This window comes from Brevibacillus sp. B_LB10_24, from assembly GCF_046036945.1.
Lineage (GTDB): Bacteria > Bacillota > Bacilli > Brevibacillales > Brevibacillaceae > Brevibacillus_C.
This window is the reverse complement of the sequence record NZ_JBJQOQ010000017.1, coordinates 57,672-103,907: the sequence shown is the minus strand read 5'-3', so window position 1 is coordinate 103,907 and position 46,236 is coordinate 57,672. Positions and strand designations below refer to the sequence as shown.

44 protein-coding genes (1 of these 44 cut by a window edge) are annotated in these 46,236 nt (G+C 54.2%); 40 read left to right on the top strand and 4 right to left on the bottom strand.

Features of this window, described 5'->3' with window-relative positions; translation table 11 throughout:
* From ACI7RC_RS16365 to ACI7RC_RS16305, 13 genes are all read left to right on the top strand, one after another.
* Window positions 1–299, top strand: a 299-nt coding sequence (locus ACI7RC_RS16365; protein ID WP_408109298.1) for a zinc ribbon domain-containing protein, incomplete at its 5' end; no start/stop codon positions are given.
* 769 nt (window positions 300–1,068) lie between these two features.
* Window positions 1,069–2,094, top strand: coding sequence for a BlaR1 family beta-lactam sensor/signal transducer (locus tag ACI7RC_RS16360; protein ID WP_408109305.1), 1,026 nt, complete (start codon window positions 1,069–1,071; stop codon window positions 2,092–2,094).
* Between the two features lie 5 nt (window positions 2,095–2,099).
* A complete protein-coding gene (gene blaI / locus ACI7RC_RS16355) occupies window positions 2,100–2,489 on the top strand; it encodes a penicillinase repressor BlaI (RefSeq protein ID WP_408109297.1) in 390 nt (129 codons plus the stop codon).
* Window positions 2,490–2,892: 403 nt separating this feature from the next.
* Window positions 2,893–3,744, top strand: coding sequence for a transketolase (locus ACI7RC_RS16350; protein WP_408109296.1), 852 nt, complete (start codon window positions 2,893–2,895; stop codon window positions 3,742–3,744).
* A gap of 4 nt (window positions 3,745–3,748) precedes the next feature.
* The gene (locus tag ACI7RC_RS16345; RefSeq protein WP_408109295.1) at window positions 3,749–4,714 is read left to right on the top strand and encodes a transketolase family protein; all 966 of its coding nucleotides are present in this window, start codon (window positions 3,749–3,751) and stop codon (window positions 4,712–4,714) included.
* Between the two features lie 118 nt (window positions 4,715–4,832).
* Window positions 4,833–6,041, top strand: coding sequence for a 6-phosphofructokinase (locus ACI7RC_RS16340; protein ID WP_408109294.1), 1,209 nt, complete (start codon window positions 4,833–4,835; stop codon window positions 6,039–6,041).
* 15 nt (window positions 6,042–6,056) lie between these two features.
* A complete protein-coding gene (locus ACI7RC_RS16335; protein WP_408109293.1) occupies window positions 6,057–7,130 on the top strand; it encodes a tartrate dehydrogenase in 1,074 nt (357 codons plus the stop codon).
* Between the two features lie 196 nt (window positions 7,131–7,326).
* Window positions 7,327–8,325 (top strand): LacI family DNA-binding transcriptional regulator, encoded by a 999-nt coding sequence (locus tag ACI7RC_RS16330; RefSeq protein ID WP_408109292.1) that lies wholly within the window; start codon window positions 7,327–7,329, stop codon window positions 8,323–8,325.
* A gap of 195 nt (window positions 8,326–8,520) precedes the next feature.
* On the top strand, window positions 8,521–9,555 hold the full coding sequence (locus ACI7RC_RS16325) for a zinc-dependent alcohol dehydrogenase (RefSeq protein WP_408109291.1): 1,035 nt from the start codon (window positions 8,521–8,523) through the stop codon (window positions 9,553–9,555).
* A 107-nt stretch (window positions 9,556–9,662) separates the two neighbouring features.
* Window positions 9,663–10,754, top strand: a complete 1,092-nt coding sequence (locus ACI7RC_RS16320; RefSeq protein ID WP_408109290.1) for an NAD(P)-dependent alcohol dehydrogenase — start codon at window positions 9,663–9,665, stop codon at window positions 10,752–10,754.
* A 70-nt stretch (window positions 10,755–10,824) separates the two neighbouring features.
* On the top strand, window positions 10,825–11,868 hold the full coding sequence (gene dctP / locus ACI7RC_RS16315; protein ID WP_408109289.1) for a TRAP transporter substrate-binding protein DctP: 1,044 nt from the start codon (window positions 10,825–10,827) through the stop codon (window positions 11,866–11,868).
* Between the two features lie 61 nt (window positions 11,869–11,929).
* A complete protein-coding gene (locus ACI7RC_RS16310) occupies window positions 11,930–12,421 on the top strand; it encodes a TRAP transporter small permease (RefSeq protein WP_408109288.1) in 492 nt (163 codons plus the stop codon).
* Between the two features lie 4 nt (window positions 12,422–12,425).
* The gene (locus ACI7RC_RS16305) at window positions 12,426–13,700 is read left to right on the top strand and encodes a TRAP transporter large permease (protein ID WP_408109287.1); all 1,275 of its coding nucleotides are present in this window, start codon (window positions 12,426–12,428) and stop codon (window positions 13,698–13,700) included.
* 125 nt (window positions 13,701–13,825) lie between these two features.
* Here ACI7RC_RS16305 and ACI7RC_RS16300 read toward each other — a convergent pair whose 3' ends face one another.
* The 3 genes from ACI7RC_RS16300 to ACI7RC_RS16290 are packed head-to-tail and all read right to left on the bottom strand — an operon-like array spanning window position 13,826 to window position 16,213.
* Complete coding sequence (locus tag ACI7RC_RS16300; protein ID WP_408109286.1) at window positions 13,826–14,272, bottom strand: universal stress protein; 447 nt, start codon at window positions 14,270–14,272, stop codon at window positions 13,826–13,828.
* Window positions 14,265–15,518, bottom strand: a complete 1,254-nt coding sequence (locus ACI7RC_RS16295) for a CynX/NimT family MFS transporter (protein WP_408109285.1) — start codon at window positions 15,516–15,518, stop codon at window positions 14,265–14,267. Before ACI7RC_RS16295 ends, ACI7RC_RS16300 begins: the two co-directional genes overlap by 8 nt.
* Window positions 15,515–16,213, bottom strand: coding sequence for a FadR/GntR family transcriptional regulator (locus tag ACI7RC_RS16290; RefSeq protein ID WP_408109284.1), 699 nt, complete (start codon window positions 16,211–16,213; stop codon window positions 15,515–15,517). Before ACI7RC_RS16290 ends, ACI7RC_RS16295 begins: the two co-directional genes overlap by 4 nt.
* Before the next feature lie 157 nt (window positions 16,214–16,370).
* Here ACI7RC_RS16290 and ACI7RC_RS16285 point away from each other — a divergent pair, with 157 nt between their 5' ends.
* From ACI7RC_RS16285 to eutH, 27 genes are all read left to right on the top strand, one after another.
* Complete coding sequence (locus ACI7RC_RS16285) at window positions 16,371–17,240, top strand: branched-chain amino acid ABC transporter permease (protein ID WP_408109283.1); 870 nt, start codon at window positions 16,371–16,373, stop codon at window positions 17,238–17,240.
* An 11-nt stretch (window positions 17,241–17,251) separates the two neighbouring features.
* Window positions 17,252–18,220 carry a branched-chain amino acid ABC transporter permease gene (locus tag ACI7RC_RS16280; RefSeq protein ID WP_408109304.1) on the top strand — a complete coding sequence of 323 codons (969 nt, stop codon included), beginning with the start codon at window positions 17,252–17,254 and terminating at the stop codon, window positions 18,218–18,220.
* Window positions 18,207–18,980, top strand: coding sequence for an ABC transporter ATP-binding protein (locus ACI7RC_RS16275; RefSeq protein WP_408109282.1), 774 nt, complete (start codon window positions 18,207–18,209; stop codon window positions 18,978–18,980). The genes ACI7RC_RS16280 and ACI7RC_RS16275 overlap by 14 nt, the downstream gene beginning before the upstream one ends.
* The gene (locus tag ACI7RC_RS16270; protein ID WP_408109281.1) at window positions 18,967–19,668 is read left to right on the top strand and encodes an ABC transporter ATP-binding protein; all 702 of its coding nucleotides are present in this window, start codon (window positions 18,967–18,969) and stop codon (window positions 19,666–19,668) included. Before ACI7RC_RS16275 ends, ACI7RC_RS16270 begins: the two co-directional genes overlap by 14 nt.
* Before the next feature lie 50 nt (window positions 19,669–19,718).
* A complete protein-coding gene (locus tag ACI7RC_RS16265; RefSeq protein WP_408109280.1) occupies window positions 19,719–20,969 on the top strand; it encodes an ABC transporter substrate-binding protein in 1,251 nt (416 codons plus the stop codon).
* A gap of 12 nt (window positions 20,970–20,981) precedes the next feature.
* Window positions 20,982–22,931, top strand: a complete 1,950-nt coding sequence (locus ACI7RC_RS16260; RefSeq protein ID WP_408109279.1) for an AMP-binding protein — start codon at window positions 20,982–20,984, stop codon at window positions 22,929–22,931.
* Window positions 22,932–23,408: 477 nt separating this feature from the next.
* The gene (locus ACI7RC_RS16255) at window positions 23,409–24,908 is read left to right on the top strand and encodes a sodium:solute symporter family transporter (protein WP_408109278.1); all 1,500 of its coding nucleotides are present in this window, start codon (window positions 23,409–23,411) and stop codon (window positions 24,906–24,908) included.
* A 12-nt stretch (window positions 24,909–24,920) separates the two neighbouring features.
* A complete protein-coding gene (locus ACI7RC_RS16250) occupies window positions 24,921–25,064 on the top strand; it encodes a hypothetical protein (protein WP_408109277.1) in 144 nt (47 codons plus the stop codon).
* Between the two features lie 188 nt (window positions 25,065–25,252).
* A complete protein-coding gene (locus tag ACI7RC_RS16245; RefSeq protein WP_408109276.1) occupies window positions 25,253–25,906 on the top strand; it encodes a GntR family transcriptional regulator in 654 nt (217 codons plus the stop codon).
* Between the two features lie 89 nt (window positions 25,907–25,995).
* Window positions 25,996–26,517, top strand: coding sequence for a DUF2179 domain-containing protein (locus ACI7RC_RS16240; RefSeq protein WP_408109275.1), 522 nt, complete (start codon window positions 25,996–25,998; stop codon window positions 26,515–26,517).
* A 14-nt stretch (window positions 26,518–26,531) separates the two neighbouring features.
* The gene (locus ACI7RC_RS16235) at window positions 26,532–28,484 is read left to right on the top strand and encodes an oxidoreductase (protein ID WP_408109274.1); all 1,953 of its coding nucleotides are present in this window, start codon (window positions 26,532–26,534) and stop codon (window positions 28,482–28,484) included.
* A gap of 32 nt (window positions 28,485–28,516) precedes the next feature.
* Entirely contained in the window at window positions 28,517–29,539 is a 1,023-nt protein-coding gene (locus ACI7RC_RS16230) for an electron transfer flavoprotein subunit alpha/FixB family protein (RefSeq protein ID WP_408109273.1), read from the top strand.
* The gene (locus tag ACI7RC_RS16225) at window positions 29,532–30,362 is read left to right on the top strand and encodes a hypothetical protein (RefSeq protein ID WP_408109272.1); all 831 of its coding nucleotides are present in this window, start codon (window positions 29,532–29,534) and stop codon (window positions 30,360–30,362) included. Before ACI7RC_RS16230 ends, ACI7RC_RS16225 begins: the two co-directional genes overlap by 8 nt.
* A gap of 3 nt (window positions 30,363–30,365) precedes the next feature.
* Window positions 30,366–31,637, top strand: coding sequence for a respiratory nitrate reductase subunit gamma (locus tag ACI7RC_RS16220; protein ID WP_408109271.1), 1,272 nt, complete (start codon window positions 30,366–30,368; stop codon window positions 31,635–31,637).
* Window positions 31,638–31,642: 5 nt separating this feature from the next.
* Window positions 31,643–32,410, top strand: coding sequence for a (Fe-S)-binding protein (locus ACI7RC_RS16215; RefSeq protein WP_408109270.1), 768 nt, complete (start codon window positions 31,643–31,645; stop codon window positions 32,408–32,410).
* Between the two features lie 96 nt (window positions 32,411–32,506).
* Window positions 32,507–33,490 carry an ABC transporter ATP-binding protein gene (locus ACI7RC_RS16210; protein ID WP_408109269.1) on the top strand — a complete coding sequence of 328 codons (984 nt, stop codon included), beginning with the start codon at window positions 32,507–32,509 and terminating at the stop codon, window positions 33,488–33,490.
* Window positions 33,491–33,544: 54 nt separating this feature from the next.
* Window positions 33,545–34,615, top strand: a complete 1,071-nt coding sequence (locus ACI7RC_RS16205; RefSeq protein WP_408109268.1) for a polyamine ABC transporter substrate-binding protein — start codon at window positions 33,545–33,547, stop codon at window positions 34,613–34,615.
* An 87-nt stretch (window positions 34,616–34,702) separates the two neighbouring features.
* On the top strand, window positions 34,703–35,602 hold the full coding sequence (locus ACI7RC_RS16200; protein WP_408109267.1) for an ABC transporter permease: 900 nt from the start codon (window positions 34,703–34,705) through the stop codon (window positions 35,600–35,602).
* Window positions 35,602–36,372, top strand: a complete 771-nt coding sequence (locus ACI7RC_RS16195; protein WP_408109266.1) for an ABC transporter permease — start codon at window positions 35,602–35,604, stop codon at window positions 36,370–36,372. Before ACI7RC_RS16200 ends, ACI7RC_RS16195 begins: the two co-directional genes overlap by 1 nt.
* Before the next feature lie 17 nt (window positions 36,373–36,389).
* On the top strand, window positions 36,390–37,814 hold the full coding sequence (locus tag ACI7RC_RS16190; RefSeq protein WP_408109265.1) for an NAD-dependent succinate-semialdehyde dehydrogenase: 1,425 nt from the start codon (window positions 36,390–36,392) through the stop codon (window positions 37,812–37,814).
* A 12-nt stretch (window positions 37,815–37,826) separates the two neighbouring features.
* Entirely contained in the window at window positions 37,827–38,783 is a 957-nt protein-coding gene (locus ACI7RC_RS16185; RefSeq protein WP_408109264.1) for a 2-hydroxyacid dehydrogenase, read from the top strand.
* A 238-nt stretch (window positions 38,784–39,021) separates the two neighbouring features.
* Window positions 39,022–40,077, top strand: a complete 1,056-nt coding sequence (locus tag ACI7RC_RS16180; protein ID WP_408109303.1) for an extracellular solute-binding protein — start codon at window positions 39,022–39,024, stop codon at window positions 40,075–40,077.
* A 163-nt stretch (window positions 40,078–40,240) separates the two neighbouring features.
* Window positions 40,241–40,390: a hypothetical protein gene (locus tag ACI7RC_RS16175; RefSeq protein ID WP_408109263.1), complete on the top strand. Its 150-nt coding sequence runs from the start codon at window positions 40,241–40,243 to the stop codon at window positions 40,388–40,390.
* 12 nt (window positions 40,391–40,402) lie between these two features.
* Window positions 40,403–41,956: an amino acid permease gene (locus ACI7RC_RS16170; protein WP_408109262.1), complete on the top strand. Its 1,554-nt coding sequence runs from the start codon at window positions 40,403–40,405 to the stop codon at window positions 41,954–41,956.
* A 124-nt stretch (window positions 41,957–42,080) separates the two neighbouring features.
* The gene (locus tag ACI7RC_RS16165; protein ID WP_408109261.1) at window positions 42,081–43,442 is read left to right on the top strand and encodes an ethanolamine ammonia-lyase subunit EutB; all 1,362 of its coding nucleotides are present in this window, start codon (window positions 42,081–42,083) and stop codon (window positions 43,440–43,442) included.
* 25 nt (window positions 43,443–43,467) lie between these two features.
* Complete coding sequence (gene eutC, locus ACI7RC_RS16160) at window positions 43,468–44,343, top strand: ethanolamine ammonia-lyase subunit EutC (protein ID WP_408109260.1); 876 nt, start codon at window positions 43,468–43,470, stop codon at window positions 44,341–44,343.
* A gap of 51 nt (window positions 44,344–44,394) precedes the next feature.
* On the top strand, window positions 44,395–45,663 hold the full coding sequence (eutH, locus tag ACI7RC_RS16155) for an ethanolamine utilization protein EutH (protein ID WP_408109259.1): 1,269 nt from the start codon (window positions 44,395–44,397) through the stop codon (window positions 45,661–45,663).
* 51 nt (window positions 45,664–45,714) lie between these two features.
* Here eutH and ACI7RC_RS16150 read toward each other — a convergent pair whose 3' ends face one another.
* Window positions 45,715–46,236 carry the end of an alpha/beta hydrolase gene (locus ACI7RC_RS16150; protein ID WP_408109258.1) on the bottom strand. 1,005 nt of this gene lie beyond the right edge of the window, so the window shows 522 of its 1,527 coding nt (coding positions 1,006–1,527); its start codon lies off the right edge, out of view; it ends in the stop codon at window positions 45,715–45,717.

The window sequence follows — 46,236 nt, the reverse complement described above, 5'->3', positions numbered from 1 at the left end:
ATCGCAAGCAGGCGCAGAAGCTGTCGAATTGGTCCCTGGGCAAGGTAAAGCAGTATTTGACTTATAAACTGGAACGAGAAGGGATTGTCCTCCATCTCGTAGATGAATCGTATACGAGTCAGACATGTCCTGTCTGCGGGAAGCGGAACAAAACCACTTCCAGGAATTATCGCTGTAGGTGCGGGTACAGCGAGCATCGGGATCTGCACGGAGCCAGGAATATCCTCAGCCGAGCATTATATGGCGAGTTCCTGCATTTTGATGTAGAAAGCAAGAGAAAGTATCTACGGATTGCGTAGGCAAGAAGTAGTAGATGGGCTGTTCCGCCCCCGATGTCTCAAAGAGACATTGGTTGCTTACTAAGGCAACTTCACAGATACCCCGTACTTAGATATGGAGTAGATGGGGCAAATCCCTATCTACAAAAGGTACATGAAGTTGCCCATGGTAAGAAGCCCCGACTTCAACTTGCGTTAGCGAGTAAGTTGGGGAGGTTCACCAGATCCTATTTCATTGGCCAGGAGCAGATAAGCGGCACTTATATGCCTGCATTTGGCATGGATGCTTGGTTAACGATTATCGTGCTTGCTATGCATGCGATTTGGAGCACTTGCATCCCCGTTATACTAGTAGAATCGTTATTTCCTGAATTTGGTAACGGGCCATGGCTAAAGAGGAAAGGGCTTTTTTTTACAGTCTTTCTTTTCATGATTGGATCAGTGTATCTCTGCTACGCAAGCTATTTGGAAAAGAAATTTTTCGCCTCGGCGCCAGAACTAATAGGAACTGTTGTAGCTGTCATTGTGCTTATTACCGCTGCTTTTACACTATGTACTCGAACGAGAGTTCTAAAAACAGGGTTTACCCCGAATCCCTGGATTGTTGGTTTTATTTCGTTAGCTGCTTCCAGTCTATTTATGCTTACAGATTTGCTTCATGGCTGGATTACAGTTATTGTATGCCTATTGCTCGCTTTCGTTTTCTTCACATTCATTTATATCTGGTCATATCGCATAGGATGGGGCAACATGCACCGCCTTGCAATCACAGGAGGCGGAATATTAACCTATTCTTGGCTGTGCTGCAATCGACCGCTGCCATGTCGAATACGGCAATACGATTATCAATTTTGCCGAGAGAGCGTCACGGCCCGTACATTTCGCTTTGACAAGTCAACTCATAAGTCCGACAAGCCAAATCAAAAAACGAATCGAAACAATCGCAAGCTTTCGGGCTGAATCAAATCGGTTGAAAATCAAGAGCATGGCTGTCGTTTTGCTTGCGGGACTCTTGGTTTTATGCCAGATTCCGGTTGTCTCCGCGATGGCCCGCGACGATCAACGCTATTCCTTTACGGGGGAGCGTACCGTTTATGAGAATCTAAGTCCCTATTTTTCCGGTTATGAAGGAGCTTTTGTCTTATACGACATGCAAGCCGATCAATATCATATCTACAACGAAGGGAAAAGCACATGGAGGGTGTCCCCGGATTCCACTTACAAAATTTACAGCGGTTTGATTGGTCTTGAGTTGGGTGCCATTTCGGACAAACATTCGACAATCGAATGGAACGGCGTCGTGTATCCTTACGATGAATGGAACAAGGATCAAAATTTGTTTACGGCGATGAAGAGCTCAGTCAATTGGTACTTCCAGGCGATGGAGAGCAGAATGGATCGCAGGGATTTGCAGGCATTTGTCAAACAAATTCATTACGGGAACGCCAATATTTCCGGCGGACCGGAGCCGTATTGGATGGAATCTTCCTTAAAAATATCTCCGGTTGAGCAGGTACAATTACTGAAGGCCTTGTACACAAACCAATTCGGATTCGAGGAAAAACATATCCAGACCGTGAAGGATGCGATTAAATTGGAAGAGATGGGCGGCGCGCTTCTTTACGGCAAGACTGGAACAGGTACTGTAAATCACAAAAATACGAACGGTTGGTTTGTTGGCTATGTAGAGAAGAATGGGAACACCTACTTCTTTGCAACGAACATCCAAAATGAAGATCACGCAGACGGGAGTACGGCGGCGGATATTTCACTGAGGATTTTGAGGGATAAAGGCATATATGGAGATGGGAAGTGATCAGGATGTCTCACCAGGTACCGAGAATTTCGGAAGCGGAATGGGAAGTCATGAACGTGCTTTGGGAAAAGGCGCCGCAAACGGCTAGCGAAGTGATTCACGTTTTGCAGGAAAAAACAGATTGGAAGCCCAAAACGATCCGTACCCTTTTGGATCGCCTGGTAAAAAAGCAAGTAGTTGGCGTCAATCAGGATCAAAAAGTGTACACTTTCTTTCCTCTATACTCGCAAAGCGAATGTCAATACGCCGAGGCGCAGTCTTTTCTCCAACGAATTTATGGCGGGACGATGAAATCGATGCTTGTTCAGTTTTTTGAAGAGCAATCGATAACGGAAGAGGAGATCAAAGAGCTGCGGACCATTTTGAGTGAGAAAACGGATAAACATAACAGATGAGGCCGGCACGAGTACTGTTATAATCAAAGGCTTATCACTTCGGGGGTTTCCAAAGAGATAAGCCTTTTACCTTTGGTTTTGGGAAGTTTCCATTGTTTCCACAGGCTCGTTCATGAACCAAATGACTAATGATTTGCGTAAAAGCAATAGGGCGAGAATTTTTTTGAAAATATACTTTAATTTCTTAGAAGAGTGGCATATAATAACATAAAAAAGGGAAAGCGGTTAACTAGAATTAGGATAAACTCTGTTCGAGCTTTTGTCCGATTTATTTTTTTTACTTGGGTAAAGCGCTTTCCCTGATTTGTGATAGGGGGTATTTACTCGTTTAAACAGCTTTTGTCGAATAGCTTTGTCGTTTCATCAGAATCACACGACGGTTTCTACCAAGGAGGGAACGTAAATGAAAGAGGGAATACAGCCGGATCAACTGGCCCTACTGCAAAAGACATCCGCACAGGCTCGCAAACTGATAGTAGAGACGGTTCATCATGCCAAAGCGGGCCATATTGGCGGGCCGATGTCGGCAACCGATATCCTTGTCGCTCTCTACTTCGATATATTGAATATCAAACCGGAGCAGCCGGAGTGGGAGGATCGCGATCGATTCGTACTGTCCAAAGGGCATTCCGCTATCGCTCTGTACAGTGTCTTGGCGCTGCGCGGTTATTTTCCGCAAGAGGAGTTAGCGACCTTTGATGCGATAGACTCCCGGCTGCAGGCGCATCCGGACATGCTGGCGCTGCCGGGTCTGGACATGTCTACAGGGTCTCTTGGGCAAGGCATCTCCGCAGCGGTTGGCATGGCGCTGGGAGCCAAACTGAGAGGAAAATCTTTTTATACGTACTGCATGCTTGGGGACGGAGAGTCACAGGAAGGCCAGGTATGGGAAGCGGCGGATATCGCTGTGCGCTATAGCCTGGACAACCTGATTGTCATCCTGGATTACAACAAACTGCAGCAATACGGATGGAGCGGAAAAGAGAGCGAACGCGACAGACCGGTCCATGACCCGCAGGCGCGGTGGGAGGCTTTTGGCTGGAATGTCATCAGTATCGACGGCCACGATCCGGAGCAAATCATTTCCGCTTGCCAACAAGCCAAACGGCACGTCGGTTCTCCTACATTGATTATCGCTCACACCGTCAAAGGAAAAGGAGTCAGCTTTATGGAGAACAACTATTTGTGGCATTCCCGGATTCCGACAGACAAAGAGCTTGAATGGGCTTTGCAAGAGATTGGGAAAGGAGTTTGATCCGATGATACAGATTCAGCCTGGGAAAGAGACAGCGATGCGGGACGTTTTTGGAGACACCTTGCTGGCGATGAGCGTAAAAGACAAGAACATTCTGGGACTTGACGGCGATTTGGCTAATTCCACCAAACTGGATAAGCTCGCCGAACACAATGCCGGACAGTTTTTGCAGATGGGGATTGCGGAACAAAACATGCTTGGCGTTGCCGCGGGACTGGCTACGGTGGGGTACCAGCCATGGGTTTGCTCGTTTGCTGCGTTTATCGTCAAACGGGCATTGGATCAGATCGCCATTTCCATTGCTCAGCCCAAGCTCGATGTCAAAATGATTGGCGCATACAGCGGGCTTTTGACGGGGTGTACGGGTAAAACGCACCAGGGATTAGAGGATATCGCGATCATGCGGAGCATCGCAAACATGGTGGTGCTGGCTCCTGCGGACAGCATCGAATTGAAAAAAATGATGGAATTTTCCCATCAGTACAAGGGACCGGTATACATCCGCATCGCGCGTGATCCGCTGCCGCAGATCTTCTCCGAAGAGCAGTATCAGTTTCACTTAGGGAAAGGGGTTACCCTTAAAAGCGGAACAGATGTGACCATCGTCTCGACGGGGACACAGACAAGCCGGGCATTGGCAGCGGCTGAACAGCTGGAGCAGCAAGGAATCTCCGTGTCGGTGCTGCATTTGCCTTCGATCAAGCCGATCGACAAGGAAGCGATTATGAAAGCAGCCGAAAGCACCGGCCTTTTGATCACAGCGGAAGAACACAATGTATTCGGCGGTTTGGGCAGTGCGGTTGCGGAGGTGCTGGTCGAGCACAAGCCCGTTCCGATGGTGCGAATCGGGGTACAGGACCGCAACTCGGAGTCAGGACCGAATGACCAACTACTGAAAAAGTACGGTATCTCCGTCGACGATATGGTTCACGTCGTGAAAGAAGCCGTTTCCAAAAAACGACAAGGCTAAGGGAAGACGGCCCCAGGCGGGTAAAATCGGCTGGTTCCGGTACAACTGTCCGGGAAATGCCGGAACCCACAGCCGTTGTCATGTCTTTCATTTGGAAGCACAAAAGGAGTGGGCAACTGTGAGAGGAAACTGCCTCATCGCTCAGTCGGGCGGACCAACGGCAGTCATCAACAATTCGCTTTGCGGCATCTTAAAGCAGGCACTGGAAGGCAACGGGATGGGTCAAATCTACGGCGCCAAGCGGGGAATCTACGGCATGTTGAACGGCGATTACCTCAACCTGGCGAACCTTCCCCGTGTGACGTGGGACAATCTCCGGTTCAGTCCCGGTGCCGCCCTTGGTTCCTGGCGTTACAAGCTGACTGTTGAAGAGGTCAGTTGCATTATCGAGCACATGCGCTCACGTGACATCCGCTACTTTTTCTACATCGGCGGGAATGGCTCGATGCAGGTTGCGTACATGATCGAGCAGCAGGCGAAAGATATGGGATACGATCTGACGGTGATTGGCGTTCCCAAGACGGTAGACAACGATTTGACCGGTACGGACCATGCACCCGGATTTGGCAGTGCGGCAAAATTCGTCGCCACGTGCGTTCTCGACATTGCCATGGATATCAGAAGCTTGCCGGGCAGCAAGCGCGTCACCATCGTGGAAACGATGGGCAGAAACGCCGGCTGGCTCGCGGCATCCAGTGCGCTGGCCGGCGGGTGTGAGTCGATCATTCCGCCTCTCATCTACATACCGGAAGATCCGTTCTCCACCGACCAATTCCTGCAGGACATCCACGTGCAGTATGGTCGCTATGGAAGTGCGCTGGCTGTCGTCTCTGAAGGCATCAGGGATCACACAGGACGGCTGCTCGCGGAAGAATCGATCGCCAATGATCCGGTCGGCCGCCCGCAGCTCGGCGGTGTCAGCACGTATTTATCGCAGATCGTCAACGCCGAAACCGGGTTGCAAGCCCGCACAGTGCTGCCGAGTATCTGGCAGCGCAGCGGGATGCTGTTTTCTTCCAAGAGAGATGCCGATGAGGCGTTTCAGGCAGGGAAGGCGGCTGTTCAATTTGCCCGGGCAGGAAAGACAGGGGTGATGGTTTCGCTTCAGCGGATCAGTCACCACCCCTACAAGGTCTCCTATGAACCTGTCTCCTTGCAAGAAGTGGCGATGCGCGAGAGGCTGTTTCCATCTGAATGGTACGATCGGCGCACCCGCTCGGTAGACACGCCGTTCATTGAATACGTTACCCCGCTGATCCAGGGAGAGGTGTTTGTGCCGATGAACAATGGACTCCCGGCGTACAATACGATTTCATTTTCGATGTAAAAAGGAGTGGCAGCATTGACCATATACAAAGTAGCGGTAATCCCGGGCGACGGGATCGGACCAGAGGTCATCGCCGAAGGCATCAAGGTCCTGAACAGGGCAGCCGAACTGGATGGCCGTTTCCGCTTTGAGTTCACCCACTTTCCATGGGGATGCGAGTACTACGCCAATAACGGAAAGATGATGGATGACGACGGCCTGGAACAATTGAGCCGCTTTCAAGCGATCTACTTGGGTGCTGTCGGCTATCCCGGAGTACCCGATCATATCTCGTTGTGGGACTTGCTGTTGAAAATCAGAAAAGGATTTGATCAGTATGTCAACCTTCGGCCCATCACCCTGTTGAAAGGTGCTCCTTGTCCGCTTCACAATGTCAGCCGGGAGCAAATCGACATGCTGGTGATCCGGGAAAACACGGAAGGCGAGTACGCGGGAGCAGGTGATTGGCTGTTTCCAGGTCAAGAGCATGAGGTCGTTTTGCAGACGGGCGTTTTCTCCCGCAAGGGTACGGAACGGATCATCCGTTACGCCTACGAGGTTGCCCGCGCGACTGGCAAAACGCTGACCAGCATCAGCAAGGCAAACGCGCTGAACTACTCCATGGTGTTCTGGGACCAGATATTCGCCGAAGTGGGCAAGGAGTATCCCGATGTGCAAACAACCAGCTACCTGGTGGATGCCGCCAGCATGTTTTTCGTCAAACAGCCGGAGCGGTTCCAGATCGTGGTGACATCCAATCTGTTCGGGGACATTTTGACTGATCTGGGAGCGGCCATCGCCGGCGGCATGGGGTTGGCAGCCGGGGCCAACATCAATCCGGAGCGAACTTACCCGTCGATGTTTGAACCGATTCACGGTTCCGCCCCCGATATTGCCGGGAAGGGCCTTGCCAACCCGCTGGCTGCGGTCTGGTCGGCAAGTCAAATGCTCGACTTCTTCGGCCAGGAAGAGTGGGGGAAAGCCGTACTGCAAGCGATCGAGGACATGCTGGTCGAGGCGGATACGCTTACGCCCGATATGGGAGGCACAGCTTCGACGCGAGAGGTTGGAGACAAGGTGACGTCTCTGCTGCGATCGCCGGTGAAGTGATTTGCACGGCAGGCAGGCAGGAAGGAAGGACAGGCATAGAAGCAGTCGATAGAGTCTCTCGATAGCCCCCGGGCAGGCAGCAGTCTTCGGCGTATTGCGAAACCAGATAAATTCCTGTATACTATATCGATAAAGCGCTTTCCTTATTCGTAGGATAGGTATGGCTTTTTATCAATAGATTAGGAAGGTTTTTACGATGAAACCAACCATATATGATGTCGCAAAGGCTGCCGGGGTATCGATTGCAACTGTATCGAAGGTAATCAACAACACTGGCAGGATCAGCGAAAAGACGAGAAAACTTGTTTTGAATATTATGAAGGAAATGAATTACCAACCCAGTGTGGTCGCTTCTGCTTTAACCGGCAAATCTACCTACACGATCGGATTGATGATTCCGGATCTGGCCAACCCGTTTTTTTCCGGGCTCGCCCGCAGCATCGAGGATCACGCTCATGTACTGGGCTACAACATCGTGATCTGCAGCACGGACTACGAGCCTGACAAGGAAGCGAAGTACATCTCACTATTGCTGCAGAAGAGTGTGGATGGAATCATTCTCGCCTCCGGGTTTGAAAATATCGATGCGGTCAAGGAATTAATCAAGCAAAAGGTGCCGCTTGCCATCCTAGCGCGTGAAATTCCTTCCCTTGAAGTCGACACCGTAGCGATTGACGACTGCCTCGGCGGCTATCAGGCAGCTTCTCATCTGATCGGTCTCGGCCATAAAAAAATCGCCATTATCGCCCGCGATCTGTGGAGCAATAGAGAGCGGATGCGCGGATACAGGCTTGCGCTCGACGAAGCCGGTATTTCCTATGGCAAGGAAGTCGAGTACGTCCGTGAATCCAATGTGGAGAGCGGCAAGCAGCTGGCGGAGAAGCTTCTGCGGTCAGAGGATCCTCCTACAGCGATTTTTGCCTGCAATGACCTGTTGGCGGTAGGAGCGATTCAGGCCGCTCGCGAACGGGGAATGTCCGTCCCGGCTGACCTGTCAATCGTCGGATTTGACAATACCGTTTGGGCGTCGGCCATCGATCCGCCGTTGACTACCGTGGCCCAGCCGATCAGGGATATGGGAACGCAAGTGATGAATTTGCTCGTACAAGAAATCAACGGTCAGAAAAAATACAAGCAGCGGATCATGCTCCTGCCTGAATTGGTCGTACGCGGTTCTACAGCAAAGCACGGATAATGCAATGCTAAGCCAACCCTTCACGCGATACACTTCGCGGGAAGGGTTTTTTTCTGATCCGAAGAGAAAAAATAAAAAAACTGATGAAAAGTATCTTTAAATTTAGAACAATCTAGTCTATAATTCAAAACATGAACTTAGTAAAGCGCTTAACCCAATGGATAGAATGAAAGAAACGAGAGAGGTGTTTTAACTGTGAAGGCACTCGTGAAGACGAGACCGGGTATCGGCCATGTCGAAGTGATCGACGTTCCGGAGCCGGGCTGTCAGGCGAACAGCGTGAAAATTGAGGTAGCCTATACCGGCATATGTGGTACCGATCTGCACATTTACCATGACACATTTAAAAATTACCCTCCGGTCATTATGGGGCATGAGTTTTCCGGGATTGTTTCTGAGGTAGGGGATGGGGTTGCGAAGTACAAAAAGGGCGATCGGGTGACCGTTTTGCCGTCGACGGCGGTGACATGCGGCACATGTCCGTACTGCAAAGTGGGCCACTACATGTTCTGCCCGGAGCGTCGGGGGATGGGACACGGTGTCAACGGCAGTTTTACCAAGTACGTCGTCGTGAGAGAGGATATGGTGTACAAGATTCCCGACTCGGTAACGTTGGAAGAAGCAGCCCTTGCCGAACCGCTGGCTTGCGCGGTACAAGCTATCGAAGAGTTGACCGAGATCCGCGTAGGAGACACCGTTCTTTTATCCGGTCCTGGTCCCATCGGTCTCGTCTGCCTTTCGCTCTTGAATATGAAGGGCAGCAAGGTGATTGTGGCAGGTACAGACGTCGATTCCATGCGGCTGGAGCTGGCGGCAAAAATGGGGGCAGACCTCATCGTAAATGTAAGCAGCGAGGACCTGGAGGCTGTCGTACATAGAGAGACAAACGGCATCGGTGTAGACGTTGCGATCGAATGCGCCGGAGCGGGACCCTCTATCCGCAACTGTTTGAAAACGCTTAAGAAACGCGGCAAGTACATTCAAGTAGGGATCGTAGGCAAGGAAGTTACGCTTGATTTTGACACGATCCTGTACAAACAGCTTGAAGTGTTTGGGTCGCTTGCCCACTCGATGCAGACCTGGGACCGAGTCATGAGCATCCTCGGCCAAGGGAAAATCAAGCTTGCTCCGCTGCTAACGGATATCTTCGAACTGAGCCGCTGGCAGGAAGCGTTTCAGATGTGTGAAGAGAAAAAAGGAGCGAAGGTATTGATTCGCTACGACGAATAGAAATTGGTTTTTTTTTGCTAAGGTAAGCGCTTACTGAAAAGCTGCTGCCGGCCATTCAAAAAGAGAGCGGCAGGAGAATCCCAGAGGAAGAAAGGGGAAGGGAAGACATGTTGAAGACGGAAGCGGATGGCCGCCCGAATCATGCGGCTCTTCCGGAGACGATGAAGGCGGGGTTTCTGGATAAACCACTGGAGGTCAACGTCAGGAAGATTCCCGTTCCGGAAGTAACCGGCACCGAGGTGCTGATCAGGGTCGAGGCCGTGGGAGTATGCGGTTCGGATGTCCACTATTACGCTCACGGGCGAATTGGCAAGCGCCTGGTGCAGTATCCGCACATACAGGGACATGAGTGCGCGGGAACAGTCGTCGCCATAGGCGACAAAGTGACCCGATTTCAGCTTGGAGACCGCGTGGCAATCGAACCATGGGTCACCTGCATGAGCTGCAAGTGGTGCAAGGAAGGCAGGTACAATCTGTGTCCTGATGTGCAGTTCCTCTCTACGCCGCCGGTTAAAGGGGCATTCGTGCAGTACCTCAAGCACCGCGAAGATTTTCTGTTTCCGCTGCCTGACCACTTGTCGTTCGAACATGCAACGCTGGCCGAGCCGTTGTCAGTCGGTTTGCATGCGGTCAGAAGAGGAGGCCTCGAACCGGGGTCTACCGCGGCGATTATCGGGATGGGACCTGTTGGCTTAATGACGGTGATGGCCGCCAAGGTGTTTGGAGCGAAAGAGATCATCGCCTGTGACGTGGTTCCCCTTCGTCTGGAGGCGGCAAAGAAACTGGGTGCGACGAAAGTGATCAACGTCGCCGAGAAAAACGTCGGGGACGAGATCCAATCGTTGACGGCAGGCCTTGGTGCAGACGTAGTCCTTGAGACCTCTGGAAACGACAAAGCCCTGCAGTCGTCGGTTGAACTGGTCAAGCGCGGCGGCGCCCTGGTCGTCATCGGGTTTCCCGCAGAGGAAGCGGTTCCGCTGAACGTAACCCTGATGCTGCAAAAGGAAATCAATCTCTACTCGGTCTACCGCTACACAAACACCTATCCGCTGGCGATCGAACTGCTGGCTTCCGGGGACTTTCCGGTAGACGAAATCATTACCGACCGGTATTCGCTTGATGAAATTCAGCAGGCGATGGAGCAGGCGCACACCAATAAAAGCGGCAGCTTGAAAGTCATGGTGTACCCCAATCAATAACACATCTCCGCTTCGGCGGATTCGATCGAGCATTTACCTAAACAGCTGTATAGAAAAGGGAGGAATAATCGTGAAGAAGACAGTGAAATGGCTTTCAGTAGTGGCAGCATTGGCCTTGACGTTGACTGGCTGCGGAGGCGGCGGAACGTCTACAGGTTCTGCGGGTTCAGGAGCTTCCGAAAATGGCGCGGGCGCTGGCGGAGGCGAGAAAAAGGTATTCAACCTCAGCATTCCGGAGCCGGAAGGGGCGAAATTCGACATCGCGGCCAAGGCGTTTAAAGAGGAACTGGAGCGCCTGACAGACGGTCAGCTCTCCGTCAAAATTTACTACAACAACACATTTGGAGGAGAGCGGGAAGTATTCGAAATGATGGGGCTCAACTCCCTGCACATGGGGTTGATTTCCGCCGGGCCGATGGGCAACTGGGTAAAAGAATTCAACATGTTTGACCTGCCGTTTCTATTTGACAATCTGGACCACGCACATGCTGTACTGGACGGTGAGATCGGCCAGGAGCTGTCCGAAAAATTTGAGCAGGCGGCAAACGTAAAAATTCTCGGGTGGATGGAAAACGGTTTCGTCACCACTACTTCCAACAAGCCGCTGCAAACGGTTGATGATGTCAAACACATGAAAATACGCGTCCAGGAAAATGAAGTCCAGATCGATACCTGGAAAGCCTACGGCGCAGATCCGACGCCGATGGCCTGGACCGAAGTGTTTACGGCTCTTCAGCAGAAGGTGATTGACGGGCATTCCAATTCGCCGGCGACGATCAAATCGTCGAAGATTTACGAAGTTCAGTCTCATGTGACGCTGCTGGAAGACAGATTCTCTCCCGCGCCGCTGGCGATGAGCAAAGCGACTTTCGACTCGCTGACGAAAGAACAGCAGGATGCCGTGATGAAAGCTGCTCAGTACGCTGTTCCGATCGGACGGAAAGCGAATCAGGACAAGATTGACGAAGCGATGGCTTTCTTCAAGGAACAGGGAATTACCATTGTGAATCCTGACAAGGAATCTTTTAAAGCCAAGGCAGAAAGCGTCTATGAAAAGTGGGCGCCGCAGATCGGTAAAGAGATGATCGACAAGGTGAGAAACTATAAATACTAGACGGGATAGCGGGGGTGGCGGCTTTATGCCGCCGCTCCGATCCTAAGACGGGAGGAAGACGATGAGAGACATCCTGCAGAGGTACGTCCAACTGATCGATCTCTTGAATAAGCTATGCGGCTGGTGTTTGGCCGTCATTATGGCCGTCATGTCCATTCTGATCTTTTGGCAGGTGGCAGCCCGTTACGTGTTCGGTTCCTCGCTGGCATGGTCCGAGGAGCTGTCCCGGTTTTTAATGATCTTCATGGTCCTGATGGGGGCGGCGGTGGCGCTTGGCAAAGGAAGTCTGATCGCTGTAGAGATCGTGCCGGAAATGGCAAAAGACAGTTTGAAAAGATGGATCAGGCTCTCCACCCATGTTGTTTCTTTGATTTTTTACGCAATTTTGATCATCTACGGCTGGAAATTGGCGAAAAACTTTGCCGGACAAATTGCGCCGGGAACGGGAATCTCGATGTTTTGGATCTACTTGTCGCTGCCGATCGGAGGATTCCTGCTGTTCTTGAATTCGATTTCGAGCATGATCAAAGAGTTTAATCAGGCGAAGGGGTGAAAAAATGCTCGCGATCTTCTTTCTGTTGCTTTTTGTTCTCCTGTTTTTAAGCGTGCCGATCGCCTCCTCATTGAGCCTGGCGACGATTGCCGGCGTCTGGATGCACGATACACTTCCGATGCAGATCATACCGCAGCGCATTTTTATCGCCCTGAACTCATTTCCGCTAATGGCGATTCCTTTCTTTATCCTGGCCGGAAATCTCATGTCCGCAGGCGGGATGTCGCAGCGTCTCGTCAACTTTGCCGGAACATTGGTCGGACATCGCACCGGCGGTTTGGCGATGGTGGCCATCGTTACTTCCATGTTTTTTGCCGCGATTTCCGGTTCGGGGGCGGCGACGACCGCAGCGATCGGGTCTATCCTCATTCCGGCGATGGTGGCCAGAGGCTATCACATCGAGTACGTAAGTGCCAATCAAGCTGTCGCCGGAGCTTTAGGGGTCATTATCCCGCCCAGCATTCCGATGATTTTATACGGGGTTGCCGCAGAGGTTTCGATAGGGGACATGTTTTTGTCGGGTATCCTGCCAGGATTGCTGATCACGGCGTCGCTGCTGGTGAGCGCCTATATCATCGCCAAAAAACGCGGGTACCACGGGGTAGAGCGCAAGAGCATGAGCGATGTGGGGAAGGCGTTTAAAGAGGCGATACTGGCGCTGTTAATGCCCATCATCGTGCTGGGCGGAATCTATTCCGGGGTATTTACGCCAACGGAGGCATCGGTCGTTGCCGTTGTTTACTCGTTCATCGTCGGGTTTCTGATTTACCGCGAAATAAGCTTTCAAAAGCTTGTCGAGACACTGAGAAGCTCTGCGATCTCCAGTTCGATCATTATGATTGTGATCGGGGCCGCCGGTTTGTTTGGCTTCTTTCTCAGCATCACGGGTGTGCCGGATATGTTGTACGATGCGATTTCCGGCTTAATCTCCAGTAAATACGTGTTCTTGATCATCGTCAATATTCTCCTCTTGATTGCCGGGATGTTTATGGATGGAGGCGCTGCCATTCTCATCTTCGTTCCATTGCTGTTTAACACAGCGGTAAATTTGGGGATCGACCCGGTTCACTTCGGAACCATTATGGTGGTCAACCTGGCGATCGGTTTGGTGACGCCGCCGGTTGGCATCGACTTGTTCGTGGTTTCCCAGATTTCCAAAATCTCGATCAGTCGAGTCGCAAGGGCAGCCGTACCCTTGATTTTCCTTCTCATTTTCGACGTGTTGATCGTCTCGTTCGTACCGTTCCTGTCCACCTGGATCCCGTCATTGCTGAAGTAGCGAAAAGAATTACGCGTTTGTCCCGCATTTTGCCGGTGACATGCCATCTTGACGAAAAACCATCCCGAATCACCTATGAAGGCAAACGGGATGGTTTTTCGTAATGGATCATCTGTAAAAAAATGTCAATGCACGATCAACACCGGACAGCTTGCCAACTGGGACACCTTATGGCTGACGCTGCCGAGCATCATTTCCTTGATGCCGCTCAGCCCGCGGCTGCCGACGACAATCAGCTTAAAACCGCCAGCTTTGCCCTTTTCCAGAATGGTGAGGGCCGGGTCTCCTTTTACGTAGAGAGTTTCGGCGTCTACACCGGCCTCTTCCGCTAGTTTTTTGGCGTGGCTCAGCAATTTGTTGCCTTCCTTTTCGACTTCTTCCATCATTTCGGCGAATTGACCTTGGGGGATGTACATGGCACCGCCAATCCAGGAGGAGGAAAAAACCGCTTCTTTTCCAGCGTGAAGAATCGTAAGCCGGGCCTGATTCGATTTTGCGATGCTGAGTGCTGCCTCAAACGCTTTGCGACTCATTTCCGAACCATCAATCGCGACGAGTATTTTATCAAACATCTTTTCTCTTCCCTTCTATATATATTTTCCTTTCACCCACATACCGATTTCTGCCTGCGCCAAGGCCGAAGATGAAGAGGAGGATCGCCACTGTGCCGAGCATGTACAGCGGCACCGTCCAACCTTGTGTGGCATCGTGCAGGTAGCCGAACAGCGTCGGTCCCACGGCGGCCAGGAGGTATCCAAACGATTGCGCCATACCTGACAGCTCCGCCGATTGTTGAGCCGTCTTAGTGCGAAGGCCGAAAAACATCATCGACAGACTAAAGGCAGAACCTGCGCCGATCCCCATCATGATCACCCACAGCGGTATCAGCGCCGTACTGCCGTAGAGTACGCCCAGTACCCCGCAGAAAAACAGTGAGGCGGTGATCCCGGCCAAGAGCTGCTGATTGGCCAGACGGCCGGCGAGGATCGGGACGAGGAATGTAAACGGCAGTACGGAAAACTGCATCAGCGACAGCATCCACCCGGAATAATCGGCGGCGAGTCCCTGCTGTTTCATGATTTCCGGGAGCCAGGCGATCACCGTGTAGAAGAGCAGGGATTGCAGGCCCATGAAGAACGTGACCTGCCAAGCCAGCCCTGACCGCCAGACATTGACCGTCTCCGTCCCTTTCGTGCTGTCGGCTGCTGCCGCCGGTTGGCGCCGGGATCGCATCTGCGGCAGCCAGAAGAGGAGAGAGACGATGGACAGGATGCCCCAGAACCCGAGCGCTCCGTGCCAGCCGAGGCCCAGTCCGAAGGCGAGCGGGATGCTGATGCCCGAAGCAATGGCCCCGCATAGATTCATCGAGACGGAATAGACGCCTGTCATGATTCCGATCTTCTGGGAAAACTCTCTTTTAATCAAGCCGGGCAAAAGGACATTGCAGACGGCGATGGCCAGGCCCAGCAGGATGGTGCCGAGAAACAAGGTTCCGATCCCGCCCAGGGATCTGAGGCCGATGCCGACCGTCAGCAAGCTTAGTGCGGCGAACAGCACAGGCTCCATCCCAAAGCGGCGGGACAGTGTGGGAGCGAACGGCGAAAGCAGCGCAAAAGCGAGCAAAGGCAAGGTCGTCAGAACCCCGGCCGTCGTATTGGAGATGGCCAGACTGTCACGGATCGATCCGGCCAATGCCCCGACAGATGTAAGCGGGGCCCGCAGGACCGCTCCGATAAATAAGATGCCAAGGACCAGCAGCCATCTCTTCTCGTAGGCGGCAGCCCTGGCAGTAGATTGTATTTTTGCTGGAACACTCATGATTCTTCCTCCAACTCCCGCTGTATTTCGCCTTTGACTTTTTCGATGTACGCATGGACCGCTTCCATCGCTTTGGCGGCATTTTTCTCTATGATCGCGTCTACCAATTTTTGGTGGATGCTTTGATGGGTTTCAAGATGCAGCGCGCATTCCGACAGACTGTTGACCGACAGGTGCAAAGCCTCCGTCATGTGCTCGTACAGATCGATCAGTACGCTGTTGTGCGCAGCCTGTACAATCGTCTGGTGCAGCCTGATGTCTGATTCCATATAAGCCTGGAGATCACCGGTTTTCTTGGCTTGATCGCAGACGAGCAAATGGGAACGCATCGTTTCGATGTCTTCCTCCGTGCGTCTGGCCGCGGCCAGACATGCCGCCTCCCGTTCCAGCGCATACCGGACCTCCAGCGTCTCCAGGATATTTGACTGTCTGATCCGCCGCTTGAGTACAGCCCCGAGAGCACTCGCGGAACAGACGTAGGTGCCATCTCCCTGTTTTGTCGCAAGCATTCCGGCATGAACCAGGGCCCTGATCGCTTCGCGCAAAGTATTGCGGCTTACGCCAAGCTCGGCGACCAGCTCCGGTTCGGCAGGGATGCGCATGCCTACATGCCACTGCCCCGATTCAATCAGGGATTCCAGTTGTGCTACCACTTGTTCTACCAGGGAAAAACGATTTGGTTTTTGCAGTGCCAAAAACATATACCTCCAAACATAGGATGATTGGTTATTAGTATTATAGCACATCTTTCTCGTCATGAACACCATGAGCGGTGCAGGCATATTTTTTGGACGTGCCTCCATATACATAGTACAAATCAAGGCGAAATGACGGAGGAGGGGAAGGCCGGGAATGCTTTTGCAAACCATTGCAAGCGGATTGACCATTGGGTGCATCTACGGTTTGGCGGCACTGGGGCTGGTGCTGATCTACAAAACGACGGACGTGGTTAATTTTGCCCAGGGAGAAATGGCGATGTTGACGACGTTCGTCAGCTACATCCTGCTTCAACGATACGGGCTTCCTTATTATGCAGCATTCCTGCTTGCCCTGCTGTTTGCGGCTGTGCTCGGCAACGTGATCCAGCGGTTCATCATGAAGCCCGTGCAGCGGGCGCCGCTGTTGAATCAACTGGTGCTGACGCTGGCGCTCTACATGGTGATCCGCGGGGTGGCGGGAATCATCTGGGGATATATCCCTGTCGGCTACCCGGAGGCGATAGCGGGGGAACCGCTGCAATTGGGACAGGTGTACATCAAGCCGAACGAGATTTTCGTCTTATGTGTCTCTCTACTATTAATGGGTGTTTTTTACGTACTATTCCAGTACACGCGGACGGGACTGGCGATGCGGGCGGCGGCCCAGGACATGCAGACCTCTGAGCTGATGGGCATCAAGGTGACGGGGATATTCACCTGGACGTGGGCTATCGGCGCTGTTTTGGGCGGAGTGGCCGGCATGCTGATCGCGCCGATTACCTTCCTCGATCCCAATATGATGCAGGAAATCGCGATTTTGGCGTTTGCCGCAGCCGTCTTGGGCGGATTTGTCAGCCTGCCCGGAGCAGTTGCCGGAGGCTTGTGCATCGGCGTGCTGGAAAATCTGATCGCTACCTATATATCTGCGGAACTGAAAGCGCCGTTTGTCTTTTTGCTGATCATCCTGATTCTCTACGTTCGCCCCAATGGCCTATTTGGCGTCAGCCAGGCAAGAAAGGTGTGAAGCGCGTGAAAATGCTCCTGCAGCATAAATGGCTGTGGCTGCCGGCGATCCTGATTCTTTTCTATCCATTGATCGTCGGCGGCTCCAACTACTACCTCATCCTGATCAACATGGTGGGCATCTACGCCATATCGGCGATGGCGCTCAACCTCCTGACCGGGTACGGGGGGCAAATCTCCGTCGGCCACTCCGGATTTTTGGCGATCGGCGCATATGCCGCGGCGATTCTTTCCACCAAGCTGGGGGTGACATTCTGGCTTGCCCTGCCGCTCGGCGGCGTGGTGACGGGAGTGATCGGGCTCTTGATCGGGATTCCGGCTGTCAGACTAAAGGGGCACTTTCTCGCCGTCGCCACCTTGGGATTTGCCGTGTCGATTCCGCTGATCGCGATGAAATGGGACTCCTTGACCGGCGGGTTTGCCGGGATCACGGTCAAAAAGCCAAGTTTATTTGCCGGCAGCACGCCGTTTTACTATCTGGTCGTCTTCGTCACCGCGTTTTTGGCCTGGATCATCTACAACCTGATCCACAGCCGTTTGGGCAGAGCGTTTATCGCGATCCGGGAAAGCGAGATCGCAGCCGAGGTCATGGGCATCAACGTTGCTTTGTACAAGGCGTTCATGTTTGCCCTCAGCGCTTTCTTCACCGGCTTGGCCGGCGGACTCTACGTCTTCATGGTCGGCTTTATCAGTCCGAACGACTTCACCTTGACGACGTCGTTCTTGCTCCTGGCGATGATTGTCGTCGGCGGCCTGGCTTCTCTGCCGGGATCGATCCTCGGTGCGGCGCTGCTGACGCTTTTGCCGTACATGACGGACAGGTGGATCGGCGTCACCAATGCAGTCATTGGCCTGGCGATGGGGGCGGTCATCCTGTTTTTGCCGCATGGGCTGGCCTCGCTGTGGAAGCGGCGGAGGAGGCAGGCACAAGCGGCGCAAACCGAAGGAGAAGGCGAGGTGAGCCCATTTGTTAACATTTGAGAACGTGACCCTTGCTTTTGGAGGCCTGACGGCGATCAACCAGCTTTCCTTCACAGTGCAGGAAGGGCAGATTTACTCGCTGATCGGCCCCAACGGAGCGGGCAAAACGACGACGTTTAACTGCATCAATCGACTGTACACTTCCCACTCCGGGCGCATCCGTTTTCTAGGGGAGGACATCGGCGGATACAAGCCGTACCAGATCATTTCCCTGGGAATCGCCCGCAGCTTTCAAAACGTCGAGCTGTTCTCGAAAATGTCCGTCATCGACAACCTGTTGACCGGACTGCATCCTGTGATCAAGCAAAATCCGTTTGCGATCGCGTTTCGCCTGCCGTCGTTCCGCAAATCGGAAAGGGAGGCAGGGAAGCGTGCGGAGGAAGTCTTGGAGCTGCTTGGCCTGTCGCAGATGGCTGGCGAAGAGGTACGAAACCTTCCCTTCGGGTACCAAAAAATGGTAGATATTGGCCGAGCGCTGATGACCAGGCCCAAACTGCTGCTGCTGGATGAGCCGGTTGCCGGGATGAATCCGACAGAGACGGAACACCTGGGTGAGCTGATCAAGCGATTGAAGGAGGAGATGGGGATTACCGTTCTCTTGATCGAACACGACATGTCGCTCGTGATGAACATATCCGACTACATCACCGTGATGAACTTCGGGAGGAAGATTGCCGAAGGTTTGCCCTATGAGGTCCAGCAAAACCCGGAAGTGATCGAAGCGTACTTGGGGGAGGTGGAGACAGGTGCTGGCCATTGAAAACCTGTCTGTCCATTACGGCTATGTGCATGCCCTGCGCAGCGTTTCGCTCCGGGTAAAGCCGGGGAGCATCGTAGCTCTCCTGGGGGCAAACGGAGCGGGGAAATCGACGACCTTGCGAGCGATCTCAAGACAGGTGCAGCCGAAGGAAGGGACGATCCAGTTTGCCGGGGAGTCGCTCTTGAGGCAGAGCGCCAGTGACGTCGTGAAAAAGGGGATCATCCACTGCCCGGAGAACAGGCGCATTTTCCCCAAGTTCACCGTCGAGGAAAACCTGCAAATCGGCGCGTACACCCGCCGGGACGACGAGGTCAAAGCGGATTTTGAAAAGGTGTTCCGCTATTTTCCCCGGCTGAAAGAGCGCCTGAGGCAAATCGCGGGAACGTTGAGCGGCGGCGAACAGCAGATGCTGGCCATCGGCCGTTCGCTGATGGCAAAGCCGCAGCTGCTGCTGTTGGACGAACCCTCGCTCGGGCTCGCTCCCAATATTGTCCGCGACATCTTCGGCATCATCAAGAGAATCAACGACGAGGGCACTGCTATCCTCCTGGTGGAGCAGAACGCCCACAAAGCGTTGGAAATATCCGATTACGCTTACGTGCTGGAAAACGGGAGAATCGAGCTGGAAGGGAACAGTGATCAACTGAAGCAAAACGAGCAGATCAAGCGGCTTTATCTGGGAGGGTGAAGATCAGGACTTCCCCATTCAGGGGAAGGTCCCATGTGAGGAGGATATTCATGAAGAAAAACAGATTGTTGCGGTTTGGAACGATGCTGATCGCTTCCCTGCTGGCGATCGGTTTGGCCGGGTGCGGCGCAGGCGGAACATCGTCGCCATCCGGCAATGGCAAGTATGCCCAAGGGGTGACAGACAGCGAGATTCTGATCGGCCACTTTGGTCCGCAGACCGGATTTGCCGCCAACTACGACACCATCCGGCAGGGGATTCAGTCATACGTCAACCTGGTGAACGCGCAGGGCGGCGTCAACGGCCGGAAGTTGAAGCTGATCGCCTACGACAACGAATACCAGCCGAGCAAAACCGTGCCGGTAGCGACCAAGCTGGTGCAGGAGGACAAGGTGTTTGCCATCGTGGCGACGACCTGTACGCCCTGCCACCAGGCGGCGGAATCGCTGTTCACGGAAATCCCGATGGTCGGGCCGTCCCCGGCGTCTACCAGCGCCTTTCTTGAGCCGATCCGCAAAAACTGGTTTGGCGCACAGATGAACTACAACATTGAAGGGAAGTTCTTCGTCGACTACGCTGTTAAGAAAATGGGCGCCAAGCGAATCGCGATCATCTACGAGAATGACGACTACGGGAAAGAAGGGCTAAAAGGAGCCAAGGAGTATGCCCAGTCGCTGGGCGGAGTCGAGATCGCCGGGGAGCTTCCCTACAACGTGCAGGATGTCGACTTCAGCTCCCATGCCCAGAAGCTCAAGCAGCTGAGTCCCGATGTCATCATCATGACAGGCGTGCAGAAGCCGGCCGCCGCGCTGCGAACCCAGCTGGCCAAGATCGACGCAACAAATATTCCACTGATGGTCACCTACGCCATCGGGATGGACCAAAAGGTGATGTTCGACCTGGCGGGGGAGAGCTGGAACGGGGTGTATTCATCGCTGTCCACGCCTACCATCGATGAGACAGACAATCCCAAGCTGAAGGAATTCCTCGACCAATTTACAAAGGATTTTCCGAGTTCCAGCCCGAACGGCAGCGCCCAGGCGGGATGGGCGGCGGCGCAAATCCTCGTGGAAGGGATCAAGCGCAGCGGCGACAACCTCACCTGGGACAACTTCATTGCGCAGATGGAGACGTTGAAGGATTGGGACGGTTCTCTGTACCACGACGTGTTCTACACGCCAGATACGCGCTACGGACAGACGACGCTGTTCCTGACCCAGGCAAAAGGCGGGAAGCTGGAGAAAGTAGAAGGGCCCGTCAAGTACGATCCCGGTACCAAGACTTTTATTTACGGGAAGTGAGGAGGGAAGGCTGTGGCCGAACCGGTGTGGTTTCCATCAGCGGAGACCCTGCAAAGATCGCGGTTGTATCGTTGGATGACGCAGCAGGGGTTCCAGGATTACGATCAATTGTACCAGGCGTCGATTGGCGACATCGCCTGGTTTTGGGGAGAGGCGGAGAAAGCGGTCGGGACGGAATGGTTTGAGCCGTATACGCAGACGCTTGACCTCTCTCGCGGGATGAAGTGGCCCGAGTGGTTTGTCGGCGGCAAGCTTAATGTCGTCCACAACGCGCTGGACAAATGGCTGCGCGATCCCGCGTCTGCCGAGCGGCTGGCGCTCATCTGGGAGCGGGAAGACGGAGCGGTGGAGAAGTACACGTACCGGGAGTTGGCTGCGCGGGTAAACCGCGTAGCCGATGGACTAAAGCGGCAGGGAATCCGGCAGGGCGACCGGATCGGCATCTACTTGCCGATGATTCCCGAAACGGTCGTGGCCGTGCTGGCCATCGCCAAGATCGGGGCCATATTTACGGCGGCATATTCAGGGTTTGGCGCTGATCCCATCGCCAAGCGGCTGGTCAGCGCGGAGGCGAAGATGTTGATCACCGCAGACGGACAGCTTCGCCGCGGCAAGTTCATACCGATGAAAGAAGTGGCAGACCAGGCGGCAGAGATGGCCGGCTGTGTGGAAAAGGTCGTGGTCGTCCGGCGGTACAACAGGGAGACAGCCTGGCATCCGGACAGGGACGTAGACTGGTCCGAGCTGGAGGCAGGCGCCGGGGAAGCGCCGACAGAGCGGATGGGCAGCATGGACCCGTTCGTGATCATCTACACGTCGGGCACTACCGGGCGGCCGAAGGGCACCGTCCACACACACGGCAGCTTTGCCATCCGGGCGGCCTTTGAGCTCGGGTACAATCTCGACCTGCATCCCGGCGAGACGGTCCTGTGGCTTACAGACATGGGCTGGGTAATGGGGCCGATCGTCGTATTCGGGGCGCTGGCAAATGGCGCGGCCGTCATGCTCTACGAAGGCGCACCTGATTATCCCCGTCCCGACCGGCTGTGGGCGGCGGTGGAGAAGCATCGGGTATCGCTGTTAGGCATTGCCCCCACGCTGATCCGCTCCGTTATGCAGTACGGGGAGGAATTGCCCAGCCGCTTCGACCTGTCCAGCCTGCAGGGGATCGCCTCGACGGGCGAGCCGTGGGATCCGCGGGCCTGGATGTGGCTGTTCGAAAAAGCGGGCCACAGCAAAGTGCCCATCCTGAACATCTCCGGCGGCACGGAGATTGGCGGCGGCATTGTCAGCAACACCCTCTTGAAGCCAATCGCCCCCGGCGGGTTCAACTCCGCTCTGCTCGGCATGGATGCCGATGTTTACGACCTGCAGAAGCGGCCGGTCAGGGGAGCCGCCGGCGAACTGGTCATCAGACAGCCCTGGCTGGGCATGACGCACGGTTTTTGGCAGGATCCCGAACGTTATGAAAACACCTACTGGACGGTATGGGACGACACGTGGATTCACGGCGATGCCGTGCTGCGGGGCGATGATGATTTTTGGACCATCATCGGACGCTCCGACGACACGCTGAATGTAGCGGGCAAGCGGATGGGACCTGCCGAGATCGAATCGATTCTGGTCGACCACCCCGCTGTGATGGAAGCGGGCGTCATCGGCGTCCCGGATGAGCTGAAAGGCGAAGTGCCCGTCTGTTTTGTCATCTTGAACGCGGGGCAGGACCCTGGAGGAGGGCTGTCTGCCGAGTTGATGCAGATGGTGACAGACCGGCTGGGGAAATCGCTCCGGCCCAAAGAGCTGCACTTTGTCTCGGAACTGCCGAAGACGCGCAGCGCAAAAATCATGCGCCGGGCCATTCGTGCTGCTTACCTGAATCAGGATCCCGGTGATTTGAGCTCGCTGGATAATCCGGAGTCGATCGGGAAGATTCGGGTGGAGTGCGGCAGAAGGAGTGAATAAGAAAAGAGCACTGCTTTTGAAGGGCAGCGATCTCGGATGAAGCGGTGTTTTTTTGTGTGTGACTGGTTATGATGTGGAGTTTAGCCGCGCTGGATATTGGCGAGAAGGATTACATGTAAGGTTATCCTGGGATGGGATGAAATGGTCTATAGGGTTTGGTATAGGTCGGATTGGTAGACTCATATGTTGAGGGGGGGTGTTGCTGAATGCACCACAACTTGAATCGCAGGCTGGGAATGACAATCGTTTGCAGAAAAAAGAAAATACACCCTTGTTTTTCATTCAGCTTACGTATGAATTCTAATCCTCCTGCAAATGTATGAAATCGTTTCATAGAGTTCCTGTTCCATCTGTTTTTCAAACTGGTTCTGCATATGACGGGAGGTAAGTGTTGCAATTGCTTCCATCCACATACTAAACTATATCCTCAGACACAGCCATGGTTTTTGTCGCGAGTGTTTCAAAGGAGGGGTGTGAATGTCAACTGCAGCGGCCGGCTATCTGATCTTTTGCTTGTTCGGAGCGGCGCTTCTTTTCATCGCGTGGTTTCTCAACAAGAGGTTTCCCCTCGACAGCGTCGACGAATTGGTGGCGGCGGGGAGACGGATTCCATTTGGCATTATATCGGCGAGCGTATTTACCGCCTGGGTCTGGACAGGCACGATCATGGGCGCGTCCGAGGCGGGCATCTGGTTTGGCGTCAGCGGCGGCTTCAACTACGGTTGGGGGGCCATCGTTCCGTTTGTCATCTTCATTCCCGTCGCGCTCCGTTTAAGAAAGGTAATGCCGCGGACGACTACTTTTATCGAATTTATCCGCGAGCGATTTGGCGAGCGGCTGGCCAACCTGTTTTTTGCCTTTGGCGTCGCCCTCGTCCTGTACGTCTGTGTCATGCAGTCGGTGGGCATCGCCTATGCGTTTCAATACGCCTTCGGGATGAACTACAAGCTGGTCGCGTTCGTCTCGGCGGTCCTGTTTGCCGGCTATATCGCGGTTGCCGGTCTGCGCGGCTCGATTTTTAATTCCGTCTTTCAATTCTTCGTCATTATGCTTGTGGTATTTATTACGGTTCCGCTTTTGATCAAGGAAATCGGCCTGGAAAACATGTACAACGGGCTGCTCGATGCACAGAGCAACCCTGCCAACCCCAATTACAACCCGGAGGCGCTGAATTTCTTTGGCGCAGCCGGATTGCGCTACGGATTTTCCGCCGTGGTCGTGGCGATGGGGCAGGTGCTGCTGAGCCAGGGGTACTACTCGACAGCTGCCTCGGCGGCCAATTCCCGCAGCTTGATGTGGGCGTATCTGGTCGGCACGATCCTCGCCTGGCTGCCCATCCCGATCATCTTTGGAAATGTCGTGGGCGGCGGCGTGTTCGCCCTTCGCGTGACACCCGAAGAACTGGCGGTCACGACTGGTGCGGCGCCGTATATTTTCAGCCACTTCCTCGGCAGCTTTGGGGCGGTCGCGTTTGTCATCCTGATCTTCATGGCCGGATTGACCACCGGCGGCAACGGTTTGGCTGGCGTCCAGGCGATGTTTACGATCGATTTTTACAAAAAATATCTCAACCGGCAGGCGGAAGAAAAGGAGCAGACGAGGTTCGGCAAAAGAGTTATCCTGCTGGCGGGGATCGTCATCGGGCTGTGTGCCATGCTGCTTGACGGGGTCTCCTTGTTAAAGCTCGATATCTTCAGCGGAATCCTGTTCGCCGCCCCGACCGCAGCCCTGATCATCGGCCTTTGGTCGCCAAGGCTGCACACCCGGGGAGCGTTTGTTTCCATTTTTCTCGGTTTGGCTGCCGGTTTAACCGCGTACTTCGCCATTTCCGATGACGAGATCAACTGGTTCGTCGGCAATATGCTGTCGCTGGGCGTACCGTTTCTGCTGATTCTGCTGTCGCTGCCGTTTTCCAAGTCCCGATTCGACTTTGGGAAGCTGAAGCAGTATCAGCCTGAGCACCGGGTCAACATGTAGGAGGGGTGAAGCATGACGCTGTCGATGTATTCGGTTTACAACTGGCTGGTCTTTCTCTGGGGCGGTGTCGGCATGCTGTTCATCGCGGTGGTATCCATTCGGGAAATCATCGGGCAGCTTGGCATGCGCAGGAACAGGACGGGTCGAGAGGAATGACATAGCAGGCTGAAAGGATGTCCCGAGCGGAACGCATCAATCCGCTTGGGCCGTCTTTTTATTTGTCTAAATCAATTGTTTACAAAATAATCGTAATATTGTAATATCGAGACACGAAACGTTGTCTACAATTAACAATCTAACAACTAACACTGCAACAACAATTCTTGTTTCGTCAGGAAAGAGTGATGGATTTGAAACACAGCATTGCCAAATCCTCCATGAGGTATCGTATCGCCAATGAGATTCGGAAGTTGATTTTTCAGGGGAATTTGCGTCCAGGCGACAAGCTTACGGAAACTCAGCTCGCAAGCGATCTGGGAGTGAGCCGGGGGCCGATCCGGGAGGCCATTCAACAGCTGGAAATGGAAGGCTACGTCATATCGACCCCGTACAAGGAGACAAAGGTGGCCGCTATATCAGAGGAGGAAGTCGTCGAACTGCTGATTCCGATGCGAAGGAACATGGAGACCTACGCGCTGAAAAAGGGGCTTCATCTATGGAATGAGCAAACGTACGACACACTCGCCAGCATCATCCAGGAGATGAAAAAGGGGGTTATCCTGCAGGAACTGTATATGATCGTGGAACTGGATCTTCAATTCCACCAGGTGATTATCGAGTCATCAGGGATGGGGAGCATCACCACGGTCTGGGAGACGATCATGAATCGCATCCGTCTGCACTACGCCTACCAGCACTTGGAGCAGCAATATCCCGACCAATACCTGGCCGAGTTCGTCGAACCTCATGAGAGGCTGCTGCAAGTCTGTCGAACGGGTGATCTGAACAAAGCGATCCAGGCGCTTAAGGAGCATATTGACTTGATGATACATCCATGACGGCGGCACGACTGGAATGTTGCAAACGATTTCAAACATCCGATGAAAAAACTGGCTGCACCAATGACGAGAGACTGGGGTCGAGGACAATGGTTTACGTATTGATGGGTCTCATTCAAATTACGTACGTTTCGCTTAATTCCTTTCGGGTCGTACTGATGATCAAGGGCCGGAAGCTCCTGGCCGCCATGATCGGCACGATTGAAATTCTGGTGTACATCTACGGGCTTGCGCTTGTGCTGAACAACCTTGAATCGTTTTGGGGCATTTTTATCTACAGCGCGTCTTACGGGGCCGGAATTTTGCTGGGAACCTATATTGAGCAAAAAATCGCCTTGGGGTACATCGGACTGCAGATCATCACGGACAACGAGCTTGAATTGGAGCAAAAGCTGCGGGACAGAGGATACGGAGTGACCACCTGGCTTGGGCAAGGCGCAAGCGGCTACAGAAAGGTCTACCTGGTCATCGCCAAGCGCAAAGAATACGCTGATCTGCTGTCGTCGATCAAACAGACAGATGCCAAGGCCTTCATTATCTCTTATGACATCACGCATTCTGTCGGAGGCTTTTGGCGGGGGAATCTCAACCAGAGAAATATCGTGAATTGAGGGGGATATCACGCTTGACGACCTTTCGCTTTCTTTTTACCCCAAAGCAAATCGGCAGCATCTGGATCAAAAACCGCATATTGAGCACCGGCCACATGACCACATATGTCCAGGATGGTCTGCCGACTCAAAGACTGATCCACTACCACCGGGAAAGGGCGAGGGGCGGGGCAGGATTAATCGTGCTTGAGGCGAATGCCGTACACCCCAGCGCCTCGATGACCTCGGATACGATTGCGGCCCACCATGACGGGGTCATCCCGTATTACGAACAACTGGCGGCGGCTGTTCATCCTTATGGAACGAAGATGTTCGTGCAGCTGTTCCACCCTGGCAAGGAGATTTCTCCCTCTGGCCCGGCTGTTCCGCTCGCCCCTTCACCCGTGCCGTCTGACCGCTTTCGGATCATGCCGAGGGAATTGGCTGCCGAAGAGATCAAAGCCATCATTCAGGGGTATGGAGAAACGGCCGAACGGGTGCAAAAGGGCGGACTGGACGGGGTGGAAATCGTCGCTTCCCACGGGTATTTGATCAACCAGTTTTGGTCACCGCGCATGAACCTGCGGCGGGATGAGTACGGAGGTTCATTTGAAAACCGGATGAGGTTTTTACGAGAGACAGTGACCGCAGTTCGCGGAAAAGTCGGGGATCAGTTTCCGGTGGGCCTGAGGTTGAGCGTAGACGATTTTGTCAAAGAGGGACTTTCTTTTGATGAAGTGTTGGAAATTCTAAAGTACTGTGATCGTGAAATCGGGGGATTCGATTACTTCAGCTTGGTGGGAGGCAGTTCATCTACTTATGCCAGTTCGGTCTTCATCGTTCCGCCGGCACCGATTCCGCCTGCCCACTTTGCCCCTCATGCGGCAAGGATCAGGGAAGCTGTATCCGTTCCGATTTTGCTCACATCCAGAATCAACGATCCGGTCATCGCTGAAAAGGTGCTGGCCAATGGACAGGCCGACATGGTAGGGATGACCAGAGCGATGATCTGCGATCCGCATATGCCGAATAAGGCTCTGCGCGGAGAGTATCATCGGATCAGGTTTTGTATCGGATGCAATCAGGCGTGCATCGGACATATGCAAAAGGACGAACCGATCAGCTGCATTCAAAATCCGGTAACAGGCCGGGAGACGCTGTATGCGGATCTGCCAAAAGCTGAGATCAGAAAGCGAATCGTCGTCGTAGGCGGCGGCCCGGCCGGGATGAAAGCCGCCGTGATCCTGGCTGAAAGAGGGCATAACGTGACGCTGCTGGAGAAGTCGGACGAACTGGGCGGACAGGTAAAGCTGGCCCGGGTCATCCCGGGGCGCGAGGAATTCGGCGAACTGATCCCCAATCTCAAGAAAGAGCTGGAGTTCCATCGGGTAGAAGTCCTGCTGGGCACGGAAGCGACCAAAGAGCTGATCCTCTCGCTGAAAGCGGAGGAAGTGGTTTTGGCGACAGGCTCCGTTCCGTATTTTCCCGATGTGGAGGGGTTTGATCTGCCCCATGTAGCGACTGCTTGGGACATCCTGAATCGGAAAAAAACGGCAGGTAAAAGGGTCGTTGTCGCCGACTGGAAGGGAGACATGCCGGGTGTCGGCACAGCCATGTACCTGAAAAATCAGGGGTGCGAAGTGGAGATCGTATCGAGCTGTGTCCAGATCGGATTTGGTCTGCAATCGTATGTGCGTTCGATGATCCTCGCCGAGCTATATATGGATGGGGTCGGCATGCACCCGAATTACAAGCTGGCGAAAATCGAGCCTGCGGCGGTTGTTTTTGAAAATATCTACACGGGCCAAACGATGCGGCGCGAGAATATCGATACGGTTGTTCTGGCCTACGGCAATATTCAGGTCGCCGATCTATACCGCGAGTTGAAAGGCGCGGTCCCGAATGTCCATATGATCGGCGATTGCGTAAAGCCTCTTTCAGCCGAGGAGGCCATCTTGCAAGGATTCGAATTGGCCGTAAAGCTCTAGCAAGTCCACTCTTCGTTAGCGAGGCGAGTAAAATGCATCCGGATATCATCTGTTGCCTGCCTGTGGCGGGCGGGACTGGATTGGCCGAGCAGGCGGCTTGGGGCTTGGTGAAGGCAGCGAGGCAGCTGGCCCGCGGCCGCTCCCGACTGATTGGCATTGTGGTCCACTGCGGTTTGAAACCGGCCCAATATCAGTCACTGCCCTTGGAGGAGGTGTACCACGTTCAGGTGGACGAAAAGCTGTGGAAGCTTGCCGAGTCCCATGTGGAGGCGCTTCAAGGCGTCATGCGAAAACGGGAAACGGCCAGGGGGATTTACCTGTTCGCCTCAACTCCCCTCTACCAGGAGGCGGCAGTCCGGTTATCTATCCGCTGCGACGGCGCCATCATCACCAATGCGATGGAGATCTTCCCTGATAGCGATGGGGAGAGATTGATTGCAAAGCGTGAAATCTACGGCGGAAAAGCCCATGAATACCTTGTCTGTGACGGCAATCAAGACCGGTTCATCACTCTGGATCCAGCCTGCCTGTACGGCGAAAAGCAGCGGGAAATACCAACGTTGGTGCAGGAAGTACCACTGCAGATTCGAACGGGGAGCGGCGTTCGCTTTCTATCGGAGGCGAGCGTCACTTGGCAAGAGATGAACATGACGGAAGCGCGCTGCGTCATCGGAATTGGCCGGGGAGTTTACGGATCAGGAGCGATCGGCGAGGTCATCCGGCTAGCGGATCTGCTGAACGCTCCCATCGGGGGCAGCAAGGTAGCGGATGAGCTGGGGTTGATTCCCCGCGAAAAGAGGATCGGCTCCAGCGGCTGCCAGATCGATGCCGATATCTATGTGGCGATCGGCATCTCCGGTTCTTCTCAGCATCTGGAGGGGATTAAGGGCGTGAAGCATGTGATTGCCGTCAACAGCGATCCCTCCGCTCCGATATTTCAGCGCTGTGATATAGGCGTCGTCGGAGACCTTAAGGAGGTGCTGCCGAAATTGGTCGAGGCCGTTTCAACAGAAAGGCGAAGGGAAGAGTGCCATGGAGATCTGCGTATTGGTTAAGCCAATGATGGACCCGGCAGCCATTCAATGGGACTACAAAGAACAGCGATTCGGATACGTCCGACAGGTGTGGAGCCGGGTTGACCTGCACGCTCTCCAGTGGGCGGTGGGATATAAAGAAAAATACGGCGCCCGGATCACGGTGTTGTCCCTTGCAGGCGAAGGGGACAGGCCTGATTTGCGCCAACTGACGAGACTGCCGCTCGATCGGGTCATCGTAAAAACACATGCGAAGTCCCGACTGCACGGCGATGAAGCGGCAGACCTTTTGGCAGAAGAATTGACGGACTGGAAGGTCGGGCTGATTCTCTGCGGATCGGTCAGCGAGGACATCTGTCTCGGGATCACCCCGGCTGCATTGGCAGAGAGACTTCAGCTTCCTCTGCTGACCCATGTGCAGCAAATCCAACCGATGAGCGAGCGCGTGTGGCAAGTTCAGCGCAAGGCAGGAGGGGGAGGTGTGGAGACTTTTGAACTGGAGCTGCCGGCCATCATCGGGGTCGTGAGTTCGATTTCGCGCAGAAGGTACATTCCCCGATTTGCCGCTGCGGAAAGAACTGGCACGGTTTTCGTGGAGGAACCGGCAGCAGCTTCCGGCAAGAAGCCAAAGGTACAAGTGATCAAAGTGACGGAACCGCAGCCCAGCATTCGTCATGGAGCCATTCCTTCTTCTGCGCTGCCGCCGGAAAAACGGCTGCTGGAAATCATGGGATTGGCCGGGGGGAGAAGCCGGACATCCGCGGAGAAGGTGATACACGGTATTGATGATCAAAATATTCAATCCATTGCTGCCAAGCTGCGGGTGTGGCTCAAGGGGGGATAAGCGTTGGAGACGATTCATCGGGAGACATTTTGGTTGATTTCCCCCGGGTATGTTGTCTTATTGTACAGCTTTGCCGCGATTTCGCTGGGAGTATTCGGCTTTGGTTTTTACCGGCGCTTCCGTCTGTGGCAAAGCGGACAGAAGGAAAAAGTCAGCTGGCATGACGTTAAAGCAAACCTGAGGTACTTTTTGGACATGGCGGCCCGGCAAAAGAAAATAAAGCGGGACAAGCTATTCGGACTGATGCACCGATTTGTCAGCTACGGCTTTGTCGTTTTGTTCATCGGCACGTGTCTGGTCTTTATCGATTACGATCTGGGCATCCCGATCTTGCGGGGGTATTTTTACCTCGTCTACGAAGCGGTTTTGGATGTGTTCGGCTTGCTGTTTATCGCCGGCTTGGTGATCGCAATGAGTGTCAGGGCGGGGAAAAGGCGGACGAGGCTGCGGCACACTGTGATGGACCAAGCATTTTTGTGGCTGCTGGCAGTGATTGGCCTCGGCGGCTATGTATTGGAGGGTATCCGGATTAGCCTGTCGCAAAGCAGTTACGCGATCTGGTCTCCTGTGGGGTACGCCCTCTCCAGGCTGTTTGCCGGCAATCCGCTGTTTGCCGCCGAATCCTATCCGATCTGGTGGATGAGTCACGCCGTTTTTTCGTTACTTTTGCTAGCCATTATTCCGTATACCAAGTTATTCCATTTTTTAACTGCCCCGATCCATATCCTGTTCCAGCCTGTCAAGCGAACGGGCAAGATCTCCTTGCCCTACCATTTGGATGAGCAGTCGCCGGACGAATGGTCCAACCCGGCGAAAGCGAGAGGGGTGCATAAGATTTCCGATTTTACCAATTGGCAGTTACTCGGCACCGATGCCTGTACCGAATGCGGCCGATGCGACAGCCAATGTCCCGCACATCTGAGCGGCAAGCCCCTGTCGCCGCGATCGATCGTTACCAAAATACGCGACCACATGCAGCCAAACTGCGAGATCGGCTCCTTTATCCAACCGGCTGAGCTGCAGTCCTGTACGACGTGCGGGGCGTGTGTGGAAGCTTGTCCGGTGTCGATCAACCACATCGACCTGATCCTGGCGATGCGCCGCGGATTGATCCAGAACATGGTCATGGAGACGGAGGCGGAGAGCACCCTGCTAAAACTGGAAGAGCAGTACAACATCTGGGGCAAACCTTGGTCCGAGCGGGCAGACTGGAGCAAAGACCTGCAAATTCCCCGGCTTGATACCGAAGACGAAAAGCAAAAACAGGGGGCGTAACGGGTATGGAAGTTCTATTTTGGGTCGGCTGCGCGGCAGCGTACGATTCGCGATTGCAGAGCATAGCTCGGGCCTTTGCCGAGATTATGAAAAAGGCGGGTGTCGACTATGCCATCTTGGGCACAAAAGAGCGCTGCACAGGTGATGTGGCCAGGCGGCTGGGGGATGAGGCGATGTTTCAGGAATTGGCTCTCCACAACATCGCGGTGTTGAAACAACACAACGTCAAATCGATTGTCACTACCTGTCCGCACTGCTTCAACATGTTCCAAAACGAATATCCCGCGCTCGGAGGGGATTTTGAAGTGACGCATTACACCACTTTCATTTCCAACCTGATCCGGGACGGCAGGCTGCGGCTGCCAAAAAAACAGGAGCGGGAGCTCGCCACCTATCACGATCCGTGTTATCTGGGACGGCAAAACGGTATTTTTGACGCCCCCCGCGACATCCTGGCCGCACTCGGTTACACCATCGCGGAGATGGAACGCAGCCGGGAGCAGTCATTTTGCTGCGGTGCCGGCGGGGGAATGATGTTTGAAACGGCGCCGCGGGGCCAAAAGATCAATTCGCTCCGTGCCGAAGAGGCAATGCAGACGGGTGCCTCGATGACGATGACGGCCTGTCCGTTCTGTCTGGTGATGATGGAGGAAGCGATCGGCTCGCTGAATCAGACGAATGCGGCGAACATGGCTGCACGGGATATCGCCGAGGTCGTGAACGAATGGGCCGAAGCAAGAATTCCAAGGCACGGCAAGGAGGGAAACACATGAAAGAGATGTATCTCATTTTTCAAAATGCGACCAAACACTACAAGGAAAGTAAAAGCGGTCGATTCCGTAAATCTGGAGGTGAGGGAAGGAGAGTTCTTGACGATCCTGGGCCCCTCTGGATCGGGGAAAACCACACTGCTGAAACTGACAGCCGGTTTTGACCAACTCACCTCCGGCAAGATTCACCTGAACGGCCAGGAGATTACCAGGAAAAAACCGTACGAGCGAAATATCGGGATGCTGTTTCAAAACTACGCCCTATTTCCCCATATGACGGTGGCTCAGAACATTGCTTACCCTCTAAAAATCAGAAAATTTACAAAACAACAGGTCGATTCGCAAGTCCGCAAAATGCTGGAGATGGTTCATCTGGAGGAATTTGCCGACAGGTATCCCGGCAGCCTGAGCGGAGGACAGCAGCAGCGGGTCGCACTCGCCAGAGCCATCGTCTTTAATCCGCCCCTGCTGCTCTTAGACGAGCCTTTGGGGGCTTTGGACAAGAACTTGCGCGAGAAGATGCAGCTGGAAATCAAGCAAATCCACAAAAAAATCGGCATGACGACGATCAGTGTCACCCACGATCAGATGGAAGCGTTAACGATGTCTGACCGGATCTGTGTCATGAACAAAGGGAGGATTGAACAGGTCGACTCGCCTGAGGCGATTTACCAGAAGCCGAAGAACCGGTTTGTCGCTGAATTTATCGGCGAGATCAACTTGTTTAAGGGACATGTCACAGCCAGGGAAAAGAATCGGGCCGTTGTCAAACTGTCCGGGTTTGAGGACTTCGTCTGTTACACTGAGGAACAACATCACCAGGTGGGCGAAAACGTCTATGTAGCGCTCCGCCCGGAGAATGTCAATATCTCAACGGAAAGGAGCGGCTTTGACAACAACCTGAGAGTAACTGTAGCCGAGAAAATATACGTGGGTGACGCCTTGAAGGTGAAGACGAGGACAGCATTTGGCGAGGAGGTGACGATAAAAGCTCCCAATCAGCTGCATTCATTGATAGAGGTAGGAAGAGACATCCATCTCGGTTGGGACAACGCCTGCGCGACAACGATCCCCTGCGAGTAGAGGTCAGCAAGTCAGTCCGTTGCCATTTTGGCCAGCAAAGAGGAGGAGAAGAAGATGAGAAAAAAGGTGAAATCAGTCATGGGGATAGTTGCGCTGTCACTCGCGCTTACGGCGTGCGGCGCACAAGAGAGTTCTACCTCTGGTGCTTCGGGATCCAAACAGGGGTCAAAGGAGCTGGTTGTCGTCGATTACGGCGGAGATTTTTCCGAGATGGCGAAAAAGTATCTGTACGAACCGTTCGAGAAAGCAAACAACGTCAAAATCACTGTCGTTTCGCCGTCTGACGCCGGAAAATTAAAAGCGATGGTTCAGAGCAACAATGTGGAATGGGACGTCCTCGAAATTGATACCGATATCGGAATCCGTCTGGGAAATGAAGGATTGCTGGAAAAACTGGATTACAGCGTAATTGACAAAACGAACGTGATCCCGGAACTGGTTGGCGACTATAACGTCGGGTGCATTACCTACACGACGAACATCGCTTATAACGCCGAAGTCTACAGCGGTGACAACCACCCGAAAACCTGGGCAGAATTCTGGGATACCGCGAAGTTTCCCGGACCGCGCGGGTTTTACAAGAGCCCTACGGGAACGCTGGAGGCAGCCTTGATGGCAGACGGAGTCGCCCCGGACAAGATGTACCCGCTTGATGTAGACCGCGCCTTGAAGAGTTTGGACAAAATCAAGGGAGACATCAAAGTGTGGTGGGAAACGGGAGCCCAGTCGACCCAATTGCTGGCGACGAAGGAGACGCATCTGTCCACTGCGTGGAACGGGCGGGTGTCAATGGCAAAAACAAAGGGTTCCAAGATTGACAACGAGTTTAACCAATCCATGCTGATGAGCACCTCATGGATTATCCCCAAGGGGGCGCCCAACAAGGAATTGGCGCAAAAATTCATCGCCTTCACACTGGATCCAAAAGTGCAGGCAGAGCTTTCAGAACATACTGATTACGGCCCGGCCAACAGGAAAGCGCTCGAGCTGATGCCGGAAGATGTCAAGAAGCGGCTGGGTGTCACTACGGAGGGCTTGGCAAACCAAGTCATTGTCGACATGGAGTATTGGGCCAAAAACTTTGATGCCATTAATGACCAGTTTAACGCCTGGCTCTTGCAGTAAGGAGACAACGATCAAGTTCCGCAGGTCGCAGACGATGTGCCTGACACACCTGACACGCCGTCTGCCTTGCGGGGAGGAGGCATTCACATGCACGATACACAACTTGAGGTCCAGACGCTTCACAAGGTGCCCAGCGCGAACGCTCTCGTCAAAATACCGGGGCTGAAATGGATGCTGTTGATCATACCGCTTCTCTATGTCACGTTTCTGCTGTACCTCTCCCTGCTCAGCCTGCTAAAGCTGAGTGTCTTCGATCAAAGCGGATTTACCTGGGGGTACATGGAGCGGATTTTTACCGGCACGCTCTATCTGAAGGTTCTCTGGACGACGGTCAAGACGGCGTTTCTGGTCACAGTCTTTACGCTGGTCTTCGGTTACCCGGTCGCCTACCTGCTGGTGTTCCTTGAATCGCCAAGATGGAAGCAGACCGTCATGAGCACAGTCATGATCACGCTGTGGATCAGCCTGCTTGTCCGCACGTTTACCTGGACGATTATCTTGCAGGATCAAGGGATCATCAACAGTCTATTGATGAATATGGGCATCATCGAACAGCCGGTCAAGCTGCTCTACAATACGACAGGCGTGGTGATCGGAATGACCCACATCCTGCTTCCGTACATGATTCTCAGCCTGTATTCCGTCATGGAGGGAATTGACAAAAGGCTGATTCAGGCGGCGCAAGGCATGGGCGCCAAGCCCGCAAAGGCATTTTGCCAGGTTTTTTTGCCGCTTTCACTGCCAGGCGTGATCTCAGGGTCGCTGATCGTTTTCGTCATGGGTTTAGGCTACTATATCACGCCTGCCTTGTTAGGCGGACAAAGCAATATGATGATCGCCAAGCTCATTCAGGAAAATATTGAGGTCACGTTAAACTGGAACCTGGCCGCCGCGCTAGCGCTTGTATTATTGGTGACCACGCTGGTGATCCTGGCCATTGCTTACTGGGTATCCCGATTATCGCCAATGCTGAAAGAGGGTGTGTGATGATGTGGCTGAGAGTCGTTGTCGGCGTGATTCTCTTCCTGATGATCTCTCCCATTCTAGTCATGATGCCGCTGTCGTTCAGTTCCGAAGTCGCTTTTCACTTTCCGCCTCCGGACTATTCGCTGAAGTGGTATCAGAAGTTTTTGGACAACAGCACATGGGTAGAGAGCCTTGGCCGCAGCCTGCTCGTCGCTTGCTGTACGGCGGTTGTCGCCACCCTTCTGGGGACGATGGGGGCGCTTGCCGTCAGCCGATTGAATTTCCCAGGCAAGAAGATCTTTGTCAATCTGATGATCGCACCGATGATCATCCCGGTTATCGTCGTCGCGATTGCGATGTACTACTCGTTTTCCAACTACAGCCTGACCAATTCCATCTCGGGGCTGGTGTTGGCCCACTCCGTATTGGCGATCCCGATCGTGTTTGTCACCGTCAGCGCCAGGCTGAGAGGAGTGGACGAAAACCTGGAATTGGCGGCGCAAAGCCTTGGCTCATCGCCTGTGGGAGCCTTTTTAAGAGTGACGCTGCCGATCATTCGCACGGCCGTTTTTGCCAGTGGCTTGTTCGCTTTTATTACCTCGCTGGATGAGGTGGTAGTCAGCATGTTTATCGCCGGCGCAAAGGCGAAAACACTGCCGGTCGCGATGTGGGAAAGCATGCGGACACAGGTCGATCCGACAATCGCCGCGGTATCTACCTTGTTGATCGTCGCGACGGTAGCGCTGTTTGGCGTGCAAGGACTGATGAGCCAAAGAGAACAGAAGTTGTAGGAAGGAGTGGAAAAAGCATGTATATCAATGGAGCATGGATTAGAACAGACGAGACGCTGGACGTGATCAACCCTGCCACTGGGGAGGTAGTGGGTCAGGTCAGCATGTCGGGGAGGGAGGAGACGAAGCGGGCGATTGCGTCGGCAAAGGAAGCTTTTCCCGCATGGTCAGGCTTGGCAGTAGATGAACGGGTCGCTTACCTGCACAGAATCGTAGCCAAACTGGAACAAGATCGCGATAAACTAGCCCGTCTGATCACCAGAGAAATGGGAAAATCGATTCACAATGCCCGCTACGAAGTAGGCAGCACGATCGCGTTTTTCCAATGGTTTGCAGAAGAAGCGCGCAGACTGTACGGCAGGTCCGTCCCTGCCTCTGCCGCCAACAAACGCATCATGGTAAACCGGCAGCCGGTGGGTGTTGTCAGCGCCATCACACCATGGAATTTTCCCTTGTCGATGATCGCAAGAAAACTGGCGCCTGCTCTCGCGGTAGGCTGCACAGTCGTCCTTAAGCCTTCAAAGGAAGCGCCGCTATCCGCCGTGGAGCTGTTCAAAATCTTTGATGAAATCGGCCTGCCCAATGGAGTCGCCAACCTGGTGATCGGTTCGTCCGGCCCGATCGCCAATGCGCTGATGGAGAGCAGGGATGTCCGTAAAATATCGTTTACCGGCTCTACGGAAGTGGGAAAGGTGCTGATTCGCCAATCGGCCGATACCGTCAAGCGGGTCTCGATGGAACTGGGCGGACACGCGCCATTCATCGTTTTTGAAGACGCCGACCTCGATCTTGCCGTCACCGGGGCGGTTCAGAGCAAATTTGCCTCAGCCGGACAGCAGTGTGTCTGTGCGAACCGGATATACGTTCACCACGAGATTTACGAAGAATTTGCCAAACGTCTGCAGGAAAAGGTCTCGGCAATGAGCATCGGAGACGGGCTGGATGAAGCCAATCAGATCGGCCCGCTGATCAATCAGGATGCGATCGACAAGGTGCACGACCAAGTGGAGGATGCCATTGCCAAAGGGGCGGCGGTCCTCTACGGCGGTACAAGGCTGACTGGCGGGCAGTACGACAAGGGCTTCTTCTATTGCCCTACCCTCTTGGGCGATGTCAAGGAAGGAATGAAGATCGCTCACGAAGAGACGTTCGGACCTGTTGCCCCGTTAATCCGCTTCTTCTCCGAAGAGGAAGTGATCCGCCGGGCGAACGATACGGAATACGGGCTGGCTTCGTATTTTTACACCAACGATTTATCGCGGATGTACCGTGTCTCCGAGAAACTGGATTACGGCATGGTCGGCGTCAATGACCCTGCCCCCTTTTCCGTCCAGGCTCCGTTTGGTGGCGTGAAGGAAAGCGGTTTGGGCAGAGAGGGCGGCTGTGAAGGCGTGGAGGATTACCTTGACGTGAAGCTGACCTCGGTGCAAATCCGACTGTAGGGAGGGGCTGGCATGTTAATCGTCTACCCGGATGCCGATCCGCAAATAAAGTCTTTGATCACAGACGAGCTGGTCTCCAGGCTGAACGCAGTTGCTGAATTTCGCGTATACGAAGGAAGGCCAAAAGACGACGCGGAGTTTCTTTCCAGAGTAAAAGAAGCAGACGGCGTGCTGCTGGGCTGGTATTTGCCCAATCAAATCATGAGCGCCTGCACGAACCTGAAGGTGATTGCCTACGCCGGAATCGGGGTCAAAAATTTTGTCGACGTCGGGTTTGCCCGGCAATGCGGCATTGCGGTAACCAACACGCCCGGTTATGCCGACGACGCAGTCAGTGAACATACACTGGCCCTGATGCTTGCAGTCGCAAAACAAATTGCCCGCCATCACCAAAACCTGCAGCGGGGCGTATGGGATCCGTCTATCCCCAGTCTTGGGCTGCGGGGCAAGACGATCGGGTTAATTGGGTTGGGAGGGATCGGTCAAAGAGTGGCCGAGCTTAGCAAAGCGTTCGGGATGAACGTTATCTGCTGGACTCTCCACCCGAGTCTGGAGCGGGCGAAGAGAGCGGGTGTGACGTTTGTCAGTCTGGAGGAACTGCTCGGGAGTTCCGATTACATCTCGCTGCACATCGCGTATACGGAACAGACCAGGTCGCTGATAGGCGAGAAAGAATTGTCTTTGGCAAAACAAGGAGCGATCCTGATCAATACGGCGCGCTCAGAGCTGGTCGATACGCCGTCCCTGGCTCGGGCCCTCGCTTCAGGCAGGCTGGCCGGGGCAGGCATCGACGTTTTCGACGAAGAACCGGTATCGAAGGATAACCCCTTGTTGTCCTTGCCAAATGTGGTGCTTTCGCCTCACGTTGGCTTTAATACCCCTGACGCTGTGAATAAGATCTTGGAATTATGCGTGGATAACCTTGTCCAATTCTTTACCGGATCACCGCAAAACGTTGTAGATGTTTGAACCATATGAGCAAAGACGGGAGAGGACGACCCTGATGCGAAAAAGGGGCGTCCTCTTTTTTGCGGGGAGGAATCCTAAGGAATTTGGCGAATTATGGAATGCGGCAATGAATCGTACATATATTTAGAGCATTCTAGGCAGTTCATAGGAATCAGGGGGGATATTCGTGAAAAAGGGATTCCGTACGTCAGTAAGGAGATGGCTTGGTGCTATTAGTGTCAGCTCTCTGCTGGCCTTCATGACCGCCTGCGGAGCGGGACAGGAGGCAAAGCCGGCAGACGGCAACGCTCCGGCTCCGCAGAACGAACAGCCGAAGACAGAAGCGCCAAAACCGCCCGAGAAGCAAAAACTGGTCATTTACACGGCACGGGACAAAAATATTTTTGAAATTGTTCAGCCCTCGTTTCAAGAGAAGTATCCCGATATCGACGTCGAGTTTTACACGATGGGGGCGCAGCAGATCCTGGAGCGGATTCGCGCCGAGAAGGCCAACCCGCAGGCCGATTTTTGGTGGGGCGGGACCCAGTCGGCGTTCAGCGCTGCCGTAAATGAGGGCTTGTTGGAGAGCTATAAACCCAGTTTCGCCGACAAGGTGCCGGCAGACTACAAAGATCCTGGCGATTACTGGTACGGCGAAATGCTTTTGCCGGAGGTCATCATGTACAATCCGGAGGCGATCAAGAAAGAGGATGCGCCGAAAGATTGGGACGACCTGCTGGATCCTAAATACAAGGACAAGATCGTGATTCGCGGCGTGCTGGCTTCAGGGACGATGCGGACGATCTACTCCGCGATGATCTACCGCCAAGGGGCGGACACGCCGGAAAAAGGCTACGAGTGGCTGAAAAAACTTGACGCCAACACCAAAGAATACACCCAGGACCCGACCAACCTGTACCTGAAGCTGGATCGCCAGGAAGGCGCGATCTCCCTGTGGAATCTGCAGGACGTGCTGCTGCAGAGCAAGCAGAACAACCATCCTTTTGACTTCATCTATCCGGCCAGCGGCGCTCCGATTCTCGTCGACGGCGTCGGCATCGTCAAAGGCGCCAAAAATATGGATGCGGCCAAGAAATTCTACGAGCATCTGTTCAGCGATGAAGTGGCGTTAAAGCTGGCGAAAGAGAGGTACCAGATCCCGACCCGCACGGACATCAACAAAGACAGCTTGCCGGATTGGATGAAAGACATCGAGCTGAAGTCGCTTGACCTCGATTGGAACGTCATGGCGGAGAAAGAAAAAGATTGGATGCAGTACTGGGACGAAAACATCAAAGGAAAAGGGAAAAAATAGCCTGAATGGCCGGGGACGCTGCGCTCCGGCCGTTTTTCGTCTCTCTGATTCTACGAGGAAATCTTTACAAGCCGGCAAAATATGTGAGAGAATATATAAAGATGAAATATTCGGAATTTTACAATTTAAAGAGAGTACATTAGGAAAAAGGGAGGTGGCGCACATGATGATTCTTGGGATTTTTCTCCTGCTTCTCGTGTTGGCGGCAGCTGTTGCGATCGGTTACAAGGCGAACCAATCCGTGCGAAATTTTGATGAGCGCAGCCATGAGAGCTTTATCGGTCACAAGGCGAAGAAGTCTAATCTGCCTTAGGGGGGAAAGATCATGGACCATCAAAACAAACAAAGACAACTGCAGGAAGATAAAAAGTACCTGAATCAATTTGGCTACGCGCAGGAGCTGCTGCGCGATATGGGCGGGTTTTCCAACTTTGCGATCTCGTTTTCGATTATATCTATTTTAACGGGTGCTGTTTCGCTGTACACCCACGGTCTGTACTACGGCGGATCGGGGATGATGGGGCTGGGGTGGCCGATCGTTTCGTTTTTTGTCCTGCTGATCGCCGCTTCGATGGCGGAGTTGACGTCGGCGATCCCCACGGCCGGGGCGCTGTACCACTGGGCGGCGATTCTCGCCAACAAGCGCTGGGGCTGGTACACGGCGTGGATCAACCTGATCGGACAGGTCGGAATCGTGGCGGGGATCGATTATTCGTTTGCGCTGTTCGCCGATCCGCTGCTGGCCGGGTCGTTCGGGTACACCTCGACTGATACGACCACCCTGATCGTATTCGCCGTCACGCTGCTGCTCCACGGGATTCTCAATCACATCGGGATTCGCGTGGTCGCCAGGCTCAACGATTTCTCCGCCTGGTATCACATCGGCGTGGTCGTGATCCTTGTGATCAGCCTGGCTTTCTTCACCAAGGACAGCTTGCAGCCGGTGGAGTACCTGTTCCAGGTCGGGCAGACGTTTTCCGATAAACCGTACATGATCGCTTTTCTGATCGGACTCTTGCAGGCACAGTGGACGTACACCGGGTACGATGCTTCGGCCCACACGATCGAAGAAACCGTCCATCCGCGGGTGCGGGCTCCCTGGGGAATTTTCAGCTCAGTGGCCTTTTCGTTCATCTTCGGGTTCCTCATGCTGTCCGTGGTGACGCTGTCGATCAAGGACGCAGCCGCTGCCGCTGCATCTGACAACGCCTACATCTACATTATCACCCAGGCGCTGGGCGGGACGTTCGGCGGGGTCGTACTCTGGCTGGTGACGTTTGCCATGTGGTTCTGCGGGCTGTCCTCGATCACTTCGTTTTCCCGGATGATGTACGCGTTCTCCCGCGACAAGGGCATGCCCTGGAGCCGTCAGTGGGCAGAGATCTCGAAAAAATACCGCACTCCGGCAAAAGCGATCTGGCTGGTAGTGATTCTGTCTTTTGCGCTGGCATTGGTCGACTACATCATCAAGACAGTTAATCCGAACACCGCCTATACCACGATCGCCTTCCTGACGGCTGTCAGCGTGGTCGGACTGTACGTCGCCTACGGCATTCCGATTTACTTGAAGCTGCGGGCCGAAGCGAAGGGAACATTCCAGGCCAAACACCTCGGGCCGTGGAACCTGGGCAGGTGGAGCAAGCCGATCAATGTGCTCAGCCTGATCTGGATCGTCTTTATCTCGATCATGATGATCATTCCGCCAAACGAAAACGCAGCCTACGCTTTGGCCGCCATGTTCGTGATCCTGCTGATCATGGATTTTGCCTACTACAAAAACAACTTTGAAGGCCCGGAAGCAGCGCTGAACACCTCTATAGAAGATATCCTGAAAAAGGAGGAAAGATATTCCGGGCAGGACCATACCCACTCATTGTAACAGCCCGGTTCACGCTGTCTGAACCGGACTGGCAGCGGCGGCTTGGTCCGGATCTCCCAGATGGAGAGCGGACAAGGCGCCTTCTTTTCCCAAAAGCTGGACAAGGCCAAGGAGGGATCCCCAAGTGAAGTTGTCGTGCATGGTGAGAGGGCAGCACTACGCTTTTTCCTCGATCAAAGAGGTGATGGCGAAAGCGAGCGAGGAAAAGTCCGGCGACCGGTTGAATAAAATCGCCGCCGCCTCTGCGCTCGAACGGATGGCAGCGAAGGTGGTATTGAGCGAGCTGCAATTGAAGGATATCTACGAACATCCGTTGATTCCCTACGAGGCTGACGAGGTGACACGGATTATTTACGACGACTTGAATCTGTTTATCTACAACGAAATCAAAGGGTGGACGGTGGGAGAGCTCAGGGAGTACATCCTCTCCCACAAGACGGGACTTCCCCAGCTGTCCCGCATCAGCCGCGGACTGACCAGCGAGATGATCTCCGCGGTCGCCAAGCTGATGTCCAGCCTTGATCTCGTCATCGCTGCCCAAAAGATCCGCAACCAGGCGTATTGCAATACCCTCATCGGCGAGCCGGGCAGGCTGGCGTTCCGCATTCAGCCCAACCACCCCACCGACGATCCCGAAGGCATTTTGGCGTCGATCAAGGAAGGGCTGTCCTACGGATCAGGGGATGCCGTGATCGGGATCAACCCCAACAACGATTCGGTTGAGAGCGTATCCCGTCTGCTCCACATGAGTCACGACTTCATCTGCAAGTGGAACATCCCGACGCAAAACTGCGTCCTGGCGCACATCACCACACAGATGAAAGCACTGCAAAACGGGGCGCCGATCGCGCTGATGTTCCAGAGTCTGGCAGGGACTCAGCAGGCAAATGAAGCGTTCGGTATTTCCCGGGCGATCCTCGATGAGGGAATGGAGCTGGTGCGGCAGATGGGGACCTCCACGGGACCGAACGTCATGTACTTCGAGACAGGACAAGGCTCGGAGGTTTCCCTCGACGCCGATCTGGGCGTCGACATGCAGACGCTGGAGGCGAGGACATACGGGTACGCGAGGCATTGGCAGCCGTTCATGGTCAATAACGTGTCCGGGTTCATCGGACCGGAGACGCTTTACGACGGCCGCCAGGTGATCCGGGCCGACCTGGAGGATCTGTTTATGGGGAAGCTGCACGGCCTGCCGATGGGGATCGCCCCTACCTACACCAACCACATGTACGCTGACCAGAACGACCAGGAAATCGCCGGCATCCTGACGACGGTTGCCGGAGCCAACTTTTACATGGGACTGCCGGGCGGCGACGATGTCATGCTCAGCTACCAGGACACCAGCTACCACGACGACGCCAGCTTGCGGGAGATGCTTGGGCTGCGTCCGTTGGCGGAGTTCGAGAAGTGGCTGGAGCGGATGGGGATTATGGAGCACGGCCGATTGACGGAGCAGGCCGGAGATTTGTCGATTTTTGATTAGGACGGTAAGTCGGAGGTGAGGCGTGATGTCCCAGTTGGATATGGAGGAGATTGTTCAAAAGGTACTGCAGGAGCTCTCCCGGCGAACGGAGGCAAAGCAGCCGGGGAGCGGTGAACAGACGATGGAGCCGACAGATGCGGGAACTATCTATTTTCCCGAAGAGAAGGAGATGGGGCTGACCAATCCGCGGAATCCTCAGGTCATCGAGCGGGCCAGGCAAATTACTCCGGCGCGTGTCGCGATCGGCCGGGCCGGCACGCGGATGAAGACGACCAGCTATCTGCAGTTTCGAATCGACCAGGCTGCAGCCCACGATGCCGTGATGAAAGACGTGAGCGAAGATTTCCTGCGCGAACTGGGACTGCCGGTGCTGCGGACGAGAGCGGAGGATATGCAGGAGTATTTGATGAACCTCGATGGGGGCAGGAAACTATGCGAGGAATCGGCCCAATGGCTGAAGGAAAACGGCGAGAAAGGGAAGGACGTGCAGATTATTGTCTCCGACGGGCTCAGTTCATCGGCGGTCGAAGCGAATACCAAGGACCTTTTATCCGCGCTCTTGCAGGGGCTGAAGCTGAAGCATATCAGCGTCGGACAGCCCGTGTTTATCAAGCGCGGACGGGTCTGGGTGCAGGATGAGGTAGCAGCCTTGGTCGGGTGCAAAGTGGTCGTTTCTCTGATCGGCGAGCGGCCGGGACTGGCGACGGCAGAGAGCCTCAGTGCCTACATGATTTACCAGCCAAACGAAAACAGCGTGGAATCGGATCGAACCGTCATTTCTAATATTCACCGCGGTGGAACGCCGCCCGTAGAAGCAGGGGCTCATCTGGCGGATATGATTGAAGACATCCTCAGGTTCAAAGCGAGCGGAGTCAAGTACATGCAGTTGAAAAACTCCTGACGAGCAGCGAGCGGAGGGTATGCAAGGTTAACGAAGGGACGGGAGAAATACATGGCGTTGATCGGTACGATTGTGATTTACATCATCATGGCATTCGCTGTCGCCGGTGCCGTTGCGGCGATTCGCAATGACGAGGAAGGCTTGGGAAAAGAGTTTTTGCAGGGGCTGTACTCGATTGGCCCGATTTTCGTACCGGTAGCCGGGATCATGGCCTCGATTCCGTACCTGTCCAAGTTCATCAGCGCTGTCTTCGGCCCCGTCTACGGCGCGATCGGAGCCGACCCGGCGCTGGCCGCGACCACCTTCATCGCGACGGACATGGGCGGATACCAGCTGGCGGAAGCCTTGGCGGCCAGCCGGGAGAGCTGGATCATGGCGATGGTCACCGGCTTTATGGCCGGCGCGACGATCGTCTTCAGCATACCGGTGGGCCTGGCGATGCTGGATAAGCGGGATCACAAGTACATGGCCCTAGGGATCATGTCGGGCATCTTGACCGTGCCGGTCGGGGTGTTTATCACCAGCTCCATCCTCGCTTTGACGAGTGCGGGGGTTCGCGGCCAGATCTCGACGGAAGCGGCATCGGACTATCATTTGTCCTTGGGCTTTGGCACGATTCTGTCCAATCTGACGCCGTTGATCGTGATCGTCGCAGCGATCGCGCTGGGACTTCGGTTTTTTCCCGACCAGATGATCAAAGGCTTCATGTGGTTCGGGCGGATCATGGATGCCGGCCTCAAGCTGGTGTTGGTCTTTTCCATCGTGGAGTACTTCACCGGGGCATTCTCGGCGCTTTTCGGCGGCTGGGGCTTCGATCCGATCATCGCCGATCAGGCGGATCAATTCCGCGCGCTTGAGACGGCGGGCTACATCGGCGTGATGCTGGCCGGGGCCTTCCCGATGGTGTATACGATCAAGAAATACCTGGCGGGACCGCTTGCCGTCGTCGGAAATAAAGTGGGCTTAAGCGGTGTGGGCAGTGCGGGCATCCTGGCCACTGTCGCCAACATCCTGGCGATGTACCGCCTGATCAGAGACATGCGCCCGAAGGACAAGGTGCTGAATATCGCCTTTGCCGTCTGTGCCGCCTTTCTGTTCGGGGATCACCTGGCCTTTTCCGCCAACTTCCAGCCGACGATCATCTTGCCGCTGATGATCGGCAAAGTGGCGGGCGGCGCCTTGGCTATCGCCCTGGCCTACTGGATATCCGTTCCGAAGGCGCTGGAGTTGGAAAAGCAGGACCGGGCAAGCGGCGTGATTGGCGCGAGCGAGTATCTGGAGAAGCGGGAGATGGATGGGAAAATAGGCGTGAATGGGTAGAACGGAAAACGGCTGTCCCGGGCAGGCAATTTGCCCGAGACAGCCGTTTTTTCAATACGGATCGATTTCCTCTCCGGTGGCAATGTCGATCACTTTGACCGGATTCCCGGGTGATGGAATCGTTTTGCTTTCGGGAGCCTCGACGTTCTCTTCCACCCATTTGACCAGCAGGTCAAAGCTCTGATGGACGTAGGGGAGCAAGGGCTGTATCTCGTGGTCCGGGTCGGAGGCGCTCCAGACCAGGCTGTCGACGTGGTTCCCTTTTTCTACCAAATAGAGCCGATGAAGAGCTCCCTTGCCTGCCTTTTCGACGAGCTGATGGTAGGCTGTTCCGTGTACCTCTGGGAAGATCAAGGCGTCCCACGAACCGAAAACCGAGATCAGCGGCACGTTGATCTGGCCAGTATTTTCGATCTCCTTGACCGCTTTCTTCACATGTCCGGGCCGCTTGGCATAGTCGTAGTCCTGGAAAATGGCGTCAAAGGTACGGTCGCGAGTCCCTTGCGGCGTGAATGTCAGGTAATCGCGCCACTGGATCCGCCGGGGAGCCCCGGGATCGAATTCATCGCGGTA

Coding starts and splice junctions, on each gene's coding strand:
- blaI (WP_408109297.1), top strand. CDS start 2,100: ATGTCTCACCAGGTACCGAGAATTTCGGAAGCGGAATGGGAAGTCATG.
- ACI7RC_RS16350 (WP_408109296.1), top strand. CDS start 2,893: ATGAAAGAGGGAATACAGCCGGATCAACTGGCCCTACTGCAAAAGACA.
- ACI7RC_RS16345 (WP_408109295.1), top strand. CDS start 3,749: ATGATACAGATTCAGCCTGGGAAAGAGACAGCGATGCGGGACGTTTTT.
- ACI7RC_RS16330 (WP_408109292.1), top strand. CDS start 7,327: ATGAAACCAACCATATATGATGTCGCAAAGGCTGCCGGGGTATCGATT.
- ACI7RC_RS16320 (WP_408109290.1), top strand. CDS start 9,663: ATGTTGAAGACGGAAGCGGATGGCCGCCCGAATCATGCGGCTCTTCCG.
- ACI7RC_RS16310 (WP_408109288.1), top strand. CDS start 11,930: ATGAGAGACATCCTGCAGAGGTACGTCCAACTGATCGATCTCTTGAAT.
- ACI7RC_RS16305 (WP_408109287.1), top strand. CDS start 12,426: ATGCTCGCGATCTTCTTTCTGTTGCTTTTTGTTCTCCTGTTTTTAAGC.
- ACI7RC_RS16300 (WP_408109286.1), bottom strand. CDS start 14,272: ATGTTTGATAAAATACTCGTCGCGATTGATGGTTCGGAAATGAGTCGC.
- ACI7RC_RS16295 (WP_408109285.1), bottom strand. CDS start 15,518: ATGAGTGTTCCAGCAAAAATACAATCTACTGCCAGGGCTGCCGCCTAC.
- ACI7RC_RS16285 (WP_408109283.1), top strand. CDS start 16,371: ATGCTTTTGCAAACCATTGCAAGCGGATTGACCATTGGGTGCATCTAC.
- ACI7RC_RS16280 (WP_408109304.1), top strand. CDS start 17,252: ATGCTCCTGCAGCATAAATGGCTGTGGCTGCCGGCGATCCTGATTCTT.
- ACI7RC_RS16265 (WP_408109280.1), top strand. CDS start 19,719: ATGAAGAAAAACAGATTGTTGCGGTTTGGAACGATGCTGATCGCTTCC.
- ACI7RC_RS16255 (WP_408109278.1), top strand. CDS start 23,409: ATGTCAACTGCAGCGGCCGGCTATCTGATCTTTTGCTTGTTCGGAGCG.
- ACI7RC_RS16250 (WP_408109277.1), top strand. CDS start 24,921: ATGACGCTGTCGATGTATTCGGTTTACAACTGGCTGGTCTTTCTCTGG.
- ACI7RC_RS16245 (WP_408109276.1), top strand. CDS start 25,253: ATGGATTTGAAACACAGCATTGCCAAATCCTCCATGAGGTATCGTATC.
- ACI7RC_RS16240 (WP_408109275.1), top strand. CDS start 25,996: ATGGTTTACGTATTGATGGGTCTCATTCAAATTACGTACGTTTCGCTT.
- ACI7RC_RS16230 (WP_408109273.1), top strand. CDS start 28,517: ATGCATCCGGATATCATCTGTTGCCTGCCTGTGGCGGGCGGGACTGGA.
- ACI7RC_RS16215 (WP_408109270.1), top strand. CDS start 31,643: ATGGAAGTTCTATTTTGGGTCGGCTGCGCGGCAGCGTACGATTCGCGA.
- ACI7RC_RS16205 (WP_408109268.1), top strand. CDS start 33,545: ATGAGAAAAAAGGTGAAATCAGTCATGGGGATAGTTGCGCTGTCACTC.
- ACI7RC_RS16200 (WP_408109267.1), top strand. CDS start 34,703: ATGCACGATACACAACTTGAGGTCCAGACGCTTCACAAGGTGCCCAGC.
- ACI7RC_RS16195 (WP_408109266.1), top strand. CDS start 35,602: ATGATGTGGCTGAGAGTCGTTGTCGGCGTGATTCTCTTCCTGATGATC.
- ACI7RC_RS16190 (WP_408109265.1), top strand. CDS start 36,390: ATGTATATCAATGGAGCATGGATTAGAACAGACGAGACGCTGGACGTG.
- ACI7RC_RS16185 (WP_408109264.1), top strand. CDS start 37,827: ATGTTAATCGTCTACCCGGATGCCGATCCGCAAATAAAGTCTTTGATC.
- ACI7RC_RS16180 (WP_408109303.1), top strand. CDS start 39,022: ATGACCGCCTGCGGAGCGGGACAGGAGGCAAAGCCGGCAGACGGCAAC.
- ACI7RC_RS16175 (WP_408109263.1), top strand. CDS start 40,241: ATGATGATTCTTGGGATTTTTCTCCTGCTTCTCGTGTTGGCGGCAGCT.
- ACI7RC_RS16170 (WP_408109262.1), top strand. CDS start 40,403: ATGGACCATCAAAACAAACAAAGACAACTGCAGGAAGATAAAAAGTAC.
- eutC (WP_408109260.1), top strand. CDS start 43,468: ATGTCCCAGTTGGATATGGAGGAGATTGTTCAAAAGGTACTGCAGGAG.
- eutH (WP_408109259.1), top strand. CDS start 44,395: ATGGCGTTGATCGGTACGATTGTGATTTACATCATCATGGCATTCGCT.